Annotated in this window: 53 protein-coding genes, 2 pseudogenes, 1 CRISPR repeat array and 1 riboswitch (1 of these 57 running past the window's edge); of the genes and pseudogenes, 32 read left to right on the forward strand and 23 right to left on the reverse strand. The window is 37.9% G+C overall.

Going from position 1 to position 57671, the window contains the following annotated elements; all coding sequences use genetic code 11:
• A partial coding sequence (locus C4E06_RS21895; RefSeq protein WP_107670514.1) for a P-loop NTPase occupies window positions 1–942 on the forward strand: 942 nt, incomplete at its 5' end.
• A 176-nt stretch (window positions 943–1118) separates the two neighbouring features.
• A complete protein-coding gene (gene rodA / locus C4E06_RS21900) occupies window positions 1119–2393 on the forward strand; it encodes a rod shape-determining protein RodA (protein ID WP_107670515.1) in 1275 nt (424 codons plus the stop codon).
• A gap of 132 nt (window positions 2394–2525) precedes the next feature.
• On the opposite strand, the gene C4E06_RS21905 is transcribed toward rodA, so the two are convergent.
• Window positions 2526–3317 carry a Crp/Fnr family transcriptional regulator gene (locus tag C4E06_RS21905; protein WP_107670516.1) on the reverse strand — a complete coding sequence of 264 codons (792 nt, stop codon included), beginning with the start codon at window positions 3315–3317 and terminating at the stop codon, window positions 2526–2528.
• Between the two features lie 179 nt (window positions 3318–3496).
• Here C4E06_RS21905 and C4E06_RS21910 point away from each other — a divergent pair, with 179 nt between their 5' ends.
• The 5 genes from C4E06_RS21910 to C4E06_RS21930 are packed head-to-tail and all read left to right on the forward strand — an operon-like array spanning window position 3497 to window position 7569.
• A complete protein-coding gene (locus C4E06_RS21910; RefSeq protein WP_370051353.1) occupies window positions 3497–4504 on the forward strand; it encodes a sulfate ABC transporter substrate-binding protein in 1008 nt (335 codons plus the stop codon).
• Window positions 4505–4521: 17 nt separating this feature from the next.
• Window positions 4522–4812 (forward strand): NIL domain-containing protein, encoded by a 291-nt coding sequence (locus C4E06_RS21915; protein ID WP_107670518.1) that lies wholly within the window; start codon window positions 4522–4524, stop codon window positions 4810–4812.
• Window positions 4813–4835: 23 nt separating this feature from the next.
• Window positions 4836–5687: a sulfate ABC transporter permease subunit CysT gene (gene cysT, locus C4E06_RS21920; protein WP_107670594.1), complete on the forward strand. Its 852-nt coding sequence runs from the start codon at window positions 4836–4838 to the stop codon at window positions 5685–5687.
• 18 nt (window positions 5688–5705) lie between these two features.
• Window positions 5706–6530, forward strand: coding sequence for a sulfate ABC transporter permease subunit CysW (cysW, locus tag C4E06_RS21925; protein ID WP_107670519.1), 825 nt, complete (start codon window positions 5706–5708; stop codon window positions 6528–6530).
• Window positions 6531–6555: 25 nt separating this feature from the next.
• Window positions 6556–7569, forward strand: a complete 1014-nt coding sequence (locus tag C4E06_RS21930) for a sulfate/molybdate ABC transporter ATP-binding protein (RefSeq protein WP_107670520.1) — start codon at window positions 6556–6558, stop codon at window positions 7567–7569.
• Window positions 7570–7915: 346 nt separating this feature from the next.
• Here the strand turns inward: C4E06_RS21930 and C4E06_RS21940 are convergent, their stop codons facing one another.
• The gene (locus C4E06_RS21940; protein ID WP_107670522.1) at window positions 7916–8665 is read right to left on the reverse strand and encodes an amino acid ABC transporter ATP-binding protein; all 750 of its coding nucleotides are present in this window, start codon (window positions 8663–8665) and stop codon (window positions 7916–7918) included.
• Between the two features lie 146 nt (window positions 8666–8811).
• Here C4E06_RS21940 and fmt point away from each other — a divergent pair, with 146 nt between their 5' ends.
• Window positions 8812–9807, forward strand: coding sequence for a methionyl-tRNA formyltransferase (gene fmt / locus C4E06_RS21945; RefSeq protein ID WP_107670523.1), 996 nt, complete (start codon window positions 8812–8814; stop codon window positions 9805–9807).
• On the opposite strand, the gene C4E06_RS21950 is transcribed toward fmt, so the two are convergent.
• A complete protein-coding gene (locus tag C4E06_RS21950) occupies window positions 9804–10178 on the reverse strand; it encodes a DUF6464 family protein (RefSeq protein ID WP_107670524.1) in 375 nt (124 codons plus the stop codon). The two genes, fmt and C4E06_RS21950, sit on opposite strands and share 4 nt — an antisense overlap.
• A 138-nt stretch (window positions 10179–10316) precedes the next feature.
• A riboswitch (cobalamin riboswitch) is annotated at window positions 10317–10467 on the forward strand.
• A gap of 69 nt (window positions 10468–10536) precedes the next feature.
• Here C4E06_RS21950 and C4E06_RS21955 point away from each other — a divergent pair.
• On the forward strand, window positions 10537–11205 hold the full coding sequence (locus tag C4E06_RS21955) for a HupE/UreJ family protein (protein WP_107670525.1): 669 nt from the start codon (window positions 10537–10539) through the stop codon (window positions 11203–11205).
• A gap of 64 nt (window positions 11206–11269) precedes the next feature.
• On the opposite strand, the gene C4E06_RS21960 is transcribed toward C4E06_RS21955, so the two are convergent.
• Both C4E06_RS21960 and recA read right to left on the reverse strand, forming a co-directional pair.
• On the reverse strand, window positions 11270–12121 hold the full coding sequence (locus tag C4E06_RS21960) for a cysteine peptidase family C39 domain-containing protein (protein ID WP_107670526.1): 852 nt from the start codon (window positions 12119–12121) through the stop codon (window positions 11270–11272).
• 536 nt (window positions 12122–12657) lie between these two features.
• The gene (gene recA / locus C4E06_RS21965) at window positions 12658–13707 is read right to left on the reverse strand and encodes a recombinase RecA (RefSeq protein ID WP_107670527.1); all 1050 of its coding nucleotides are present in this window, start codon (window positions 13705–13707) and stop codon (window positions 12658–12660) included.
• Window positions 13708–13938: 231 nt separating this feature from the next.
• Here recA and C4E06_RS21970 point away from each other — a divergent pair, with 231 nt between their 5' ends.
• Window positions 13939–15393 carry a cobyrinate a,c-diamide synthase gene (locus tag C4E06_RS21970; protein ID WP_107670528.1) on the forward strand — a complete coding sequence of 485 codons (1455 nt, stop codon included), beginning with the start codon at window positions 13939–13941 and terminating at the stop codon, window positions 15391–15393.
• A 411-nt stretch (window positions 15394–15804) separates the two neighbouring features.
• A pseudogene (locus C4E06_RS29320) lies at window positions 15805–15903 on the forward strand (DUF433 domain-containing protein); the annotation flags it as partial.
• A 37-nt stretch (window positions 15904–15940) separates the two neighbouring features.
• On the opposite strand, the gene C4E06_RS21980 reads toward C4E06_RS29320, so the two are convergent.
• The 5 genes from C4E06_RS21980 to C4E06_RS22000 all read right to left on the reverse strand — a co-directional run bounded on the left by C4E06_RS21980 (window position 15941) and on the right by C4E06_RS22000 (window position 20037).
• A complete protein-coding gene (locus C4E06_RS21980; RefSeq protein ID WP_107670529.1) occupies window positions 15941–16207 on the reverse strand; it encodes a type II toxin-antitoxin system RelE/ParE family toxin in 267 nt (88 codons plus the stop codon).
• 2 nt (window positions 16208–16209) lie between these two features.
• Window positions 16210–16407, reverse strand: a complete 198-nt coding sequence (locus C4E06_RS21985; RefSeq protein WP_107670530.1) for a hypothetical protein — start codon at window positions 16405–16407, stop codon at window positions 16210–16212.
• Window positions 16408–16547: 140 nt separating this feature from the next.
• A complete protein-coding gene (gene secF, locus C4E06_RS21990; protein ID WP_107670531.1) occupies window positions 16548–17474 on the reverse strand; it encodes a protein translocase subunit SecF in 927 nt (308 codons plus the stop codon).
• Window positions 17475–17505: 31 nt separating this feature from the next.
• Complete coding sequence (secD, locus tag C4E06_RS21995) at window positions 17506–18918, reverse strand: protein translocase subunit SecD (RefSeq protein ID WP_107670532.1); 1413 nt, start codon at window positions 18916–18918, stop codon at window positions 17506–17508.
• A gap of 135 nt (window positions 18919–19053) precedes the next feature.
• A complete protein-coding gene (locus C4E06_RS22000) occupies window positions 19054–20037 on the reverse strand; it encodes an alpha-ketoacid dehydrogenase subunit beta (protein WP_107670533.1) in 984 nt (327 codons plus the stop codon).
• Between the two features lie 334 nt (window positions 20038–20371).
• Between C4E06_RS22000 and C4E06_RS22005 the strand changes: the two genes are divergently transcribed.
• Window positions 20372–21211 (forward strand): DUF2382 domain-containing protein, encoded by an 840-nt coding sequence (locus C4E06_RS22005; RefSeq protein ID WP_107670534.1) that lies wholly within the window; start codon window positions 20372–20374, stop codon window positions 21209–21211.
• 106 nt (window positions 21212–21317) lie between these two features.
• Window positions 21318–21725 carry a DUF2382 domain-containing protein gene (locus C4E06_RS22010; RefSeq protein WP_107670535.1) on the forward strand — a complete coding sequence of 136 codons (408 nt, stop codon included), beginning with the start codon at window positions 21318–21320 and terminating at the stop codon, window positions 21723–21725.
• Window positions 21726–21997: 272 nt separating this feature from the next.
• Here the strand turns inward: C4E06_RS22010 and C4E06_RS22015 are convergent, their stop codons facing one another.
• The 3 genes from C4E06_RS22015 to C4E06_RS22025 all read right to left on the reverse strand — a co-directional run bounded on the left by C4E06_RS22015 (window position 21998) and on the right by C4E06_RS22025 (window position 25580).
• A complete protein-coding gene (locus C4E06_RS22015; protein ID WP_107670536.1) occupies window positions 21998–23149 on the reverse strand; it encodes a glycosyltransferase family 4 protein in 1152 nt (383 codons plus the stop codon).
• A gap of 251 nt (window positions 23150–23400) precedes the next feature.
• Entirely contained in the window at window positions 23401–24039 is a 639-nt protein-coding gene (pdxH, locus tag C4E06_RS22020; protein ID WP_107670537.1) for a pyridoxamine 5'-phosphate oxidase, read from the reverse strand.
• An 83-nt stretch (window positions 24040–24122) separates the two neighbouring features.
• The gene (locus C4E06_RS22025; protein ID WP_107670538.1) at window positions 24123–25580 is read right to left on the reverse strand and encodes a mechanosensitive ion channel family protein; all 1458 of its coding nucleotides are present in this window, start codon (window positions 25578–25580) and stop codon (window positions 24123–24125) included.
• 314 nt (window positions 25581–25894) lie between these two features.
• Between C4E06_RS22025 and C4E06_RS22030 the strand changes: the two genes are divergently transcribed.
• Both C4E06_RS22030 and C4E06_RS22035 read left to right on the forward strand, forming a co-directional pair.
• Window positions 25895–26236, forward strand: coding sequence for a hypothetical protein (locus tag C4E06_RS22030; protein WP_107670539.1), 342 nt, complete (start codon window positions 25895–25897; stop codon window positions 26234–26236).
• A 233-nt stretch (window positions 26237–26469) separates the two neighbouring features.
• Window positions 26470–27312 carry a M48 family metallopeptidase gene (locus C4E06_RS22035; protein ID WP_107670540.1) on the forward strand — a complete coding sequence of 281 codons (843 nt, stop codon included), beginning with the start codon at window positions 26470–26472 and terminating at the stop codon, window positions 27310–27312.
• Window positions 27313–27324: 12 nt separating this feature from the next.
• Here C4E06_RS22035 and C4E06_RS29020 read toward each other — a convergent pair whose 3' ends face one another.
• The 3 genes from C4E06_RS29020 to C4E06_RS22050 form a co-directional block, all read right to left on the reverse strand.
• Window positions 27325–28098 (reverse strand): hypothetical protein, encoded by a 774-nt coding sequence (locus tag C4E06_RS29020; protein ID WP_107670541.1) that lies wholly within the window; start codon window positions 28096–28098, stop codon window positions 27325–27327.
• A 165-nt stretch (window positions 28099–28263) separates the two neighbouring features.
• Window positions 28264–29754: a multicopper oxidase family protein gene (locus C4E06_RS22045; protein ID WP_107670542.1), complete on the reverse strand. Its 1491-nt coding sequence runs from the start codon at window positions 29752–29754 to the stop codon at window positions 28264–28266.
• 66 nt (window positions 29755–29820) lie between these two features.
• On the reverse strand, window positions 29821–30378 hold the full coding sequence (locus C4E06_RS22050) for a DUF411 domain-containing protein (RefSeq protein ID WP_107670543.1): 558 nt from the start codon (window positions 30376–30378) through the stop codon (window positions 29821–29823).
• 406 nt (window positions 30379–30784) lie between these two features.
• Between C4E06_RS22050 and C4E06_RS22055 the strand changes: the two genes are divergently transcribed.
• Window positions 30785–31123, forward strand: coding sequence for a hypothetical protein (locus C4E06_RS22055; RefSeq protein ID WP_107670544.1), 339 nt, complete (start codon window positions 30785–30787; stop codon window positions 31121–31123).
• A gap of 334 nt (window positions 31124–31457) precedes the next feature.
• Window positions 31458–32349: direct repeats of the CRISPR family, unit length 36 nt; unit sequence CTCTCTTTTTATAAGAGAACTTAGTTGAATGGAAAC.
• A 293-nt stretch (window positions 32350–32642) separates the two neighbouring features.
• On the opposite strand, the gene trmB is transcribed toward C4E06_RS22055, so the two are convergent.
• A complete protein-coding gene (gene trmB, locus C4E06_RS22060; protein WP_107670545.1) occupies window positions 32643–33278 on the reverse strand; it encodes a tRNA (guanosine(46)-N7)-methyltransferase TrmB in 636 nt (211 codons plus the stop codon).
• 61 nt (window positions 33279–33339) lie between these two features.
• Here trmB and C4E06_RS22065 point away from each other — a divergent pair, with 61 nt between their 5' ends.
• The gene (locus C4E06_RS22065; RefSeq protein WP_107670546.1) at window positions 33340–34431 is read left to right on the forward strand and encodes a metallophosphoesterase; all 1092 of its coding nucleotides are present in this window, start codon (window positions 33340–33342) and stop codon (window positions 34429–34431) included.
• Window positions 34432–34881: 450 nt separating this feature from the next.
• Here the strand turns inward: C4E06_RS22065 and C4E06_RS22070 are convergent, their stop codons facing one another.
• Window positions 34882–36081, reverse strand: coding sequence for an RNA-guided endonuclease TnpB family protein (locus tag C4E06_RS22070; protein WP_198648938.1), 1200 nt, complete (start codon window positions 36079–36081; stop codon window positions 34882–34884).
• A 160-nt stretch (window positions 36082–36241) separates the two neighbouring features.
• On the opposite strand from C4E06_RS22070, the pseudogene C4E06_RS22075 reads away from it, so the two are divergent.
• The 8 genes and pseudogenes from C4E06_RS22075 (at window position 36242) to C4E06_RS28350 (ending at window position 45568) form a co-directional block, all read left to right on the forward strand.
• Window positions 36242–37284 (forward strand): annotated as a pseudogene (locus C4E06_RS22075) (group II intron reverse transcriptase/maturase).
• Between the two features lie 60 nt (window positions 37285–37344).
• The gene (locus tag C4E06_RS22080) at window positions 37345–39336 is read left to right on the forward strand and encodes a hypothetical protein (RefSeq protein ID WP_157951209.1); all 1992 of its coding nucleotides are present in this window, start codon (window positions 37345–37347) and stop codon (window positions 39334–39336) included.
• Between the two features lie 395 nt (window positions 39337–39731).
• On the forward strand, window positions 39732–40142 hold the full coding sequence (locus tag C4E06_RS22085; RefSeq protein ID WP_107670548.1) for a TIGR02588 family protein: 411 nt from the start codon (window positions 39732–39734) through the stop codon (window positions 40140–40142).
• 217 nt (window positions 40143–40359) lie between these two features.
• Window positions 40360–41199, forward strand: coding sequence for a DUF1206 domain-containing protein (locus C4E06_RS22090; RefSeq protein ID WP_107670549.1), 840 nt, complete (start codon window positions 40360–40362; stop codon window positions 41197–41199).
• A 179-nt stretch (window positions 41200–41378) separates the two neighbouring features.
• Window positions 41379–42926 carry an FAD-dependent oxidoreductase gene (locus C4E06_RS22095; protein ID WP_107670550.1) on the forward strand — a complete coding sequence of 516 codons (1548 nt, stop codon included), beginning with the start codon at window positions 41379–41381 and terminating at the stop codon, window positions 42924–42926.
• On the forward strand, window positions 42927–43805 hold the full coding sequence (locus tag C4E06_RS22100; protein WP_198648939.1) for a TIGR02587 family membrane protein: 879 nt from the start codon (window positions 42927–42929) through the stop codon (window positions 43803–43805).
• A gap of 312 nt (window positions 43806–44117) precedes the next feature.
• Window positions 44118–45299 (forward strand): hypothetical protein, encoded by a 1182-nt coding sequence (locus C4E06_RS22105; protein ID WP_107670551.1) that lies wholly within the window; start codon window positions 44118–44120, stop codon window positions 45297–45299.
• Window positions 45300–45409: 110 nt separating this feature from the next.
• Window positions 45410–45568 carry a hypothetical protein gene (locus C4E06_RS28350; protein WP_198648940.1) on the forward strand — a complete coding sequence of 53 codons (159 nt, stop codon included), beginning with the start codon at window positions 45410–45412 and terminating at the stop codon, window positions 45566–45568.
• Window positions 45569–45576: 8 nt separating this feature from the next.
• On the opposite strand, the gene C4E06_RS22110 is transcribed toward C4E06_RS28350, so the two are convergent.
• Both C4E06_RS22110 and C4E06_RS22115 read right to left on the reverse strand, forming a co-directional pair.
• Window positions 45577–46233: a hypothetical protein gene (locus tag C4E06_RS22110; RefSeq protein ID WP_107670552.1), complete on the reverse strand. Its 657-nt coding sequence runs from the start codon at window positions 46231–46233 to the stop codon at window positions 45577–45579.
• Window positions 46230–46814: a GUN4 domain-containing protein gene (locus C4E06_RS22115; RefSeq protein ID WP_107670553.1), complete on the reverse strand. Its 585-nt coding sequence runs from the start codon at window positions 46812–46814 to the stop codon at window positions 46230–46232. The genes C4E06_RS22110 and C4E06_RS22115 overlap by 4 nt, the downstream gene beginning before the upstream one ends.
• Window positions 46815–46969: 155 nt before the next feature.
• On the opposite strand from C4E06_RS22115, the gene C4E06_RS22120 reads away from it, so the two are divergent.
• From C4E06_RS22120 to C4E06_RS22130, 3 genes are all read left to right on the forward strand, one after another.
• On the forward strand, window positions 46970–48160 hold the full coding sequence (locus C4E06_RS22120) for a methyltransferase domain-containing protein (protein WP_107670554.1): 1191 nt from the start codon (window positions 46970–46972) through the stop codon (window positions 48158–48160).
• A gap of 69 nt (window positions 48161–48229) precedes the next feature.
• Window positions 48230–49228, forward strand: a complete 999-nt coding sequence (arsS, locus tag C4E06_RS22125) for an arsenosugar biosynthesis radical SAM (seleno)protein ArsS (RefSeq protein ID WP_107670555.1) — start codon at window positions 48230–48232, stop codon at window positions 49226–49228.
• A 28-nt stretch (window positions 49229–49256) separates the two neighbouring features.
• Entirely contained in the window at window positions 49257–49988 is a 732-nt protein-coding gene (locus tag C4E06_RS22130; protein ID WP_107670556.1) for a TVP38/TMEM64 family protein, read from the forward strand.
• A gap of 51 nt (window positions 49989–50039) precedes the next feature.
• Here the strand turns inward: C4E06_RS22130 and C4E06_RS22135 are convergent, their stop codons facing one another.
• The gene (locus tag C4E06_RS22135) at window positions 50040–50693 is read right to left on the reverse strand and encodes a DUF998 domain-containing protein (protein ID WP_107670557.1); all 654 of its coding nucleotides are present in this window, start codon (window positions 50691–50693) and stop codon (window positions 50040–50042) included.
• 496 nt (window positions 50694–51189) lie between these two features.
• Here C4E06_RS22135 and C4E06_RS22140 point away from each other — a divergent pair, with 496 nt between their 5' ends.
• The 3 genes from C4E06_RS22140 to C4E06_RS22150 are packed head-to-tail and all read left to right on the forward strand — an operon-like array spanning window position 51190 to window position 54953.
• Window positions 51190–52746, forward strand: coding sequence for an NAD(P)/FAD-dependent oxidoreductase (locus C4E06_RS22140; RefSeq protein ID WP_107670558.1), 1557 nt, complete (start codon window positions 51190–51192; stop codon window positions 52744–52746).
• A gap of 43 nt (window positions 52747–52789) precedes the next feature.
• Entirely contained in the window at window positions 52790–54007 is a 1218-nt protein-coding gene (locus C4E06_RS22145; RefSeq protein ID WP_107670559.1) for an FAD-dependent oxidoreductase, read from the forward strand.
• Between the two features lie 37 nt (window positions 54008–54044).
• Window positions 54045–54953, forward strand: coding sequence for a glutaminase (locus C4E06_RS22150; RefSeq protein ID WP_107670560.1), 909 nt, complete (start codon window positions 54045–54047; stop codon window positions 54951–54953).
• A gap of 36 nt (window positions 54954–54989) precedes the next feature.
• Here the strand turns inward: C4E06_RS22150 and C4E06_RS22155 are convergent, their stop codons facing one another.
• Both C4E06_RS22155 and mgtE read right to left on the reverse strand, forming a co-directional pair.
• The gene (locus tag C4E06_RS22155) at window positions 54990–55430 is read right to left on the reverse strand and encodes a DUF29 domain-containing protein (protein WP_107670561.1); all 441 of its coding nucleotides are present in this window, start codon (window positions 55428–55430) and stop codon (window positions 54990–54992) included.
• Between the two features lie 26 nt (window positions 55431–55456).
• Window positions 55457–56851, reverse strand: a complete 1395-nt coding sequence (gene mgtE, locus C4E06_RS22160; RefSeq protein WP_107670562.1) for a magnesium transporter — start codon at window positions 56849–56851, stop codon at window positions 55457–55459.
• Between the two features lie 188 nt (window positions 56852–57039).
• Here mgtE and C4E06_RS22165 point away from each other — a divergent pair, with 188 nt between their 5' ends.
• Window positions 57040–57671, forward strand: partial view of a Ppx/GppA phosphatase family protein gene (locus tag C4E06_RS22165; protein ID WP_107670563.1) — the 5' portion only. The gene runs 970 nt beyond the window's last position; 632 of the gene's 1602 nt are visible here — the first part of the coding sequence; its start codon is at window positions 57040–57042; its stop codon lies off the right edge, out of view.

Raw genomic sequence — 57671 nt, forward strand, 5'->3', positions numbered from 1 at the left:
TTTACCCTGGTTTTAACCACCCCGGCTTGTCCCTTACGAGAATTCATCGTAGATGACTGTAAAAAAGCGGTTCAAACCTTGCCAGGAGTAGAAAGCGTCGACGTAGAAGTCACCGCAGAAACCCCCCAACAAAAAGCCCTCCCCAACCAGCAGTCGGTGGCAGGAACAAAAAACATTATTGCGGTTTCTAGTGGTAAAGGAGGGGTCGGAAAAAGCACCGTTGCAGTGAATATTGCCGTTGCCTTAGCTCAAACCGGGGCAAAAGTCGGTTTATTAGATGCTGACATCTATGGTCCTAATGCCCCTACCATGTTAGGCCTAGAAAATACGGAGGTACAAGTCGAAAAAAACGAAGCAGGGGACATTCTTCAACCGGCCTTTAACTATGGGGTGAAAATGGTATCCATGGGCTTTTTAATCGATCCCGATCAACCGGTGATCTGGCGTGGTCCCATGCTCAATGGCATTATTCGTCAATTTCTCTATCAAGTTAATTGGGGAGAGTTAGACTATTTAGTGGTGGATATGCCCCCAGGCACTGGAGATGCTCAGTTAACTATGGCTCAGGCAGTTCCTATGGCCGGTGCGGTTATCGTTACCACCCCTCAAACTGTCTCTCTGTTAGATGCTCGTCGGGGCTTAAAAATGTTTGAACAGTTGGGGGTTAATGTCTTGGGGTTGGTGGAGAATATGAGCTATTTTATCCCCCCAGACGCACCCGATCGCCAATATGACCTATTTGGCTCCGGGGGTGGCGAAAAAGCCTCAAAAGAGTTACAAGTGCCTCTACTGGGCTGTATACCCCTAGAAATTGCCCTCAGAGAAGGGGGTGACAAAGGGGTTCCCATTGTCATGTCGGCTCCTGAGTCGGCTTCGGCCCAAGCCCTAACGGCGATCGCTCAAAATATTGCGGCTAAAGTGTCTGTGGCCGCTTTAACTTAAAAGGTGATAAGTAATCTAAACATTAAGATTTTTGTCTTTTGCTTGACTTCAATTTTAAGATGTTAAGTAGAAAAAATTAGCTCTATTTTCTCCCTGCTCCGATTTGTCTGCTGCTACTCTATTCCACTGATAGAGTTTATTGTGTTTAGATGGTTCTGTGAGGAGTTCTACCTATTATGATGTTACGGGCTACAAAATACGCGTATCGAAGCAGTCGCAAACGAACAGCCCCCCTATGGTTATCCTCTTTGCCCCAAGTGGATTGGTTATTACTGATCTTGGTGGTAGGGTTAACCAGTGTGGGAGGGCTGATGATTCGTAGTACAGAACTGCACGAAACCTCTGTAGACTGGTGGCAACATTGGCTATTTGGGGGGTTAGGAGTGGCGATCGCTTTATTTTTAGCCCGTTTTCGCTATGAGAACTTGATACAATGGCACTGGATCACTTACGCTATCACCAATATTTCTCTCATTGCTGTTATTGCCATTGGGGTAGCAGCCAACGGGGCCCAAAGTTGGATCGAGATTGCCGGGTTTAATATCCAACCGTCAGAGTTTGCTAAGGTAGGCTTAATTATTACCTTAGCGGCTTTACTCCATCAAAAGGATGCTCATACCATCCCATCAGTCTTACGTATTTTAGGGGTAACTGCCGTTCCTTGGGTGTTAATTATGTTACAACCTGACTTAGGAACGGGGTTAGTATTTGGGGCGATCACGTTGGGGATGCTGTATTGGGCGAATATGTCCCCCGGATGGTTAATTTTAATGGTGTCTCCCATTGTTTCAGCTATTTTATTCAATGTCTTGTTTCCTGGGTGGATCGTTTGGGCTATTTTAATGGGGTTAGTCGCTTGGTTTACGTTACCCTTGCGTTTTGTATCTACTATCCTTGCTATGGCCATGAATTTTGGCGCAGGGAAACTCAGTGGCATTTTTTGGGGACTGCTCAAAGATTATCAAAAAGATCGCTTAACCCTATTTTTAGAACCGGAAAAAAATCCCTTGGGTGGGGGTTATCAGTTAATTCAATCTCGTATTGCCATTGGTTCCGGTGAATTATGGGGACGGGGACTCTTTGAAGGGACACAAACCCAGTTAAATTTTATCCCTGAACAACATACGGATTTCATTTTTTCGGCGGTGGGTGAAGAGTTTGGCTTTATTGGTGCGATCGCTGTTTTGGTGGCGTTTTGGTTGATTTGTTTTCGCTTAGTGGTGATTGCTTGTCAAGCAAATGATAATTTTGGCTCATTATTAGCCATTGGAATGTTATCAATGATTGCCTTTCAGGTGATTGTTAATATCTGTATGACGGTGGGTTTAGCCCCCATTACAGGGATTCCTTTACCTTGGTTAAGTTACGGGCGATCGGCTTTATTAACGAATTTTATTGCCTTGGGTTTAGTAGAATCTGTGGCTAATTATCGACCGAAAAAGCGATTTTAGATAAGTTTAAAGGGTGAATGAACTACATTTCTAAATCTTTAATTGTCTGTTCAATTTCTAGTAATAGAGGGGGTAAATCTTGAGTAATTACCTGCCAACCTGAGTTCGATGGAGAAAAAAAGACTCACGTTGTCAACGTAACGGCCACCAAGACACTTTATCTCTCGTCGCACTATAAACTTCTTTGAGTCCTTCAGGATCAACAATAGACAGTAAATCTGCAGATAAATCAGTGTTTTTAGAAGTTGTTAATAAGCCTACTTTTTGCATTCCTTTTAATACTTGTTCGACGGTACGCTGATTTAATTGACAGGCACGAGCAATCACATCAATGGGAAGGTCAAATTCATAAATTCCTTTAGCATTGGGTTGGTTTCCTAATTCTCTTTCTTGATAAATTAATGCTCTTAATAAAGAAGCAACCGCTTGGGGAGGATAGGTACTACAATTGAGTAAATGATATTGAAATTTTTGTCTTAATTCAAATAGTAAATGATACCTTTGACGAAATAACTCACTTTCGTTATAAAGGGTTTCGATGGTTGAGACAGGAATTTTTATGATGTGAGTGGTTTTATAAGCTTCTACTAAACTAGGAAACCCTTGTACTGCTAAACCAAAACTAAAAGGAAGACTACGAATACCAAAGCAACTCCCAGGATAGGTAATAGAAATAATCCGATCTAGAGGCGCACTTCGGGCAATAACTAACCCCTCGTCTAAGATGACATATAACCCATCGATAAATTCATGGGGACGAAACGCTGTGTAAATGGGACGGTTGGAAAACAGCTTTTCTTCTTTAAGGACACTCGGAGAGAGATATTGACTTAACCAGGATTCTTCCATAGCCTGAAATAAGAAATTTTGCTCAATTAGACGTTTTATGAGATTTAATTCGGTCTTTTGGCTGGATTTTGCCATGATTTCTGACAATCTCTAATTATTCCACTTTTATCATGGCACAAGTTAGAAGGTTCGGAAAATTAATCAAAATTGTATTTGAAATGTATTGAAAATTTTTTCTATTTCATATAAACTCTTTTTAAGATATAAACAGGAATGATCGAGAGATGAGTAAACCTCTGCGCTTTGTCGGTTATATGGTTTTGGGAGTGGGTTTAAGTAGTGCGATCGCTGCTTGTTCGGTTCCCAGTCCAACAGAAAAGAGTAATCAACCTATTAAAGTGACCTTAGTTTCCTACGCAGTAACTCAGAGTGCGTATGAGCAAATTATTCCTATGTTTACGGAGCAATGGAAGCAAAAAACAGGGCAAACCGTTGTATTTGAACAAAGTTATGGGGGGTCAGGATCTCAAACGCGCGCTGTTATTGATGGTTTAGAAGCGGATATTGTCGCCCTTGCGTTAGCGTTAGACACCCAAAAGATTGAAAAAGCAGGTTTAATCGATCCTGGATGGGAAGCAGAGTTGCCGAATGAGTCCATTGTTCATAAATCAGTGGTTGCTTTTGTTCCCCGAAATGAAGAAATTAAACTGAGTAAATGGTCTGATCTTGCCAATAATAATATTCAAGTGATTACCGCTAACCCGAAAACTTCTGGGGGGGCAAGATGGAATTTTCTAGCATTATGGGGATCAGTAACTCAAGCAGGAGGAACAGAGGAAAAAGCACAAACTTTTGTCGAAAATGTCTTTAAAAATGTTCCTGTTTTGCCCAAAGATGCCCGTGAGTCTAGCGATTTTTTTTATAAGCAAGGACAAGGAAATGTACTATTAAATTACGAAAATGAGGTAATTTTAGCAAAGCAAAAAGGAGACAAAAGTAAATATTTTGTACCAACCGATTATAATATTTCTATTGATAATCCTGTGGCGGTTGTTGATAAGAATGTTGATAAACATGGTAATAGAGAAGTTGCTGAAGCTTTCACTCAGTTTCTCTTCACTCCTGAAGCACAAAGGGAGTTTGCAAAAGTTGGTTTTCGTTCTATTGATCCCACCATTACTAAAGAATTTGAATCCCAATATCCTCCCATTAAAAACTTATTTACTGTTAAAGATTTGGGTGGATGGGAGAAAATTAAAAGTGATTTCTTTGCAGATGGAGCAGCTTTTGACAAGATGCTTACAAAAATCAATAAAAAGTAAGAATACTGGAGGTTACTATGACTCTTTTATCGAATTCCAACCAACAAGATCGATTCATTCAAAGACGAATTACAATTCAGATTCCTGCTGAATATCATCAAGCTCCAATTCTTTCTCAATTAGCTACTTTTTATCATCTTAAAATCAATATTTTAGGGGCTATGTTAGATCAAACTGGAGATCAAAGTGGTTGGTTTGATCTTGAAATTCAAGGAGAATCACAACAGATTGAAAATGCCTTACTTTCCCTCAGAGAAAATAATATTATTATTTGGGGAGATTCCACTCAAGAATATGACGGATGGTAACATTAATAATTGACACCAAAAACATGAACACTCACCTCGAAAATATCTTCTTGAAATCAAGATTCTCTTCGCCTTCTACCGTTTCCATTCCTTGGGTTATTACCCTTAGCTATCTCCTCATTCTGTTGCTAGTTCCTACCCTAGCACTGATCAGTAAATCTTTAACTTTAGGATTTTCAGAATTTTGGAGAATTGCAACATCTTCTGTGGCTTTATCTGCTTATAATATGACATTTGTGACCTCATTATTAGCAGGATTAATTAACGGTATAATGGGCAGTTTAGTCGCATGGGTATTAGTTCGCTATCAATTTCCCTGCAAAAAGCTCATTGATGCTTGTATCGATTTACCTTTTGCGTTACCTACTTCTGTGGCAGGTTTAGTGTTAGCAACTGTGTATAGTCAAGAGGGATGGATAGGTCAATTTTTCGTTCCATTTGGGATTAAAATTGCCTTTACTCGTTTAGGGGTTTTTGTGGCAATGTTGTTTATTTCTTTACCCTTTGTAGTGAGAACGTTACAACCCGTTTTACAAGAACTGGAACCAGAATTAGAAGAAGCGGCTTGGGTATTAGGAGCAAATCAATTACAGACATTTTTGCGAGTCATTTTACCCCCTTTAATCCCTTCTATTTTAACTGGGGTTGCTTTAGGGTTTTCTCGCGCTATTGGGGAATATGGATCAGTGGTTATTATTGCCTCTAATATTCCTTTTAATGATTTAATTGCGCCTGTTTTAGTGTTTCAAAGATTGGAACAATATGACTACGCTGGAGCAACAGTTATCGGGACAGTTCTCATGTTAGTTTCTTTGTTAATGCTTTTAGTGATTAACAGGTTACAGCAATGGGGACAACGCTATCAAGTTAAGTAATCATTGAAGGTTAGTATTATGTTAAATATTCAATCATCGAAATATGTCCCTTCAGTCTTAATTTTTGTAGCAATTAGTTATCTTTTGTTAGTCTTGTTTATTCCTGCGATCGCTGCATTTTATGAAGCGTTTCACCGAGGAGTTGAACCATTTTTATTGGTCATCAGTCAGACGATTTTTTTAGCGGCCATCAAATTAACTTTAATTATTGCCTTGATTGCTGTTCCTCTTAATACTATTTTCGGACTTTGTGCAGCTTGGGTATTAGCCAGAAAACGCTTTAAAGGACGAACCTTATTAATGAGTCTTATTGATCTGCCTTTCTCTGTTTCTCCTGTGGTAGCTGGCTTGATGTTGGTGTTAGTTTATGGTCGTAATGGCTGGTTTGGTTCTGTTTTAGAACAAATTGGCATACAAATCATTTTTGCTTTACCTGGGATGGTTCTAGCCACTATTTTTGTCACCTTACCCTTTGTTGCGAGAGAAGTCATTCCCGTATTAGAAGAGATGGGTTCCGATCAAGAAGAAGCCGCAAGAACCCTGGGGGCCACAGATTGGCAAATTTTTTGGCGTGTCACCCTCCCTAATATTCGTTGGGGGTTGCTTTATGGGGTATTACTGAGTAATGCCAGAGCAATGGGGGAATTTGGGGCTGTTGCCGTGGTTTCTGGCAGTATTTTGGGACGTACCGCTACTTTACCAATTTTTGTTGAATTAGCCTACAAAAATTATCAAACAGAAGCCGCTTTTGGGGCTGCGGTTATCCTTGCTGGTTTAGCCCTTATCACCCTTATTTTTAAAGAAATTCTTGAACGTTATACCCATCGTAAAACCAGTCATTAAATAAACAAAATATAGAGGATCAATCATGAGTATTGTCATTAGTCATGTTTCAAAACAATTCGGTCATTTTCAAGCCCTTGATAAGATTAATCTTGAGGTGAAACCCGGAAAATTAGTCGCTTTACTTGGTCCATCGGGATCAGGAAAATCAACCCTATTAAGAGCGATCGCAGGACTCGAACCGCCCGATACAGGGACAATTATCATTAACGGACGAGACACCACCCATTTAGATATTCGTAAGCGCAATATTGGCTTTGTTTTTCAACATTATGCTCTGTTTAAGCATCTTACTGTGCGTCAAAATATTGCCTTTGGGTTAGAATTACGGGGTCATCCTAAAAAAAGAATTCAAGCTAAAGTTAATGAACTGCTAGACTTAATCCAATTACAAGGACTAGGCGATCGCTATCCCATTCAATTATCAGGGGGACAGCGTCAACGGGTGGCCCTAGCGAGATCCTTAGCGGTACAACCAGAAGTTTTGCTTTTAGATGAGCCATTTGGGGCGTTAGATGCTAAAGTCAGGAAAGAATTACGCAGTTGGTTGCGTCGTCTTCATGATACGGTTCATGTCACCAGTGTTTTTGTGACCCACGATCAAGAAGAGGCGATGGCCGTTGCTGATGAAATTGTGGTTATGAACCAGGGACGTATTGAACAGGTAGGAAGTCCTCAAACCATTTACGATCATCCTGCGACTCCCTTTGTAATGAATTTTATTGGTGATGTTAATGTTTTGCCTAAACATAGTCATTTATCCTCAAAATTAGCTGCAAGTCATCCTATTTCAGAAATCTTCGTCCGTCCTCATGAATTAACCATTTCCCCCACAGAGAATGGTGAGGGGACTTGGGGAACCATACAGAGAATTATTCATTTAGGATGGGAAATTCAAGCAGAAATTCAATTAGATGATGGTCATGAAGTGGTTGCACACATCACCCGTGAAATGTTTTCTCAATTGAATTTAGAACAGCAACAAAAGGTTTTTGTGAAACTTAGTAAAACTTGGGTTTTTCCCTCTAAAATTGCCTAATTTTCTCCCCAACCCTCACACCCCCCACACCCCCCACACCCCCCACACCCCCCTTTATAAGGGGGCAGACCCCCCACACCCCCTTTATAAGGGGGGCAGACCCCCCACACCCCCCTTTATAAGGGGGGCAGGGGGGGTAGGGGGTGTAGGCAAAAGGCAAGAGGCAAGAGCGGTGAGACCCCGCGCCTTCGCATCTGCGCAAGGAAACGCTCACCAAGACAGGCAAAAGTATTTTATTTTAAGGCTAACTGCTTGAGCATTGACTGTCTTCTTTTTAGCTATTAGGTTATTTTGTAAGGCGTGCAAGATGTCAGTATATTTATCATCATAATTAACTGTAATTCTGTTACAAAATTTGTGATAAAAATTTCTGACTTCTTTCTTCTTGTGGGTTATTAAAAAAGTCTTCAGGTGTGGCTATTTCTACGATTTTTCCTCCATCCATAAATACCACTCTATCAGCAACTTCTCTGGCAAACCCGACTTCATGGGTGACACATACCATTGTCATTCCTCCATCGGCTAAACTACGCATAGTATCTAAGACTTCTTTAATCATTTCCGGGTCAAGGGCCGAAGTGGGTTCATCAAATAACATAATTTTCGGTTCCATGGCCAACGCGCGGGCAATGGCCACCCGTTGCTGTTGTCCCCCTGATAATTGACCGGGATATTTATTCGCCTGTTCCAAAATGCCAACTTTTTCTAATAGTTGCATCGCTTTGGCTTCGGCTTTGTCTTTTTTCCAATGTCGTACCCAAATGGGGGCTAAGGCAACATTATTGAGGACAGTTAAATGGGGAAATAAATTAAATTGTTGGAACACCATCCCGACTTCTCTTCTAATAGCTTCAATATTTTTGAGGTCATGGGATAGTTTAATCCCATCAATCATGATACTCCCTTTTTGATAGGGTTCTAAGGCGTTAAACGTGCGAATAAAGGTAGATTTTCCTGAACCGGATGGACCCATAATCACAACCACTTCCCCTTGCTTAACCGTCAGACTAACCCCCTGTAAAACATGAAAGTTATTGTCATACCATTTTTCAACATCTTGAGCAATAATAGCGGTTTCTGTGAAAGTTTGGGTCATGGTTTAAGTGATCCTTAATTATTGAATATTACCTATTTTAGCAATGATCAATCAAAGTTTTATGTTTATTTCTTGATTAATTTTAAAAGTAGATTAATTAAGGCACTATTTACATTAAAATAGTATTGATATCTACTAACATTATTATGCAAGTTATCTTTTTTGGAACCCCACAATTTGCTGTCCCCACGTTAGAAAAATTATTAGATCATCCTCACTTTAATGTAATTGGGGTCGTCACACAACCCGATAAAAGAAGAGGAAGAGGTAAAAAAATAATTCCCTCAGCCGTTAAAAAAGTCGCTTTAGATCATAATATTCCTGTGTGGCAACCCAAACGAATTAAAAAAGATCAAGATACTTTATCCCAGTTAAAAAATAGCCAAGCTGATGTGTTTGTGGTGGTGGCCTATGGACAGATTTTATCTTCAGAAATTCTACAAATGCCTAAACTGGGATGTATTAATGTTCACGGTTCTATTTTACCTCAATATCGAGGTGCTGCCCCGATTCAATGGTGTCTTTATAACGGCGATCGCCAAACAGGAATTACCACCATGTTAATGGATGAGGGAATGGATACAGGGGATATGTTATTAAAAGCTTATACAGATATAAATTTATTTGAGAATGCTTATGAAATTGCTGAAAAATTAGCCAATCAAGGGGCAGATTTATTAATTGAAACTTTAGAAAAACTAAAAATAAATGAAATAACCCCTACTTCCCAAAAGGATGACGAAGCAACTTATGCTTCTTTAATTAATAAAGAAGATTTTATGATTGACTGGAATAAATCTGCGATCGCTATTCATAATCAAATTAGAGGATTTTATCCTAATTGTTTTACGTCCTTTCGAGATGAGAAATTAAAAATTATGGCAACTATTCCCATTAATGATGATTATTTAAAAGCATTAGATAATAACTTTGAAGGGTTAAAAAATAAAATTGAATCCTTAGACAAAACAATAGGAAAGCCTGGTGAAGTTATTAGTTTAGTCAAAAAGTTTGGCCCACTAATTAAAACAGGAGAAGGATTACTATTACTATCAGATGTTCAACCCTCTGGCAAACGTTCCCAGTCGGGTTGGGATTGGGTTAATGGCAGTCATCTAAAAGTAGGAGAAGTATTAGTTTAATTATTAATTGTACTGTCTTCTTTGGGTTCAAGAAATTGACAATTTTGACAAGAACCTTGAGGATTGACAGCACAAGTTACTATCTCAGAATTAGCATTAAAACGACAATTAATATCTCCTAAAATCCAACGACCATTCACTAGAGTCTTTGTCTGACTATTTGAAGATTTTTGGACATAAAGAGAAACTTTTTTTAATTGATAACCCCCCATTTGGTAGTGATAATGATGATGATATTCTAAGATAGTATAGGTTGTTCCTTCTAACTCTAAATGATTGCTTTTTTTGGGATTCCAATCTAATGAAAGTTTTCCCAATAATTGATGATTATGACTTAAAATAATTTCAGTTAAAATAGAATTTTGATTCATTCTTAATCTGGCATCGTTCCTTAACGTTCGTATTATAATCAACTTTCCCTAAATAAGGAAATAAATTTAATAATTAATCCATTCTTATATTGACTTATTTATTCTTCATATTATTTGACGTAATTTACCCACCATGATTATAATAATCAAGCTATCGGTTTTAGTGGGGATCAGTCGCTAAAGGTAACAGGGAAAGCTTGGTGTAAGTCCGACACTGTCCCGCAACTGTGATGAAGTCTAAAGCATTACTTTCTAAGTCAGAATACCTGCCGATAACTTAGCTATTGTTATCAGTTGAATGTGATCATAATTATCATCATTTGACTGAGTATTTTTCAACTCTATCTGCGAGGTACGGATGAGATTTTTGTCAATTAAGCATCAATTACGTCTAAAAGCGACTATTATTTTAACAGTTTTAACTGTCTTAATATTAGCACAACCAGCCACTGCACATCATCCCTTTGGAGGAGAAACCCCTAGTAATTTTTTTGAGGGATTTTTATCAGGTTTAGGTCATCCTATCATTGGTTTAGATCATTTTGCTTTTATTTTAGCTGTAGGTTTATTAGGAACAAAAGTGAAACAAGGGTTTTTAATTCCCATTGCTTTTATTCTGGCGACAATGATAGGAACAGGGATACATCTACAAGCTATTGAGTTACCCTATCCTGAGATGATTATTGCTACTTCTGTAATCGTTTTTGGGGGTTTATTAGCCAGCAAAAAATATAACTTTTTTTCCTTTAGTCTCTCTACTATTATTGTTGCAACCATAGCTATAATCGCAGGTATTTTTCATGGTTATGCTTATGGAGAAGCAGTGATTGGGGCCGAAATGAATCCTATTGTTGCTTATTTAGCTGGCTTTGCGATCATTCAATTATTGTGTTCTTTTGCTGCTTTGGTTTTAGCTATTTTTATGAGTCAGCAGTTTCAGGATAAAACTAATTTTATTTTACGAATGATTGGGTTAGGGATTAGTGGAATAGGGTTTGTCTTTTTTGCTTTTGCTTTCGGTGCTTAATGAAGTTTGAAAGCAGAAAAATTTAAGATAAAAGGGACAATTTAAATTGTCCCTTTTGCGAATTTTAACTAATAAAAATCACCTCACCAAACCAGTAACCTTTTAATTCACTGAAAGGTTTAGTTTCGGTCCCAAAAAGAGGATTTCCTATGATTAATTCTTCTTTGTCGGTGTCAATACCCATCAAAACCACTGCATGGGGAAACTGTTGACTTAACCACCGTTGTTTGACGTGAAGTAAAGCTAATTGTTTGCGATTAATTAGTTCATCTAAGGTTGAATCATGATGATAGTCTGGATTTAATCCTAACTCTTCCATTGCTGCAATTTCCGCTAATGTATTAGTTCCTAAACGGTTCGTATTGGTAAGTTCAACTACCTCTTTTTCACTAATATTTGGATGTTTTCCACTCAATCTTGCTAAAGTAGCAATACTTGCCGGCGCACAAGTTACCGTAGTAGACTGTATAACAACTCCGTCAACAATCTTTAATTCTCCTACATCATGAATAACTGGAGAAAACCAATACAATAATAAAGATAAACAAAGAGAAATAGCCCCTAATCCTACTAATAGTTGATTTCTCCGTTGACTCGATGACCATCCTGATAATTCTAACAGAAATAATAGTCCAAAAATAAAAAAGCCAAAGCCCAACAATAGATTATCAAAAATTGCCTGTATATGTAAAGAAAGAATATGAGGAAAAACCGCAGGAAGATAATAAGATAGGTTTGAGCGATCAATAACAATTAATAAGGTTAAAAGACCTGCTAAACTAATGAAAATAATCCTCGCCGTTTTTTGATGTTTTTCTAAGGCGTTTTCTGCGGTAATTCCTTTGTGGGCTAAATCATTGCCCAAAAAACCACCTAATCCTAAACCGATGACACTAGGAACAATTAAATCAATCATAATAATTTCTTTAAAATATTCAAGTAACTAATTAACAAAAATAACTTCATCGAACCAATATCCGTACAATAAATAATTCAAAAAAGCTTGTAAGTCAAGAGAGAGAATCTTAGCAAATCTTTGAGAAAAAGAATCCTTTAAATTAATGGCACTAGATATAAGTAAATTAATCATATTGTCAATCTCGTTATTTATCTCTAAAATAGCTACACTAATCAGGAGATGTCAGGGGTAAAATTACGGAAACTTTTTTTATTTAATTTTTTGTCTTGCTTCAAAATAGCAGTAAGTAGGTGAGTATAAATAAACGGATAATGTGGGCAATGCTAATTAAAGCTAGAACCTTTATATAAAGATAGTTTTAGGCATTGCCCACCCGACAAAGGTTTCATCTTTAATTATGCCTACCCACTTATTAGATAGACTTTAATTCAAGAAAAAATCTTGAGAATTAACTAATAAGATAAATTAAGATAAAAAAAAATGGATCTATTGATCCATCCACATTATAGAAAAAAAGAATTGTAGCTAGTTTCTTATTCTTCTTCTCCTCCATCTCCTTGAGAAATAGCAAAACTTAATGATCCCAATTCTAGTTTTTCACGTACCTGTTGTTCAATGGTTTCAGCAATCTTGGGATTTTCTTCTAAATATTTGACTGCATTATCTCTTCCTTGAGAAATATTGTCCCCATTGTAACTATACCAAGCACCTTTACGAAGAACCACATCACTTTGTTCGGCTAAATCTAACATACATCCCATACGAGAAATTCCCTGACCAAAAATGATGTCAAATTCAGCAATGCGAAAGGGTGGGGCTACTTTATTTTTAGCCACTTTCACCTTAGCGCGAATTCCATACTCTCCCTCACTGCCTTTTTTGAGGGTTTGAATACGACGAATATCTAAACGCACCGAGGCGTAAAATTTTAGTGCAGTTCCTCCGGTGGTAACTTCAGGACTTCCATAAGTAATCCCAATTTTTTGCCGTAACTGGTTAAGGAAAATGACCACACAGCCTGATTTACCAATGTTTCCCGCAATTTTTCGTAAAGCTTTACTCATTAAACGAGCTTGTAAACCCACTTGAGTATCCCCCATTTCCCCTTCAATTTCTGCACGGGGAACTAAGGCCGCCACTGAGTCGATCACTACCACATCCACTGCTGCTGATCGCACTAATTGATCGACAATTTCTAAGGCAGATTCTCCAGTGTCTGGTTGAGCCACTAATAAGTTATTAATATCGACTCCCAAAGCCGCCGAATAAGTGGGATCTAAAGCGTGTTCTGCATCGACAAAGGCAGCCACACCGCCGGCCTTTTGCACCTCTGCGATCGCATGAAGGGCGAGGGTTGTTTTCCCAGAACTTTCTGGCCCGTAAATCTCAACCACTCTTCCCATCGGGAGTCCACCCCCCAAGGCTAAATCTAGGGTTAAAGCCCCGGTTGAGATGGTTTCCACCTTCATTCTGGCTGCGTCTCCTAGACGCATAATGGAGCCTTTACCGAAATTTCGCTCAATTTGGTTGAGAACTAAGCCTAATGCCTTTTCTTTATCAGGATTGTTTGTAATCGCAGCCATTAATGCCTCTATCTATTCTTACACAACAAATTTAGTACAAAAGTATTTGTCTATTATAGCTTGTTTTACTGACAAGAACTCTAATGATGACAATTTTGTGATAGTCTCTATTATCTAGGGTAACATTTACATTGAGATTAGTAAGGGAGAAAATTTACGGAAATTCCTACTTATTATTACGGAATTATCGAAAATTAGTGACTATTTACCCAGTTATCTGTTTAAAAAATCGTGACATTAATTATTGCTGGCGATCGCAGTGGAACAGGCAAAACAACGATAACCTTAGCTTTACTGGCGTTTTTGAGGAAAAAAGCGGCCAAGGTTCAATCATTTAAAGTGGGGCCTGATTATATCGATCCTATGTTTCACAGTTATATCACAAGTCGTCCCTGTGGTAATTTAGACCCGATTTTGACCTCTGTTAACTATGTTAAATCCTGTTTTCAGCAACAGTGTCACGGGGTTGATTATGCTCTGGTTGAAGGGGTTATGGGGTTATTTGATGGGGTTCCGTTGGGGAAGCAGAGTGAGCAGAGGGAGAAGGGAGCAGGGAGCAGGGAGCAGGGAGTAGGGGAGAAAATAGAAAGTTTTTGTCAAGATTATGGTAGTACGGCGCATATTGCTCGAATTTTAAAGATTCCTGTGGTATTAGTCATTGATTGTAGTCGATTATCGGGATCGGTGGCTGCGATCGCTCATGGATACCGTTCCCTTGATCCTAATATTAATGTTGTCGGCGTGATTTTAAATCGAGTGGCAAGCGATCGCCATTTAACTTTACTTGAAACGGCTTTAAAGCCTCTTAATTTACCGATTTTAGGGGTTATTCGTCGCCAAACAGATTTAACCATTCCCGATCGCCATTTAGGGTTAGTTCCCACTGATGAACTGCCAGAACTTGATCAGTTTTTTGATAGGTTAGCCCATTTAGCTCAAACTTGTTTTAATTGGGAACAACTTTTGCCTTACCTTACCCCGTCACCCTTTGCAGGAGGCGATCCCCCCATACCTTCCTTGAGAAAGGGGGAGAGACAATCGATCAAAATAGCGATCGCTAAAGATAAAGCGTTTAACTTCTATTACCCTGATAACCTAGATATTTTAGAACAATTAGGGGCTACACTCTGTTACTGGAGTCCTTTAGAAGATGAAACCTTACCCGAAGGCACTGCCGGGCTATATTTTGGGGGTGGTTTTCCCGAAGTCTTTGCCGAAACGTTATCAAGGAACCAAAACGCCTTAAATGCAGTGAAACAAGCCATTATCAAGGGAATGCCTACCTATGCTGAATGTGGGGGGTTAATGTATCTGTGTCAAGAAATTGTTGATTTTAAGGGTCAATCCTGGCCCATGGTGGGTATTTTACCCACAACCGCTAAAATGGGGAAGAAATTGACTTTAGGGTATCGACAAGCGATCGCCTCTCGTTCTAGTCTTCTGTTGAATGAAGGGGAAACGATTTGGGGTCATGAGTTCCATCGTTCCCAGTTAACCCATTCTTCTCCTCAACCCATCTTTAACCTATCGAGTTGGCAGAAAAATAGTCCTATTTATGGGGAAGGATGGCAGTGTCATAATGTTCATGGGTCTTATCTTCATCTGCATTTTGGGGGGTGTCCCCAGATAGCTGAAAAATTTTTTCGTCACACCCTTGATTTTTTTAAGAACCTTGCGTTAGACTAAGTTCAGTTAAAGAAAATAACCGTTCAGGTAAGAAAGGAGGTGATGCCCATGTCAGATAGTAGTAAAATCATGGGTCTCCTGGTTGAAGTTAGCCGGCTGTGTGCCGGGGCTGTTCTCTAGAAGTTAAGTCCCCCTGGATCTAACTAAGCTGGAGTTCCTTCCGGCAGTTAGGTTTCAATCAGAAGACCCGTAAACAGAAATTTAACCCCCTACTCCCCTTAGTCCTAGACTTATTAGGGATTAGGGGGTTTAAAGTTTTTGAGCAGCAAAAATTTAATGTAATATTGAAGAGAAAAATGACTAAAAATATGAATATTTATCTGATCCTCGTCAAGCAGTGATTGATGTCGAAGCGATCGCAAAAGATCCAGAAATTGAGGAATTATTACAACAAATTCAAATCTAACAAAAATGAAATTAGATAGAATTACGATTAATCCAAATCGCATGAACGGACAACCTTGTATCCGAAATTTGCGCTTAACCGTTCGTAAAAGTTTTAAAAAGCTTTAGAAAGTCCTGCATTTTTTAATGATTTAGTAGATTTTCAAGGGAAGTAACGATACATATCTTTTCGATGAAGAAAACGTACTAAAGCAATAACATTTCCATTTAGATAAAGTCCAAGACGATAGTTTCCAATCCGAATTCGATAAAATCCTTGATGTCCTTGTATTGCTTTAACATTTCTTAAATCAGTTAGGGTTCGTGCAGCTTCTATGTCTTCAATCACCGCTTGAATTTGTTGCTTTATTTTACGATCTTTTAGGTTTCGTAAGTCTTTTTTAAAGGTTTGACGAAATTCAATGTTCATGGTTAGTCTTCTAAGAGAGAAAAAATTTCTTCACGACTAACATTTTCGCTATCTATTCCTTCTTTAATTGCATTGGCCATTGCCATGTCTTCTATAACTTCATAAATTAAGTCTTTAAGCAAGTCTTGTTCTTGGGTAAGGAGTTCATAGAGTAATTCTTTAAGGATGGGTTTTAAGGTCTGTTTTTGAGGGTTTGGCATAATTTTAACTGAATGTATTATTAATAAGTTTAGCAAATTTCAGTAGAGTCAAATCGAATTCGGATACGTCAATTACCTTTAATATAGTTGCTCGAAAAAGGAGATTATAGGGTGGAAATTTCCCACCTGACTACTTAAGTTTAACCCTTAGCTAATCCTTGACGATTACGCCACCAAGCTAATGAGGTACTCGCAATAAAAATACTTGAATAAGAACCAGCAATAAAGCCTAAAATTAATGCTAAAGCAAAAAACTTAAGGGTTTCACCACCGAATAAGAAAATGGCAACGAGAGGTAATAAAGTAGTAAGAGTGGTATTAATCGAACGACCAAGGGTTTGATTAACAGAATTTTCGACAATTTCATTAATTGATAATTCTTCACTGTATCTATCTGTATTTTCTCGAATGCGATCATAAATAACTACAGTATCGTTAACAGAAAAGCCAATAATTGTTAGTAAAGCCACTAAAAATAAACTATCAACTTCTACGCCGGCAACTAATCCTAAAACAGCAAAAACACCAGCAGTTACTAACACATCATGGAGTAAAGCTAGGATAGCAAAAAAAGCATAATCGAACTTAAATCGAACACTAAGATAGACAATAATGCCAAAAAATGAAACCAATAAAGCTAAAATTCCTGACTCAAATAATTCTTGTCCGATGGTGGGTCCCACGGTATCAATTTGAATGGTTTCGGGATCAAAATTTCCTATCTCATCATTTAATTCTTGTTGTAATTGGGTTCTTTCATTTACATCTAAAGTTTTAGTCCGAATAGAGAGAATATTACCTTCTAAAACTTGAATGGTACTATTGCCTAACTCTTGTTGGTTTAATATCTCTCTTACTTCTCCGACATCAATGGGTTGTTCACAAGTGCCTTCTACCGCACAAGCTAATTGTAATTGTAGTCGAGTCCCGCCAATAAAGTCTAAACCGGGTCTTAATGGGGCTTTAAAGGTCGTATAAGAAATGATCATGGCAATGATTCCACCTGCAATAATTAAGGCAGAAATAGACCACCATAACCGCTCCCATTTCATTATATTGAGTTGCATTTTCTTCTGTTAAATAGAACAATAAGTTAGATTAAGATTTACTGGCTGTGGGTAAATTCGGACAAAAGAGTTCTGGTTTTTTACGAACACTAGGCAACCCTAACACCGTTACTAATAAGAAAGTACGAGTACAAGTTAAAGCCGTAAACATACTCACTAATACTCCAATAGCTAACGTTAAAGCAAACCCTTTAACCAACCCGGAACCCAAACCGAATAAAGCAGCACAGGCGATTAAAGTGGTAACGTTACTATCGATAATACTCGAAAATGCTCGATAGAATCCCGATTCCACCCCACTATACAGAGTCTTGCCACTGCGTAACTCTTCACGGGTGCGCTCAAAAATCAACACATTAGCATCCACTGCCATCCCAATACTGAGAATAAACCCCGCAATACCCGGAAGGGTTAACGTAACACCAATCAAAGAATAACAAGCCAAAGTTAACAGTGTATAGATGGCTAAAGCTAAATCTGCTAAAACCCCAGGAAGACGATAATAAACCGCCATAAAGATTAAAACTAAGATTAAACCAGCCACAGCAGCGTAGATACTGCGTTGAATACTCTCTCGTCCCAACGTTGCCCCAACGGTGCGATTTTCTACCACTTCCACAGGAAAAGGCAAAGAACCCCCCCGTAACTGTACCGCTAATTCATTGGCGGTTTCGGCGGTAAAATTCCCGGTAATCACCGCACTGCCCCCAGTGATACCAGCAGCAGCAAATTGAGCCCCCACCACCGGCGCACTGATTAACACATCATCTAGGAAAATACCGATACTGCGACCGGTTCCTGCGATATTTTTCGTCAATTCTGCGAACTTTTGACCCCCTTCGTTATCAAAATCGATAATCACTTCCCATTCAGTCCCTTGGGTGGGGCCATAACGAGCATTTTTGAGGTTTTTACCGGATAATCCCACGGAGTCAAAGAGGGCTAAAAGGGCTTGATTTGATTCTTCTATGGACTCGGTTAACTCAGCAATCTGTTGTTCCTCTTCGGGGGTGGGTTCTCCTAGTCTCAGAGCGTCTAATTCTGCTTGTTTTTGCTGTCTGATGGTAAATTCAGCCTGTAGTTGCCCCTCAGTCCCCTGACGTTGTTGACGGAACTCTAATTGTGCCGTTCCTCCTAATACCCGTTCTGCTTGTTCGGGGTCCGTGACTCCTGGTAACTGGACGACAATTTTATCTTGTCCGAGGGTTTGCACCACCGGTTCTGCTACCCCTAAACCATCCACTCGGTTTTGCAGGACGGTTTTAGCTGCTTCTAAGTCCTCTTCTGAAATGGTTTGAGCGTCTTCGGTGGGTTGAAGTTGAATGGTTAATTGGGCCCCACCTCTCAAATCTAAACCGAGTTGCAACGGGATAGTATTAAGAAGGGCGATCGCACCAATGACCAGGGCGATAATAAAACCGATCAACAAACGTCGTTGTTTCATACTGGAGTCTTTGGTAAGGGTTTGGGAGTGGGAGTAGGGGGAATTTAGAATTTAGAATGTAGAAAAAGTTAATTTCTAAATTCTACATTTTACATTCTACATTTGCTGACCTTACCCCCTCTCCATCTCATCTAACTAAATATGCAGTGTCATTAATTTATCCACTGCTTCAGAAATTTGGGGAGGTTGGACAATGGTTAATCGTTCTAACATTCCATTGTAAGGGGTCGGAATGTCTTGAGACGATAAACGAACCACCGGCGCGTCTAATTCGTCGAAAAAGTTATCATTAATTAAAGCAATTAATTCCGCTGCGATCCCGCCGGTTTTCATACATTCTTCAACAATGATGACGCGATGAGTTTTCCGTATGGAGTCGCCAATGGTTTGTAAGTCAAAGGGTTTAAGGGAAATTAAATCAATAATTTCAGGATCATAACCTTGGGCTTCAATTTCCTTGAGGGCCTGTAAACAATGATGACGCATTCTCGAATAGGTCAAAATGGTGACATCTTTACCCTCTCTGACAATTTCTGCTTTGTCTAAGGGAACAATATATTCCTTGTCGGGGAGACTTTCTTTGAGGTTGTAAAGTAAAACGTGTTCAAAGAAGAGGACCGGGTTTTCATCTCGAATGGCTGCTTTGAGAAGTCCTTTAGCATTATAAGGGGTTGAACAAGCCACAATTTTTAAGCCAGGAACCGCATGAAAATAAGCTTCTAACCGTTGGGAATGTTCGGCCCCTAATTGTCGTCCTACCCCTCCGGGCCCGCGAATAACCATGGGAATTTTGAAGTTTCCCCCAGAGGTATAGCGTAACATTCCGGCATTGTTAGCAATTTGGTTAAAGGCTAATAATAAAAAGCCCATATTCATTCCTTCAATAATCGGCCGTAAGCCACTCATCGCTGCACCCACAGCCATTCCGGTAAAGCTATTTTCTGCGATGGGTGTATCGAGAACTCGCAGTTCTCCGTATTTTTTGTAAAGATCCTTGGTTACCTTGTAGGAACCGCCATAGTGTCCCACATCTTCCCCTAAGACAAAGACTGTGTCATCTCGTCCCATTTCTTCATCAATAGCTTGACGTAGGGCATTAAATAATAAAGTTTCTGCCATATATTTATACTAATTCCTTGCCTTTGTTATCCTATCATTACAGCCCTACATTTTATCGTTTTCGGAAACCAACAACGGTTCTTCTGTATTAATTTTTTATAATTCCCTCATAAAATGCCGATTTTTTCTCTAAAAAAAGTCTATTCTCTCCATAATCTACCTCAGATTGAATCATCGTTTTGGCTCAATTCTTACTAATGGAATATATCAGCAAAATAACCGTTTCAGACTCAATCAAAATTCTTCAATAACTAGGTCGTAAGGTAGAGGGAAGAAGATATTTTAGTTAATAAGATAATAAGTAGATGAATATTAATTGGAAGGAAACTATTATATGGCTCTCATGAAAATACAAGATTACAATCCTAACTATGAAGATAGTATTTTACATGGACATCGGTTAAACAGTTTTGATTTATACACGACTTCTGACGGAAACCGAGTTGGTTCAGTGCAGGATATTTTAGTGGATGAATCAGGACGCTTACGTTATTTTGTCATCGATACAGGCTTTTGGATTTTTGGTAAAAAAGTCTTATTACCCATGGGTTTGTGTCGAATTGATTACACTAAAGGCCGTGTTTATGCCTCTAACTTAACCGAAGAACGGGTTAAGGAACTACCGAGATATGATGAAGATACAACGGTAGACTATAACTATGAAGAGAGAGTAAGAAATATTTATCGTGTTCCTGAAAGACGTTATGCAGCCAATCAACATGATGAATATAGTTATAAACATGACGAGCATGATCATGATTTATATGGTCTTCGAGAAGAAGATCACGGCATTCTCAAACTTTACGAAGAACGGTTAATTGCTGACAAAAATCGTGAAAAAGTCGGAGAAGTAGCCGTCGGTAAAACCATTGAAACACAACGAGCAGAGGCTTCTGTCCCTGTAGAAAATGAACGGGTTGTGGTTGAACGTCGTACTCCTGCCCATGCAGAAAAAGCGGTGCCGACTAACGAAGCTGACTTTAATCAAGAAGAGGTGGCTCGTTTAGAAATCCACGAAGAAACAGCTAATATTGAGAAAGAAGCTTTTGTCAGTGAAGAAGTTTCTGTTAGAAAAGAAGTGGATCGAGATGTGGTTACGGCTCAAGAAAAATTACGTCGAGAAAAACTGGATCTTGATGTCGAAGGAAGACCGACAGTTGAGCATAAGCGGTAAAATTAAATTCCGTTAGGAGAGAAAGCATTTGAACACAATATTCTTGATGATCAAGGGAGATAATGCTTTCTCCTTATTTTTTAGGTTCTATCTGTAGGGAAAAATCATGGAATCTCCATTATCTAATCAGAACTCAAATCATAATCAAGACGAGATTAAATTATTACAAGAACGTTTGAAAGTAGAACGAGAACAAGAGAAAGTTGGAGAGGTCATTGTTCGCAAAGAAACTGAAACAAAAGTAGCGATGGTTCCTCTACAACAAGAAAAGTTAATTGTTGAACAAGTTAATGCTGATAACTCTGAAGTGGAAAAAATAGCAGAAGTTGATCTTAAAAAAAGTCAAGTTAGCAAGCCAATAGTTAATTCAAACAGGTTATCAACCATTAAAGCTAAATTTAATTCTCTTCAAGAAGCTAAAGATTATCTCCAAGACATGGCTCCAGAATTATCGGAGCAAGTTAGGGAAATAGAAATTAAACTAACTATCAATGCTCATAAAAATTCCTATTAACTGATATCTTATCCTGACATCTTGCACGCCTTACAAGATAACTTAATAGCTAAAAAGAAGACAGTCAATCCTAAAACAGTTAGCATTAAAATAAAATACTTTTGCCTGTCTTGGTGAGCGTTCCCTTGCGCAGATGCGAAGGCGCGGGGTCTCACCGCTCTTGCCTCTTGCCTACCCCCCCTGCCCCCCTTGTAAAGGGGGGTGTGGGGGGTGTGGGGGGTGTGGGGGGTGTGGGGGGTGAGGGGTGTTTAGTGAAGGTGCAAGATGTAAGATTAAGATAAGTGACTCATCATCGAAAAATTAGGTCTTTCTAAAATTTCTTCATAGACTTTTTCGACTTGAGAAATATTATTAGTCAAAGAATATTTATCTAAGACTCTTTGTCTTGCTTTTTGTCCTAATAATAGGGTAATTTCGCTATGATCTCGAAACAAGGGTAATAGGGTTTTTAACTGGGTGGTAACACCCTGAGTATTTAAGACAACACCGGCCCCCTCTTCTAAGACTTCACCATCAGCGCCAGCATCGGTGGCAATACAAGCGACACCACAGGCCATGGCTTCTAATAAAGATAAGGATAATCCTTCGACTAAAGAGGGCAAAATAAACACATCAGCAGCCCGTAAAATATTAATCCGTTGTTGTTCATCGGCCACGAACCCCAACCAATAAATCTCATGTTCTACATTATAAAAGGGTTCTAAGGAGGGCTTAAGAGGTCCATCACCGACGATTAACAATTTACTCTCATCCCCCATCCCGACCTGTTTCCAAGCCTTTAACAAGGCTTCTACGTTCTTTTCTGTGGCAATCCGTCCCACATAGACAAACAACCGTTTCGCTTTGATTTGCGACTTAATAGACGAGGGTCCAGGAGAATACTTAATGGGGTCCACTCCATTGGGAATAATGGCTAATTTATCTTGATGAACTCCTAATTTCATCAATAATTCTTGTTGGAGTCGAGAGAAAATAATGACTTTGTCGTAATGGGCTAAAAACGGCGCATATAGCTGATAGGTTAAAAATTGGGTGCTTGACTTCAAATTGCGTAATTTACTGTCAAAGGGGGGATGAAACGTGGCGATGAGGGGAATATTTAACGCCTGACAGATTTCCGGCAGTCGAAAGTCTAGGGGGGATAAGGTGAGGGACGCATGAACCAAGTCTGGTTTCAGTTTTGCTAAAGCATCCATCAAAATCTTACTGGATTTCGGAGTTGGGATGGTGTAAATTTGCGATTTATAAAGGAAGGGTAAGGCAACTTCCCGACAATCTCGCCAATGGGCCGAGTTTGTCTCTTCTTGCGAAAAATGAAGAAAACTAACCTGATAACCTCGGTCTAGAAGGGCGTTAGTGACTTCTCGACCGTATGTTACATTTCCACAGAAGGGGGATTTTTTCCCAAGCCAAGCGATGTGCATTCAAATATAAAGACAGATAGTTATTACGAACTGATCAAGAATAATTCGTTGTAATTGTATGGATTATAAGCATAAGCTACCCATAACTACAAGGGGAAAGTTTGGGTAGCTTAGATAGTCTGGGACAATAATTATCAGTTCGAGAGGTTTTTTATTATACTATTTTGTCTCTTTTGTAGGCCCAAACAGTGACGAAACTAAGGAAAATTACTATTTCCTAAAGATTGATCATTACTTGTCATTAATTGATATTAAGGGGCTAAACGATGAATTTCCCAATTTTGCTCTTCTGTTAACGTATAAGAAAAGCGATCGTGTAAACGGTTAGGTCTTCCTTGCCAAAATTCAAACCGTTTGGGTTTGACTCGATATCCTCCCCAAAAAGAAGGTAAGGGAATTTCTCCATGTTGAAACTTATATTTTAATTCTTCAAACTTCATTTCTAAAAGTTTTCTTGATGAAATCACCGAACTTTGTGCCGAACACCAAGCCCCTAATTGACTCCCTCTCGGACGACTGGTAAAATAGTTTAAAGATTCTCCTGTCGAGATTTTAGAAGCGGTTCCTTGAATTTTGACTTGACGTTCTAAAGGAAGCCATAAAAACAATAAAGCAACGTTAGGATTTTCTTCAATTTGTTGGGCTTTTCTACTTTCGTAGTTCGTAAAAAATACAAATCCTTCTTCATCAAAATATTTTAAAAGAACGGTTCTAATAGACGGTTCTCCTTTGGCTGAAGCCGTGGCTAAACTCATGGCATTGGGTTCTGGTAGTTCCCCTTCTGTAGCTTGTTGAAACCAGGTTTCAAACTGTTTAAAAGGATCAGATTTTAGATCGTCTCTCGTTAAACCGTTGCGAGTATATTCTTCTCTTAAAGCCGTTAGATCCATTCTCAGTTTAAATCTTTCACTACAAGTTTTTAACTATTATAGTTTAACGTAATTTTTTGAGCAAAAAATAAGGTCATCAATCTTTAAAATTCTTGGGGGTGATGTTTAGCTTTCATTACTTCTTTTCTTCGGGTTTCTAGTAACTCACTAAACTCCTGAGAGAGTCTCGGTATTTGTTCTAATAAAGTCGCCACAACTTCGGGGGATAATACCCCCACTTCTAAGTCATCTAACGCCATCACAGACACATCACTACATTCTCCTGTCAGTAAGATTTTTTCCCCGAAAAATTCCCCCTGTCCTAAACGGGCAATTTCTTGATTTTGTCCGTTATTATCCCTCACTAAAATGAGGGCATGACCATTTAAAATTAAATACAAGCCTAAAATTCTTTCTCCTTCTTGAAATACCCATTCTCCTTGGGCATAATAGCGAATATTACTCGCGTCTTTTTCTTCGATAAACCGTTCGGCAGCCAAATGTCCAAAATTAGGAAGCGATCGCATCATGTCGGTGACTTGTTGGGTGGGGTTAGGTTTAGGCATTTGGGCCAGATCCATATGATATTCTGTCTGAATGGGATAGGGAATGGTTAAATGATATCGTTTGGCTGCGTACCAAATACGAATGACAAAATCATTACGAATTTTCAACATGGTTTCATAATTATCCACAAACAAACCAATTTGATAAGTAATAGAAAAATCGGCATAATTTTCTACCCTTACCCACGGAGAAGGTTCCTTTAAAATACCTGGGGTTGATAAGGCGGTTTCTGTGAGTACCTGAATCACTTTATTGGGGGGATCATCGTAGGAAAAACCAAATGAAAATCGTTCAACGTGTAAAGGGGTGGGACGATTATAATTGGTAAAATTTCCTTGGGCTAAAATAGAATTAGGAATGACCACACTATCGCGATCGCGGGTTTGCAAATAAACCGATCGCCAATTCACTTTAATCACTTTCCCAATGGTATCACCGACTTGTAACCAATCTCCCAAAGCAAACGGTCGTTCAAATAATAATAAAATTCCTGAAAAGAGATTTTTTAAGGTATCTTGTAAGGCTAAACCAATCACCAATGAACCCACACCAAACGCCGTTAAAAGGGCGCCTAAGTCGATTTTCCAAACAGTAGAAAGGATAACCGCCGTAATACAAGCCACTAAGAAAAAACGAATTAAATCGAGTAATAAATCGGGAACTCTTTCTTGCCAACTGCCTGCCACCGCTTCATCAAAAATAACCACTTTAAAAGCAGACAGTATGGCGTGAATCATGCCGATCCACACTAAAGTTTTAACCAAACGAATGGTGGTCGTTTCTTCAGGAATTTCTAAAACTCTGGTTAAAAATAACAATAAAGCGACCAAGGGAAAAACCAAATTTCGGAAAATAACGATAGTGGCGACTAAGGGCTTTTCTTCTTGACGCAGTCGCACAATAATTTCATTTAACAAAATCATGATTAAGGGAAACCCCAAAATTAATATAATCGCCCAACGAAACCAGTTTTGTTCGACTAATGTGATTGGCATTATAACTTTATTGATTGTTGTAGAAAATACTGAATAATTCCATTATGAATAATCACAGCAATTTAACTCAGAAAAATTAGGATCTTATTATTTTTCCTTTTCCAGCACTTTATTAAGAAATATTACAAAAAATAATAAAAGGTTTATTGTTAACAGTTTTCTCCCTATAGATTGGTTATTATAATCCATAAATTAATCCTTTCTTTTTTAGCACTCTTAAGGGCTAAGTGCTAATGTTATTTATCTACTATTAGAGGATCTAGTAGTGGAAAAAACTTTAAAAATTTAACGAAACAAACACCAAAAAACAGCTTATGGACTATTATTTTGACATTATCGGCACGACTTCCGTTTTAACTTTCTTTAATTATCAACAACTACTAGAACAAAATAAAAATCGTAGTAAAGCCTATTTAGGCAGCCATGAGTGCAGTCTTGATGGCTTTATTGAGTCAGTAGAGACTATTCCGAAAAAACCAGATTGGAACTGGGATGATGTCGTCGGAAGTATTGTTAATTTTTGGCTCAAAAATGAAGATAAAATCCGTTATTGGCAAAATCATTGTCATCCTATCGATTCAGACACCGTAATTGTTGCTAGAGTAGGAAAGATAGAGGCGTTGCGCCAAGAATTTGAATCTTTATTTGACGTTTAGAGCATAAAGATGGCGGAAAAAAAATACAATATCATCTAGTCCGTCATCTTCAGTTAGTTAGATAAATAAGTAGAAATAAAGAGAAATAAGTAGAAATAAAGGGAAACAAATAGACAATTTATTATCTGTAACAAATGAGGGGTTTAGAAAATAAAAATTATGAGTATAATAAAAACATATTCTCAAATAAAAAATAACGTCTATTAGAGTTTCTCTTGTTGAATTGGTTGGTTATGATGAAGTTAAAACGCCCCTTTCGTCGTTCTTTAATTTATGGTTTATTGGCCACTGTAATGAGTGGTAGTATTATTGTTGCTTCCCCACAACCGAGTTATGGTCAATCGTGGTTAAATTGGATATTTCAAGGGGTACAAGTCATACAATTATCGACTTTATCGGATTCCCAAGAAGTTAAATATGGACAACAAATTAACCGAGAATTAATCAGTAGTGGACAATTTCGGTTATCTCGAAATCGGGCTTTAATTGAAAGAGTTGATCGCATTGGCCAACGGTTAGCACAAAATAGTAGTCGTCCAAATTTACCGTTTACCTTCCAAGTGATTCAAGATGATTCTATCAATGCTTTTGCGACGATGGGGGGTTTTGTTTATGTCAATACCGGTTTAATTGCGGCTGCGGAAAATGAGGCAGAGTTAGCCAGTGTTATCGGTCACGAAATTGCCCATATTACCGAACGTCATTCCATTAAACAAATGCGAAACGTAGCTATTTCTCGAGGGTTAATGTCGGCCGCTGGATTAAATGAAAATGATATTGTTAATCTAGGGGTACAATTAGCGGTTAATCTTCCCAATAGTCGAGAGGCGGAACTAGAAGCCGATCAAGTGGGCTTACAAAACTTACGGCAAGCGGGTTATGCCCCCATTGCTATGATCACCTTCATGAAGAAATTAACCCGACAAGGTGGCGCGCCTCCTGCCTTTCTCAGTACCCATCCGGGTAGTTCCCAACGGGTTGAAGCTTTAACCCAGGCCGTTAACCCCGAAAGGGCCTATCAGGGAGATGGTTTGGATAATCAAGCCTATCAACGGGAATTTAGGGCTTTATTATAGCGTTTCTATTAGTTAAAATCTAACCTTATTGAGTAACCAGTCTGCAATTAATTCTGGGGTATTTCTTTTCACCCACCAAAAAGCAATTGATCGAAAACTGGATTTAGATAATCTAGCAATTAATCTCATCACTCGGTTGAGAGGGCGGGCTGCAACTTTTTGATTGATTAAATTAACCGAACCCACATCATAAAGACAATCTATAATCATCTTTAAAGTTGCTTCCTCTCGCTCCATTAAATTCTCAACCAAGAGCATAACATTTTTTCTCTGTTCTACTTCTAGCTTTTGCGCTTCTGACAGTTTCGGGACATAGGTGGCCACTGTTGCTGCTTTTGTTTGGATCTTTTTTGTCTGCTTTACTTGTGCTTTTTTAACTTTTGAGATTTGACCAGACTTTTTGGCTGTTTTCAATGGTTTTCTTTTAGTTTCACGAGAAATCATAATTTTATTCATTAACCAATTCGTAATTAATTCAGGAGTGTTATTAATGACCCAATAAAAAGCAACTGATCGAAACAGCCTTCTAGCTAGTTTAACAATGAATCTGAGCAAAGACTTGAGAAACCGCAGAGAAATTTTTTTATTAATTAAATTAAGAGAACCCACATCATAAAGACAATCAATAATCATCTTAAAGCTGGCTTCTTCTCTCTGCATTAAATTCTCAACCAAGAGCATAACATTTTTTTTCTGCTCTATTTCTAGTTGTTGGACTTCTGAGAGTTTAGGGACATATTTGGCCACTTGTACGGGTTGTTTGCGATCGTTTCGAGAAAGTACCATGAAAATTGATAGATTCACACTCTCAGATACTATAAACTAGACCGCAGGACTTTAACCACCTTTCAACCATGGATCATAACCCCTGAACCCAAAACAAGAAAATTAATAAATTCAAAAATTTAACTAATTTGTCTTAAAACACAGGACTATAAACTAAAAACAGGATCAAGTATTAATCAATAAACTTCCCATCATTCCTAAATCTTCGTGATCTAAAATATGACAATGATAAACTGTTTTTCCGGTAAAATCTTCAAAAGGAATACGAATACGAACCCTTTCCCCTCGACGCACTAAAATAGTATCTTTCCAGGTTGGATAAGGGTTAGGAACTCCATTCACACTAATAACTTGAAACTTATTGGTATGAACATGGAAAGGATGGTCCATGACTCCCGTATTAATCACTTCCCACTCTTCTACAGTATTCAATTTAACTTGAGTTTGTACTGTATTATGTTGATAGGCTTCTCCATTAATTAAAAAAGCCATTCCTACCCCTGGAGACATTCCATGATTTAAGGAAAATTGTCGGGTGGTTTGGGGTTGAGGCAAAGGAGAAATAGGCATTAATTCCCTGGGTAAATTTAAAGGAGTTACCCCATTTTCATAGGTAATGGTTGCTAAAGGAATCGGAGTATTATTATCAATATTGTTTCTTCGGTTTCCCATCATTCCTCTTCCCATCATTCCACCTCCCATCATTCCCATAGAACCCCGATTATAAGGTAAACTAACTAATTGATAGTTACCTGGATTTTTATCCCCTTTAATTAATACTTCTATGCGTTCTCCTGGGGTTAATAAAATTTCTGATAGTTCTATGGGTTTTTCTAGCGTTGTTCCATCATTAGCAATTAAGTAAAAAGGATGATTTTCCAAAGACAAATTATAAAAACGTGAGGTTGAAGCATTGACAATTCTTAATCTTAATAAGCCATTTTCTGGCAGAGAAAAAGAAGGATTTTCTTTACCATTAACTGTAATTACATTACCTTCTCTGCCCATCATTAAGGGCATTCGATTTGCAGGTAATAAATTGCCATTATCATATAAGGAAAAATCCTGTAACACTAAAAATTCTTCTTTAGCTGCTTTAATTTCAGGAATTTCATCTAACTGATCACGAATAATAAATAAGCCGGCTAACCCTCCCGATAATTGGTCTGCCACTAACCCATGTAGATGGGGATGATACCAGTTAATGCCACCAGTTTGTTTAGGGGATATATCAAACTCATAGGTGAATTTTTCTTTCGGTTTAACTTCTAAAAATACATTATCTGCTTTACCGGTTGGGGGAAGATGTAACCCATGATAATGTAAATTAGTTGATTGAGAGAGATTATTAATAAAATGAAGGCGAACTTTATCCCCTGGTTTTGCTTCTAACCTCGGCCCTGGAACCTGTCCATTATAGGTTAATAACTTAGCGGTTCGATTTCCTAAAGGGACTTCTTGATAACTGGCTTCTAAGGTGGCTTCTAGTAGTCCATTTTGACTAGAAATGATATTTTCAGAATTTAAAGCATAACTTTTATTAGAAAAATTGTTATTGTTAGACCGTAAGTTCTTGACCAGTTGATGGGTTCCTAGTGCTAATATCGTCGTTGAGGTTCCTAAAATTAAAAATTTACGACGATTGATAGATTTCATGATTAACTCCTAAGTTTCTACATATCATAGAGACGCTGATAATAACGTCTCTATTAACTTCAATTTTTAATAAGTCTCGTATTCTTTATAGACTTGTGCGCTGCCATCTTTATTAATAGCAAAAACAGCAAAGGGTTGTTTTGTATTTCCTGCTTCCATTCCTGGGGTTCCTATCGGCATTCCTGGAACCGATAAGCCAATCATATCGGGTTTTTCTTTAAGAAATCGTTTAATATCATCAGCAGGAATATGACCCTCCATAACATAACCATCAATAATCGCAGTATGACAAGATTCTAAATCCGAACTAATGTTATGTTTTTGTTTAATACTAGCCATATCATCGGTTTTAATATCAGTAATTTCAAAGCCGTGTTTTTTAGCATGGTCCACCCAAATTCCACAACAACCACAAGAAGGACTTCGATAAACCGTCATGGACATATTTCCGTTATAAGATTCGTTCACCATGTCCCAATTACTGGCTAAAATAGTTTCATTAGAAGGTTGATTAATCCCTTGATTATTATTGGTTGAAGGGTTTAAGTACATTGTACCAGCAACTCCTATAACAGCGACTCCTGCAATGACTGGTAACAACCATTTAGAAGAAATATTGAACATTCTTAAATCTCTCCTTGAGATGTCTATCTTTTTTATTTTAGCTTGTCAGTAAAAAAGTTCGTCGTTAAAGCTTTATCTTTAATGATGACGAAGTTTTTTAACTACACATTTTTGTAGGGGTCAACGGCCGTTGACCCCTACCACAACATTCATGTTTATGGTCCATGTAAGGTGGGCAATACCCACCTTACAGTCATGTCATAATCTTTTTTTCTATTGCGATAGTTTCAAAATCCAACAACTTGTAAAGAAACTTATATTATTATCAAATAACATTTTTTGCTTTTCTGATAGCTTGGTAGAACAATTATAATAGTAAATAGGAAAGATTTTTCCTCGGATTTTTATTACTTAAAATACAAAAGTGTGGCATGGGGAGACAACAATCATATTCTCACGGAATACCATGAAAGTTATCCCCTCTATTTTGATTACCTTTAGCCTGATTTCTATGGCCCCTAAAGCGGTTTCTCAGGTGCTGCGTTCTTCTGATTTTGACAGTTTAGCAACCACTTCTAGTGAAGATTTAACAGGGGTTGAACCGAGAAATATAGACAACTGGAACTGGGGACTCGGTGGTGAGTTTCCTGAACGTGAACCGTCTCCCTCTTTAGAGTCTAGCAATTTTGACTTAGATTTGTATGAAACGAGAGTCAGACAACTCAATGATGCTTATCAAGATACAGATTATAACTTCGGAGACTATGACCGTCCTACCCGTCGTTTTCCTTTAGTTGATTTATAAGTTATTGCGAGGGGGAAACTTAACATTAACCTTTGATTCTCACTGACAAGTTCCCGAAGCAATCACCACAAATAACATTAAAGGAGACTGTAGGGGCATAATATATTATGCCCCTACGAATTTTTGAGAACTGAGCTAATTTTGTATCATCATCTCGCGAGGGATAAGCAAAACCGCCGTAACCCTAATGATCTCGTTCTAACCCTCGCACCCTTGTCTGATGCGGATTTCAGCGATTTTACGGAGGACTTTTTCTCGTTCTAAGACTACAATAAAGCTATCCCTCGCAAACCGCCTCTAGACTCTAGTCAGGATAGGGGTTGTGAAGCGAACCCTCTCTTTTTATAAGAGAACTTAGTTGAATGGAAACATTCCTTTATCCTGGTTTGATAATTCTTTTTCTATTCTCTCTTTTTATAAGAGAACTTAGTTGAATGGAAACATACTCCGATGAATCTAATCTAAAGCTGGTAAAAAGTTCGTGACTCTCTTTTTATAAGAGAACTTAGTTGAATGGAAACATAGAACCCTGATTTTTGTGGGGTTCTTGAGTTTATAATCGGTCTCTCTTTTTATAAGAGAACTTAGTTGAATGGAAACGTTCCCAGTAGGGGTATTAGCGGCCACTGTTGCAGTTATTTGAATATCTGCTCTCTTTTTATAAGAGAACTTAGTTGAATGGAAACGCGTTAAGCCGTTTCGTCTCAAAGCTTAATTGAGACTCATTCAGCTCTCTTTTTATAAGAGAACTTAGTTGAATGGAAACTCGGAAGTGATGGACTCTTCAATAAAGGTTCTAGGAATCTCTCTTTTTATAAGAGAACTTAGTTGAATGGAAACTGCATCTTCTAACGTAGCTGTTGTAGCAAACTCGTCTCTCTTTTTATAAGAGAACTTAGTTGAATGGAAACGAAAGCCTCGACTTACAAGAGCTTACATTTCTTTTAACTCTCTTTTTATAAGAGAACTTAGTTGAATGGAAACTCCATCGCTAGATAAACCCTTTCTTTAGGGTGAGGAACAACTCTCTTTTTATAAGAGAACTTAGTTGAATGGAAACCTTTCCAGAAAAAAGTAGTTGTTTTGAAATGGTTTTAAAGTTAGAGTTTTTGCTCTCTTTTTATAAGAGAACTTAGTTGAATGGAAACTAATATCAGAAGCATCGTGTTTATGGTTGGAATAGAACTCAACTCTCTTTTTATAAGAGAACTTAGTTGAATGGAAACGCCAACTCAAACGTTTTTTCTCCTTTCTCCCTGCTCCTGCGCTCCCTGCTCCCCTGCTTTTACAAAAGAGGTTTATGGCAATCGGATTTAGTATTGTATCACCCCTCGCAATGACTAATTAACTTTATTACTTCTATAAAACCCATCGCATTATTTATATTGTGATGGGTTTATAGTGTTTCCTAAACTCATAAGATACACCTAAAATTAAATTCCTGACTCCTGACTCGGTGACTCCTGACTCGGTGACTCCTAAAACTAGAAAACTTTGCACCTCACAAGTATGTAAACTGCTATATTTTTTTCAATAACATTCGGTAAACCGGCTCATTTTTATTAAAGGTTGCGATTTCTCTTTGCGTCGCAATCGGAAAAGGATTTTCAGCTAACCATGTTTCTTGATGCTGCTTTTGAAAACAAGTATTAGCTAAGAAAGTTTCTCCCATTTCTTGGGCCACTTCCTTAATATCTGATTGTAAAAAAACAGATCCATTATCAACTAAATAATGTGCGATCGCTTTGACTAAACCGGGTTGTACCACCCGTCTTTTTTGATGACTGCGTTTAAACCAAGGATCAGGAAACTGAATACTAACACAGTTTAATGTATGAGGAGGAAAAGACGATAATAAAGACTCAATAGAAACATTAATATTGCCAAACAAAAAATGTAGGTTAGACAATTGTAAGCGATCGCGTTGTTCATTGGCTTCGATGACTAAAGGTTCTCTAATTTCTACCCCCAGAAAATTCGTCTCAGGATATAATGGAGCCATATGAAACAAAAATTTTCCCCTGGCACAACCGATGTCTAAATGAAGCGGGCGATCAACACAAGGATAAATGGTGTCCCACTCCGGTATAACTAGGGGGTTACGGTATTTTGCACTTAAAGGGTTAACGTGTTGACGGACGCGGACTCTTGCCAAAATTAATCTCTCCTACCTATGCTCAATGTAAAGATATGCTTTACGTAAAGGTTTTATTGTGATGAACTTTCGCTTTGCTATTATCAGTGATCCCCATGTTGCGGTTCCCCACACTGTCCCAAACCATTCTCACCGCTTCCATTTAGTCGAAGTCAGTATTCTTGCCCTAGAAAAGGTGTTAAATCACTTAGAACAGCTTAACTTAGATTTTCTCTTGTTACCAGGGGACTTAACCCAAGATGGCGAAATAGATAATCATGACTGGTTAGTCAAACGCTTGAACGCTCTACCGTTTCCCGTTTTTGTGGTTCCGGGTAATCATGATGTTCCCAGTCTTCAACCAACAGAAAATAAGATCGGTTTACATCAGTTTCCGAGTTATTATAATCACTTTGGTTATGAAAATCAACAACTCTATTATACGAAAGAAATTTTACCAGGGGTGAGAATTATTGGTTTAAATTCTAATCATTTTGATGAAGAAGAAAGACAGTTAGGCTATTTAGATGAGGAACAATTAACTTGGTTAGAGAAGTTATTACCCCAGGTTAAAGATCAACTCCTGTTAGTGATGATTCATCATAACGTAATTGAGCATTTACCCGACCAAAGTGACCACCCCCTAGGAAAACGGTATATGTTAGGTAATGCTTCTCTCTTACTAAAAATGTTAAGGTCTGCCAACTGTCAATTAATTTTTACTGGTCATCTTCATGTTCAGGATCTTGCTTATGATCGAGGCATTTATGAAATTACCACAGGGTCTTTAGTGAGTTATCCTCATCCTTATCGTATCATTGAGGTGAAACGACCTCCTAAGGGTTCATTGAGCCTTAATATTACCTCTCATCGGGTTAAAAGTGTGCCAGGATGGGAAAATTTAGAGGCCATTTCTCGGCAATGGTTAGGCGATCGCTCATTTGGTTTTATGGTGAAATTATTAACCGCATCTCCTTTAAAAATATCCATAGAAGAAGCAGAAAAGTTTGCCCCATCTTTACGAGATTTTTGGTCAGATATTGCAGCCGGAGATGGAATTTTTGATTTCCCTGATTTTCCTCCAGAAGTTCGTCGCTATTTTCAACAATTTAGTGCCGTTAAAGCCGATGGGACACCCGCTTTAATGGATAACCAAGCCATTCTTAATTTATAAAATAGAGTCTATTTATTTAGGTTAACAAATGATTAACAGAAAGGTGTAACCCTTTCTTTTTTTTACATATTATCACTGATCAATAGATTTCTTTACTTTATAATTATTTGACAAATATAGCTGTTGTATTTACGTATTTTTATCAAAAGCATTGAAGTTTAAAAGTCTAAAAAGCATTTTAAAAATAAAGTTTTAGTAAAGAAAAAGTCTGGAAATCCTAGAGAATACGGATGCTTTTTTTGAGAAAATTGTTAAAACTTAAATAGATAAGAACTTAAATGCTGTTTTGTTTTTAAAGTAAATTAACTTAACCCTTAGTGCTAATAAGGGGGAAAATACAGGAGAGAATTAATGATGATTGACGAAACAACAAAATCCAATCTAGATATTTTTGAGAATTCCACCATCGATGATTCAGGAGGGGTTGAGTCTCTGGTAAGGTTCCCAACGCTAAGCTGTCGCTATAGCGTGGGCTTTCTGTAGCCCTGAATTTACTGGACAAGCCAATAAACTCGAACCTCCAGGCGACCTTACACTTCGCCCCACTAAAGCTATCATCAACGACCCATTAAGATCAGCATCTCCAATCCATCCACAAGCTTTATTACTGCATTTAAAAGACTTATTATTTCTTAGTCCAATATGCAGACAACAATGACAAGTTTGCGATGTATATCTTGGGTTAATTGCTATTACCTCAATCCCTTCTTTAATTCCTTTATATTCTAGAAATGTTCTCAACTGATAGAAAGCCCATGAATTCGATCGTCTTCGTTCAGTTTTATTTCTAGGTTTTTGATTAGTTCTTTCTCGAATTCCCGTTAAATCTTCAATAGACACAAAGGATTGAGTTTGTTTAGCTTCGTTAATAATAGTTTTAGATATATTGTGGTTTAACCATGCCTGATATCTTCTTTCTTTCCCTGATAGCCGTTTCAAGATTTGACGACATCTACGCCGTGTTGACCTTGTGCCTTGGGTTGCTTTTTTCTGCAAAGAAGCTCTGACTTTGGTTAATTTATCCCGTTTTTCTTGAATCTCCTTTCCTGACCACGATTTATTAGTAGAGGTAACTGCTATGTCACGTCTCCCAAAATCTACCCCTATAACCCCCCTGCCTTCGGCATCCCCCCTATTAGGGGGGACTATGGGGGGTGGAGCGTCAGATTTGAGTTGAATATGCACATACCAATCCCCATCTTTATGTTGACAAACTTGTGCTGATGTTGGGTTTTGTCCTGATAGTTTTCCTCTGTGATAATTACTTACTCTCATAGGAATTTTAGCTCGTTTCCCAGTTGTACTAATACTAGCCAAATACCCAGTCTCAATAAACCGAAAAGTACGAGCATCACAATCAAAACTAGTCGGTTTAAAGTTTTTGACTTTTCTACCTTTCTGTTTAGCTGTTAAGCGATTAGCTGCTACCCTTGCACAAGCTCTAACAACATGATTAGCTGTCAATCCAAAACGTTCTTTAACGTCTTGATAACAAACAGCTTGGATAGAGTTTCTATTGGTCAAATTAGGTTTAACTGTCTTATTAATATAGTTACAAGCATCAGCAAACGCCAGAGCAGTATCGTCTAATAATTGACGTTGCTTTAATGTAGGTTGAAGTTTAACAACTAGCGTTAAGACTTGTTTCATCGACCTTAAAAACTCACTAAAATGACATACTAACATAGAAAGCGCAAGGGTCATGGGGGTGAGAAGCAATAAGAAGCCAATGCCCATCTGTAATGGATGTGGATATGCTGACGTATTGCTGGTCTATTAGTAAGAAATAGTCTCTATTAGAGGTAGTTAAATGTCGAAGGCGAGTATAACCAAGACTACGCTAGAATGGAACACAATCAACTGGGCAAAAATCCAGAGGAAAGTGTTTAAGCTTCAAAGCAGAATATTTCAAGCTGTTAAATCAGGCGATAAAGTCAAAGCTAAAAAGCTTCAGAAGTTACTGTTAAAGTCACATTATGCTAAGCTCTTAGCGGTTCGCAAAGTAACCCAAGACAATCAAGGACGGAAGACAGCAGGTATCGATGGTATAAAGGCGTTACGCCCTAACCAAAGAGTGAAACTTGCCTACGAACTAAACGTTAAAGGTTACAGAGCAAAAGCACTTAGACGGATATGGATTCCCAAACCAGGACGTGAAGAAAAGCGACCTTTAGGAATCCCGACCATCAAGGACAGAGCAATGCAAGCTTTGGTTAAATCAGCCTTAGAACCGTACTGGGAAGCCCAATTCGAGGGAACATCTTACGGCTTTAGACCAGGCAGAAACGCCCATGATGCCATCGGTAGAATCTACACAGCAGTAAACAAAACTGCAAGATATGTTTTGGATGCCGATATATCAAAATGTTTCGATAAGATTAAACATGATTACCTACTGTCCAAAGTAGATTGTCCCACCGTCATGAAACATCTAATTAAAAGGTGGCTAAAATGTGGTGTCATAGACAATGGCGTATTTGAGGATACCAAGACACGGAAATAATGAGACATCAATTGGTCAAACCCGAAGCATCACCTTATGACGGAAATTGGACATACTGGAGCAGTAGACGTGGCAACTACCCAGAAACACCCAACAGAGTTGCAAAACTCCTAAAAAAACAAAAAGGTAGATGCACGTTATGTAGACAACACTTTACACCTGATGACTTGATAGAAATTGACCACATCATCCCGAAATCGAAAGGCGGTAAGGATGAATATAAAAACTATCAAGCTCTACACCGTCACTGTCATGATGTTAAAAGCAGAAATGATGGCTCTTATGATTGGTCAGATAATGGCTATGAATGGAAAGATGGTGTATTAACGGTACCAATGACAATGGACTAATTGCCGAAAGCCGTATGACGAGAAATTGTCATGTACGGTTTGGAATGGGAGTCGGGATAGGTGACTATCCCTTCGACCCCTAATATTCCTCTCGACTCTGTGCAATTGCGCCGACAGGAACTTTCAGTACAGAGCGAGCCTCCTTGCGACATCAAGGTGAATCTTGATAATTCTTCTCATCAGTCCGATCTGATGGGAATTGATATTAATTCGGATGTTGTTACCGTCACTGAAACCTTACAGGGGTTAATTCAAGAGAGTGCATCTGAGGGGGGTGACTCAAGTGCAAATATCGATAGTTATATAACCACAGGGGCAAGTAGTTTTGATGATCCCATTACTAATAACAACACAAAACAATCATTAATTTTTAGCGATCGCGAAAAAGGAACGTTAGACGATAACGATCTCATTTATCAAGGAGGTTATAGGGATGAATATCGGTTAACTGGTTTTAGTAATAATGAAACCATTATCCTAGATTTAAAAGCGTTTGACTTTGGTAGTTCCTTGCAATTAATTAATGGTGAAACAGGGGAAACCATTAAGCAGTCTGATGTCGAACAAAAGGATGGATCGATTAATAATCAATTGATGTTTACCCCTGACACCGATATAGAATATGTCGTTCGAGTCACCTCTATTGAAGAGGCAACCACCGGAACCTATAGTTTAGGGACAACTTCAGGGGAACTGACCGAAAAATTGATTTTTAGTGATACAGAGACAGGGATTTTAGACAGCAGTGATCAAACGTTTCAAGGTCGTTATCGAGATGAATATATTTTAAGAGGACTTGAGGATCAACAAACCGTTATTCTTGAATTAGAAAATGTAGGATTTGGTAGTTCCCTGCAATTAGTTAACCGTGAAACTGGAGAATTAATCGATCACTATGAGGTAACAGAAACCGAGGGAACGTCTTATAGTCGACTGCAGTTTACCAGTAGCAATGAGATCGAATATTTAGTAAGAGTCACCTCTACTGGAGACAGCGAAAGCATCACAGGCAACTATACCCTAGGAACCACTTTAGGAGAACTGACCCTAGGAATTAGTGATCAAACCATTAAAGGAACTTTAAGTGACAGTGATGAAATGATTGACTTGTGGCGTGGCCGATATACAGACCGATACGAAATCACAAATGTCTCCCCTGAACAGACAATTAACATTGACTTTAATTCCTCGGACTATAGTAACATCGTATTTTTGATCAATGCAGACACTGGAGGCTATATCTGGTCTAACATTAGTTCCTACGATAGAGAAAGCGGTATCTACACTTCTCAGATTACTTACACCGCTAGAGAAGATGTTAATTACGCTGTGGTGGTCAGTTCTTATATGTCACGACAGATGGGAGACTATAGTTTAACCATTGATACCAAGACATCAGTATCCGGTGGATTTGATATTAATGATGATGATGCCCATCCTATTCTCAAAACTCGTCTCATGGATAACTATCTACTCTCAGATGTACAGGTGGGAGAAGATGTCAAACTGAACTTCAATAGCAGTTCTTCTAATAATTTAGTTCAACTCTATGATCAAGACACAGGCGATGTGTTACAGACAACAACAGAAGCTAATCTACAATTTACTGTCGAAGAAGGAATTAATTACGGAGTCAGAGTCTTAGGAGAAGCTGGAGAAACCTATAGCTTAACCACTGATACTGGTTTGTTATTTGATAGTAATGTCATTGGACTCAATGAAACCATTACCAGTTCTCTGGTAACCAGCGATGCTAGACTCGACTATAAGGAATATTGGAGCTATCACCGATTTTACTCAGACGGTTATTACTTCTCTGCCGATAGTTTACAAGGACAAGATGAACTAACCATTAAAATTGATGCCGAGTTTGCTCCTGAAGTCCATATTGTCAATGCTCAAACCGGAGAATTTCTTGATTTTGATAGGACGCTTTATCGGACAAACCTAACCCACACATTCGATGTAGAGGATAATATTGATTACCTAATTCTCGTGACCTCTCGCCATAACGGACAGATAGGTGAGTATACTCTTTCTTTAACAACATAAACCCTGTTGCGGAGTTCCCTACCCCCTGCCCCTAACCCCCCCTGCCCCTAACCCCCCTGCCCCCCTTATAAAGGGGGGTGTGGGGGGTTAGGGGGGTGTGGGGGGAAGGTGTCAGATATGAGTTCATCAAAAATTTTTCCCTCTCTAGACAGATGATAAATAGATTTAAAGTAAAGAAAATAGGATGTGTCAACGTTAGTCAAGTTTCATAATAAGAGATTAACCTGAGTTCAAGATAAGAAAATCTTGTCTAAGTGCGGTAATAGGGAACGCTGGAACAGGGAAGGGAAAATAGTCAATTATCAATCAATTTTTCTTGGTATTATTGACCTTATCCTACCAACTAGAGAATCTATTTTTATGACTTGTTATTTTAGATCAGATAAAAATTGAATATGAGTAATAAAGCATATTCAGATTCTTCTTTTTCTCGCCGTTCGTTTCCTGAAAAACTGAGTTTTACTATTGCGATCGCCCTATTAGCAGTATTAATTAGTTTAATTTTCTATAGTTGGTTTACACAGTCCAATCAACCCCCGATTTTATCGGCTAGTTTTGGGCAAAAAATCCGTCAAGTTGAGCAACAATATTACGTTCCTTTTACAGTCACCAATAAAGGAGAACAAGCTGTCAAATCAGTTCGTATTATTGGCAAGCTAACCATTGGCAAAACCATTGAACAGAAAGGGGAACAAGAAATTAATTTTTTGTCAAGAGATGAAAGCATTTCAGGGGTATTTATTTTTACCCATGATCCCCAAGCAGGAGAATTAGACATTCGGGTAACCGGTTATAAACTTCCTTAGCATCATAAGCTATTAAGTTTCTAAATTACCAATTCAACCGCTAGGGTAACGCCAGAGAAAGCCTTTGAAGAGTTTTTATAAACTTAGAAAATAAGGGTTTTAAATGCACAATAGCTGAGGAAGAAAAAGAAAATTAAATTCTGTCAATTGTCTAGATATTTAACAACATACATCAGAAAACTATAGAAACTTTATTGACAAATAAGAGGAAACTCAAATGTGGGTAGAAAAACTAGCAAGAGCAGGTTATGCTGCCAAAGGAGTTGTGTACGCGACCATTGGTATTTTAGCCATACAAGTGGCCATTAGTGCAGGGGGAAAAACAACCGGTAGTTCCGGGGCCTTGCAAAGTATCGCGTCTCAACCGTTTGGTCAGTTTTTATTGATTTTAGTGGCCATTGGCCTATTTTGTTATAGTTTATGGCGTTTAATTGAAGCGATTTTTGATCCTGAACATCGTAGAACCGATTCTAAAAACATCGCCAAACGGATTGGTTATTTATTCAGTGGGATAATTTACGGCGCGTTAGGGGTTCAAGCTGTGATGATCGTCACTCAGGCTGCATCTAGCTCCCAAGGAAGTGGTAATTCTACCTCAGACTGGACAGCAAAACTGATGGCTCAACCTTTTGGTCGATGGTTAGTGGCACTGGTGGGAGCAATAACGATCGGGGTTGGTTTATATCGTTTGTATTATGCCTACAAGGTTAAATTTCGTCGTAAACTCAATTTAAGAGAGCTAGATGTCAAGACAGAAAAATGGGTAATTCGTATCAGTCGATTTGGCATTGCAGCGCGAGGAGTCATTTTTGTGATTATCGGATTTTTCTTTTTGCAAGCCTTTAGACAATACGATCCCAGTGAAGCTAAGGGACTTGATGGGGTCCTTCAAACCTTAGCCCAACAACCCTATGGAAAAATTCTCTTAGGGATCGTTGCTTTGGGATTAATTGCTTACAGTATTTATCTATTTGTCCAATCGAGATATCGACAAATTCCGGTTAGTAATGTACCTGATAGTTTACCGCGAGAGTTAGCGAATCATCGGTATAAATAATAATGATTGAACCCTATTCCTAAGGGCAGATACTCTGTATTTCTTAAGTCAGAGAAAAACTCAAAAAGATTGTCTGCGCAGACAATTTTGATTCACTCCGTAAGAAGATGAAATGAGAGGCATTTATTTGCTCAAATAGGGTTAATCACTCATAAAATTTAGCTCTACAATTACTACTTATGTCATCTCCATCTACAAAACCGATTTCTTACTGGATCGATTCAACGCCACAAACAGATTATTCAGAATTTGTTGAAAATACTTCAGTCGATGTTGCTATTGTTGGGGCTGGAATCGTCGGCTTAACCGCAGCCCATCGGCTGAAAAAAGCGGGTAAAACCGTCGCTGTTATTGAGTCTAAAAAAGTGGCTACGGGGGTAAGTGGTCATACAACGGCTAAAATTACCGCCTTGCATCAACTGATTTATCAAGATTTAATCTCTCAATTAGGACAAGAAAAGGCAAACCTGTATGGTGAGTCTAATCAAGCAGCGATCGAATATATTGCTAACTTAGTCGAAACTGAGCAAATTGATTGTGATTTTAGTCGCCAAAACGCTTACACCTTTGCTGAGTCGGTTAAACAACTCGACAAAGTAGAAGCAGAAGTAGAAGCAGCCCAATCTTTAGGTTTACCGGCTTCTTTTGTCAAAAAAACATCGCTTCCTTTTCCCATTTCCGGTGCCATTCAATTTGAAAACCAAGCTCAATTTCACGTTCGTAAATATTTACTCCATTTAGCAAACAGCATTCCAGGAAACGGGAGTTATCTCTTTGAAGATACCAGAGTTGAAGATGTTAAAGAAGAAAAAACCGCTTGTCGAGTCATAACCCGCCGAGGGCAAATTACAGCCAAAGACGTGATCGTGGCCACTAATATTCCCATTCTCGATCAAGGACTCTTTTTTGCTAAAGCTTACCCGAAACGCTCCTATTTAATCGGTGCGCCCATTGACCCAGAAAAGGCGCCTCAAGGAATGTTTATCGGAACTGGACAAAATTATCGTTCTATTCGTACCACCCCTTATAACGGTCGTTTACTCCTATTAGTAGGGGGTGAAGGCCACAAAACCGGAGAAGTCACCGAAACCGATAAACGATTTTTACCCCTTGAAGAGTATGCTCGCGCTCGGTTTGAAGTAAATTCAATCGATTATCGCTGGTCCTCTCAAGATATGGTTTCTTTTGATAAACTGCCTTATATCGGTAAATTAACCCCTCTACATAGTCATATTTATGTGGCCACGGGCTTAAGTTTATGGGGCATGACCAAAGGGACGTTATCAGGAATGTTGCTCTGCGATATGATTTTAGAGCAAGAAAATCCTTGGCTCAATTTATATGACTCAACCCGTGCCACTCCCTTTGTTTCTAAGACTTCTATTAAAGAGAATGCAGACGTGGCCATTCATTGGATTGGCGATCGCTTTAAAGGTCGACAAGACTCTGTCTCTGAACTGAATCCAGGAGAGGGTAAAGTGGTAGACTTAGAAGGGGATCAAGTAGCCGTCTATCGAGATGAGAAAAATAAGCTTCATGCTGTTTCTGCCGTCTGTTCTCACTTAGGTTGTGTGGTTAATTGGAACGAAGCGGAAAAGAGTTGGGACTGTCCTTGTCATGGGGCGCGTTTTGATTGTGAAGGCCAAGTGCTTCATGGTCCTGCGACGAAAGATTTATCTAATCTTCAGGTGTCAGAAGACCAAGAAGGTAAAGTTGTTTCTGTGTAGGTGATAGCTATTATCAACAATACTTGGAAAAAAGAACTCGATGAGATAATTCGTGGAGCATCAGGGGGATTTTTATTCGGTATTCCCCTGGTTTACACGATGGAAGTATGGCGCATTGGCTCTCAAACTGATTCATCCTTGATGCTCTTGATTTTGTTGATCACTTATTTAGTGATTTTCAGTTTAAATTCGATTGAGGGCTTTCGTCGCAAAAAACGAAAAGGATGGACTGATGCGCTTTTAGAAAGCAGTGAAGCTTTAGCCATCGGCTGTTGTTGTGCAAGTGTCACCCTTTTACTATTACAAAAGATAACCCCGATCACTCCTTTAGAAGAGGTGTTAGGTAAGATCATCTTTGAAATGGTTCCTTTTGCTATTGGTACAGCCTTGTCTCGGGTTTTATTGGATGGAGAGCCGAAAAAACCTGTTTCCCAAGAGGATAAATCTCGAAAAAAACGAGATAATCAGCAACAAGTTCAGGTTAATGAAACTTTAGCCGATATTAGTGCTAGTTTTCTGGGTGCGATGATCGTTGCCTTTAGTATTGCCCCCACTGATGAAGTTCGCGTTTTGGCTGTATCAGCTTCTCCTCCTTGGCTCATTGTTATTATCATGTCTTCTTTGTTAATTTCTTATATGATCGTTTTTGCAGCCGGTTTTACTGATCAAGCTAAGCGCAGAAAACAACGAGGTTTGTTTCAAACCCCGGAAGCGGAAACGGTTATTTCTTATTTAATTGCTTTATTTATGTCAGGGTTAATGCTTTTGTTTTTTCAGCAATTAAATTTTAATATGCCCTGGTTTTTATGGTTACAATATACCATTATTTTAGGGCTTCCTGCTGCTATTGGTGGCGCAGCCGGCCGTATTGCTATTTAATTCATATCTTGTACCTTCGATAATTTCCCACGCCCCCTACCCCCCTGCCCCCTACCCCCCCTGCCCCCTACCCCCCCTGCCCCCCTTATAAAGGGGGGTGTGGGGGGTGTGGGGGGTGTGGGGGGTGTGGGGGATAGCAATAGGCAATAGTAAAAAATTTCTTTCTAAAGAAAGATGGATAAGGTTGTGAAAGTTAGTTTTAATAAAAAATGGAATAGATAAGTCTTTGAATATATCAATTAATATTGAAGACTGAAAGAGAGCAAAGAGCAAAAATAAATTATCATCTGTAGAATTTTTTAGAGCCTAATTATGGAATCATTATTTAATCTGGATTTACAACCTTTATTAGATCACAAAAGTGATCTTTGTCTATCAATTTATTTACCTACGTATAAAAAAGGAGCCGAAACACAACAAAACTTTATTCGTTTCAAAAATTTAATTCAGCAAGTTCAAGAAAATCTCAGCCATCGCGGTTTAAAAGAGGCAGATATTGACGCTTTTCTCAAACCAGCTTACGAATTACTCGATGATCGAGAAAGTTATTTTTGGGAACACCAAGATTTAGGCCTAGGGGTATTTTGTAGTTCTAATTTTTGGCAAACCTATCGTCTACCTACCTCTTTTGAAGAAATGGTAATCGTTTCTGATCATTTTTACATTAAGCCATTAATGCGGTTTATGAATCTGAATCAACCTTTTTATTTATTAGCCTTAAGTCAAAACGAAGTGCGATTATTTAAAGGTAATCGCCATGATATTAAAGCAATGGAATTAGACGATATACCTCGCAGTTTGGCCGAAGCACTGCGTTATGATGATCCTGAAAAACAACTACAGTTTCATAGTAGTTCTCGCGGCGGAAATTCTCAGCCACTTTATCATGGTCATGGGGTAGGAACAACGGATAATAAGAAGGATATTGAACGTTATTTTCAAGCGATTGATAATGGTTTAATGTCTTTATTACCAGTGGATAAACATACTCCTTTAATGTTAGCAGGGGTAGATTATCTGATTTCTATGTTTCAAGATATCAGTTCTTATCCTAATCTCATTAAAGATGCAATTATCGGTAATCCAGAGACTTTGTTACCTCAACAATTACACGAACAAGCATTACCAATTTTACACAAAGCGTTAGACCAAAAACAACAAGAAAGTATCGAAGAGTATCAAAATAAACAAGGAACCGGGGAAGCCAGCGATCGCTTATCAAAGATTCTAACGGCTGCTTATAATGGTCAAATTGATACGTTAATGTTGGCAGAAAATGAAGAAAAATGGGGAGATTTTGATCCTAATAATTATGAATTAGATATTCATTCTGAAAGAAGTCTTCAGAGTAATGACTTGTTAGAATTAGCCGCTTTTCATACGGTTAAACAAGGGGGAGAAGTGTACTTAATGGATAAAAATACTTTACCTAATAACTCTTCAGCAGCAGCGATTTTTCGTTATCCTGTTGTTAATTATGGAATCAATGGTTAAAGATTGCTTCGGGGGATTTTCATTACGAAACCTTGTAGGGTGGGCATTGCCCACCTTACAGTAATATATTCTGTTACCATATATAAGGTATGGATCAGAGGTGAAGCTAAATGTTTACAAAATTCCCCACTTGGTTATTAGGTTTATTGTTAATTTTAACCGCAACTTTTACCACTCAATATTTTAATTTTGCCATGATGGGATTAACGGTTTTTGTCTTAGCTTATTTAACGAAAGGAATGCGAAAGAATAACAATAAGTTTCAATAACTAAGGATTTACAAGATACGAAAAGAATCAAAGAAACTCATAATTATTTCGGATATAGCATCGGTTTGACTGGGGTTAGCTACTGCTAAAACATAAATTCTATCATTAATTAAATAAACTCGAAAACTAATTAACTCATCTTCATTTTTCATGGTTAATTGTTTGCCAATATCAGTTTCAAAGGTAATATTTTTATCCGTGATTAAAATAAAGTTTGTTTTTTTAACAATTCCCTGTTTAACTTGCTCTAATAATTGCTCTTTATTGGCGATTTGATTAGGATTTAACTTATCAGAATAAGCAGCCACAAAGCGATAATTTTGGGGATGACTGGCTAAAACTTGAAAAGATAAATTACTATTTTCTAACTCGATAGAAACTTCTTCAGAACTTTGTATTCCTTGGGGTATCCAAACCGAAAAATTCCCCTCTTGAAAGATAAATTTTTGCCAGCGAAGTTCCCTTGTATCAATGGTTAGCAGTTGGGAAGGATGTTCGATATTATTAGATTCAGATTGTTGTTGCAACCGTTGGATCTCTTGATCCATTAACCTTTGTCCATCCCTAAAAAAAGTTGGGCGATCTAGTCTTCCTTGGGCTAATATTTGTCCAATAGGATAATAGCAACAACTAAAAACAATGATAGATACAATAATCTTTTTCATTGCATTAACTCACATTCAATTAAACGCATAAAGCAAAAAGTTGCCATTTTAAACCCATAGGGAGACTTCCACCAAATCGCAGGAAACGCACCTTTTGGGGCAGATAGGCTAAAATCCCAGTTAGGATAGTTATTGCCTTCCCATTGTCCATTTTTACGCCATCCCACGCGATCGCCATACTTCTGTAGGATATTCACATTTTGAGCGCGTAGGGTGTCGATACTCCCTCCCACATCCAGATAAAGACGCAACTGGATACTAAACCCAAAGCGATCGCTACTATAATCTCGCCATAGTCTATCAATCACTTGCAAAATATTACAAGGCAGTTGTTTCATGTCGTTGGGGGTGAGATCCTCCCGACTCCGGTTAACCGCATCGAGGATCACTCGACTGGTTTCTTGATCCGCTTCTTTGAAGTTTCCAGCTTTCAAAAATTCTTGTAATTGGCTATATCTATCGATATCTGAAACTAATTTTAATTTTTCTTCTAAATATAAGACTTTATCTTTTAAAAACTGCACTTCACTTAAAATTGCAGATAGATCGGGCTGATTTTCTGGGGGGATAGATTCAGTCATAATCAATTCTCGGTAATAAATCAATGATATCTTAAGAAAGTTCAGACAAATCTCAGGAAATTTTCATTTCTTTCTGTTTTAATGATATTACATTCCTGAAAGGATAGTCTATTGTTTTTTTTGTATAATTAATTGAAAGTAGTTTACGGCAAAATATGGTAACATCTCATTCTTCAAACTCGGTTAGTTATGATATCGAAAAAACTGTTCTGGATCGTTATCAAGAAGGGGCAAAAGTTCAACAACCTAGTTTATGTTGTCCCACAGAATACGAGGGAAACTATTTAGAAATTTTACCCCAAGAAATCATCGAAAAAGATTACGGTTGCGGTGATCCGACTCGTTATATTGCTGAGGGAGAAACAGTTTTAGATTTAGGCTCAGGGACGGGTAAAAATTGTTATATTTTAGCCCAAAAAGTGGGTCAAACGGGTCAAGTGATCGGGGTAGATTTTAATGATGAGATGTTGAAAATCGCCCGCAAATATCAGCAAGAAATCGCTGACAAGATTGGAACTTATAACACTAAATTTGTCAAGGGTAAAATACAAGATTTAACCCTAGATTTAGATTTAGTTGAAAGTTGGTTACGGGATCATCCCATTCAATCAGTGGATGATTTAAGTCAGTTTGAAAGTGAATGCGATCGCCTACGTAAAGAGTCGCCTTTAGTGGCAGATGATAGCATTGATGTTGTTATTTCTAACTGCGTTTTAAACTTGGTGAAACCTAACGATAAACAACAGTTATTTGAAGAACTCTATCGGGTTTTAAAACGGGGTGGAAGGGCAGTTATTTCTGATATTGTCTGTGATGAAGATCCTACGGAAACCATTCTCAATGATCCTGATTTATGGAGTGGTTGTATTGCAGGAGCATTCCGAGAAGATGAATTTTTAAAGATGTTTGAAAAAGTAGGATTTTATGGGGTTGAAATCCTCAAACGAGAGGAAACACCTTGGCAAGTAATTGATGGGGTAGAATTTCGTTCCATGACAATTCGTGCTTATAAAGGAAAAGAAGGGCCTTGTTTAGAAAGAAAACAATCCATTATTTATAAAGGGCCTTGGAAACAAGTTCAAGACGATGACGGACACATTTTTTGTCGGGGAGAAAGGATGGCAGTTTGTGATAAAACTTATCAGATTTTAACCCGTGCTGAAAGTCCTTATCAACAAGATATTATTGGGGTTCCTCCTTATCAAGAAATCCCTCTAGAAGAAGCAACAGAATTTAGTTGCAAAAATAAGGCTATTCGTCATCCTAAAGAAACCAAAGGCAGTGATTATCATCTAACAGAAATAAACGAAGATATGGACTGTTGTACCCCTGGAGAATGTTGTTAAGTTTCAGTAATCAGTTAACAGTGATCAGTTATAGATTACTGTTAACAACTTATTGATATGGAGAAAAAAATGATTGCTTTAAATACGAATCAAGTTACACCCTTTCATCAAAAAATAAAAGAGCCTTTAAATAAACAAAAAATTACCGTATTACAAATCAATTTAGGTCGACGTTGTAACCTTGCTTGTAACCATTGTCATGTCGAAGCAAGTCCCAAACGGACAGAAGAATTATCACCGGAAATTTGTCAACAATTAATTGAATTAATTGACCGCTTTCCCCAGATTGAAACCGTCGATTTAACGGGAGGCGCACCGGAAATGAACTACGGGTTTAAACCCTTAGTTGAAGCAGCTAGAAACGCCAAAAAAGAAGTGATTGTACGATCAAATTTAACTATATTTTTTGAGCAGGGTTTTGAAGATTTACCCGAATATTTTGCTAAACATCAGTTAAGAGTCATTGCGTCTTTACCTTGTTATTTAGAGGATAATGTCGATAAACAAAGAGGTAAAGGGGTTTATAATGCTTCTATTCGTGCCATTCAAAAACTGAATCAATTAGGTTATGCAAATGATCCTAATTTAATCCTAGATTTAGTCTATAATCCTCCCATTCCTAGCAATGAAAACTTTTCTTTAACTCCTAATCAAGTTAACTTAGAAAAAGATTACAAATCCTTCCTTAAAGACAACTTTGATCTTCAATTCAATCAACTATTTACTATTACCAATTTACCCATTGGTAGAGTAAAAACATATTTGCAAAACAAAAAAATATATGATTCTTATCTGCAATTTTTAGAGTCTCATTATAACCCCCAAACCCTAGAGCATATTATGTGTCGTAATCAACTTTCTGTTGATTATTTAGGGAACATTTATGACTGTGATTTTAATCAAATGGAAGATATTTCAGCTACTTTACCCAATGGGCAAGCTTTAACCGTAGAAACCTTATTAAAACTTGGTAATTTAGAGGTTATTAATGACATTAAAACTGCCGATTATTGTTATGGTTGTACTGCTGGAAGTGGGTCAAGTTGTGGCGGAGCATTAATTGAATAGATTGAGTTATGAATTTTAGTAAAAAACCATGCTTAAAACAACAAAATCAAGACAGAGATTATTAAAGTTAGGAGGAATAGCTGTGTTAACGGTTGCTACAATAATTCTTATCAAACAGCTAGGTATTGTAGATGCTTTTAGTATCACTGAAACCCTACAAAATTTATTACAATGGATACAAGATTTAGGAACGATTGGTTATTTAATCTTTACTTTAGTGTATATCTTATCAGCCATTTTATTAATTCCTGCTTCCATTTTAACCTTGGGTGCCGGTGCTATTTTTAATGTGGTGAAAGGTTCTATTTTAGTGTCTATTGCTTCGATGTTAGGAGCTATTGTAGCCTTTTTAATCGGACGTTATTTAGCCAGAGGATGGGTGTCTAAACAAATAGAAAAATATCCAAAATTTCAAGTCGTTGATGAAGCAGTGGCACAAGAAGGATGGAAAATTGTAGGATTAACTCGCTTATCTCCTGTCCTCCCTTTTGTTATTTTAAACTACGCTTTTGGGATTACTCAAGTCTCCTTAAAAGATTATATAACCGCTTCTTGGTTTGGGATGTTACCGGGGACAATTATGTATGTTTATATTGGTTCTCTCATTGGTAATATTGCAACATTAGGGGCAGGAGGAAGGGAAAGAACCTCTTTAGAATGGGCATTATATATTGTTGGATTAATTGCTACTGTATTGGTTACTGTGTATGTTACTAAATTGTCTCAAAATGCTTTAAATAATCAAATTGAAAAAAGTTAAACTGTCCAAACAAAGGTTACTTTCATTATTCATTGGTAATTTTATTGTTCATCAGATTTCTTTTTGTATGTTAGTTGAACCTTTCCGAAAAATAAGCCAACTGATTACAGTTGTCCAGCACAACAAAATGAGTGCCACAAAGCGTTCATATAAACCATTAATATTATTAGGCATTTGAAAGAAAGGAGGGGCAACAATAAGCCAAATCACAGCAGTGGCCACCGTAAAATATTGCCACCTACGGTTAATTTTACGCAACCCAAAGGACAGTAAAAAACAAATTAGGGGAAACATTAAACCTAGCACATATACTGCATAGAGGTGGACTGAAAAACCAGAACTATCGGGAAGATGGGCATATTGATCATGTTCTGAAATGATAAGAATGTCGATACCCAACAAGAATAATAAGGTTGCACCGAGTTGCCAACGCCAGTCTCCTAAGTTCCAACGCCACAAAGCGATCGCACAAACCATTAAACTAATGGCATAAAGATTCAGTCCGACATCTTGAATCCAAGCATAGTCACCAATAGCTAAATTACTGATAGTTTGACTAATAGGATTATAACTGTCAAGTACAATAATTCCGACAAAATCAGTCAGCAAAACAATCACATTACCAGCAATTCCTACAATTCCACAAATTTGAAAAAATATTTGACTCGAACGACCCAAACTTGAACGGAAATTTTCTTTATCCATCTTAAATCTATAGTGATATCAGCCAACAAATATGGTCAGCCTAATGTGCGATAAACCTTGACTAACATTTATTATCTTTTAGTCTAAGTAAGCTAGAGAATTATCTAATCAGTCTAAAGGGGGATTTTAAATAAAAAAGCTGATTAATACCCCGCTTTTTGTTTTTATAACTATCTTCTTTAGTTATCTCCTTAACAATATAGCTTTCTTTAAATTTATCAGTCATTGGGTAGATGAATGGTCTTCAGTCGGTTTGATAAATTTATCACCATAGGTGAAAATTGCTGTAAATCGTAACAGGTTGCTGAGAACAACTGTCTAATTCTAAGACTTAAAAACGCTAAATTTTGTTACATATTGTCATAACCAGCAGAAACCCAGTCAGGACGCATTATTGAGCAAAATGACTTTTTTGCCCTAAAAACGATTTTAAGTAGTCTGAGATACCATAAAAGTAGGCTTAGAACGTTTTTTGTTGTTCAACCCCAAGGAAAAGATGGATATTGATTATTTAATCGTAGGTAGTGGAATATCTGCATTGGTGTTTGGTTCATTAATGGCCAAAGCAGGGAAACGGGTTCAAATATTAGAGGCCCACGAACATCCGGGAGGGTTTGGTCATAGTTTTACCATTGGCAATAAATATACTTTTAATGCACAACTGCACTATGTTTGGGACTGTGGTGAAGGAGAAACGGTTAACCGTGTTCTTCAACAACTTGATTTAGATCAAAAAGTGACGTTTAAACGGTATAATCCTGATGGATTTGATCACATGAGAATGCCAGGTTATGCTGTGGATATTCCTTCAGATTCTCAAGTTTTGATTGACAGACTATCGAAGTTATTTCCTGAAAAAAAAGATAATATTGCTAGTTTTATTACTGAAGTTAATACCGTTAGCAAAGGGTTAAAATATTTGACGCAACCTTTAATTTTTGAGCAAATTATCAAGAATTTTGGGGGCGTTTTCACTACTGTAAAATATGTTAGTAGTACCTTACAAGATGTTTTTGATAAGTTTAACTTACCGAAAGAAGCACAAACGTTATTAGCATTACAATGGCCTGATTTTTTATTACCACCGGAACAACTTTCTTTTTATGCGTGGGTTATTCTATTTACCGCTTATCAAAGAGGGGCCTATTATCCCGATAAACATTTTGAATTTGTCATTGATTCTTTGGTAGAAGTCATTAAAGAAAATAACGGAGAAATCTTATACGAACAAGAAGTTATTGACTTTATTGTAAATGATAAAACCGTTAAAGGGGTTAAGGCCATTGATCGAAATACCCATGAAACAAAAGAGTTTACAGGTAAGACAGTTATTTGTAATATTGATCCCAAAAAAGCCGCTAAAATGATCGGATTTGATAAATTTTCTTGGTCAGTTCAACAAAAATTAAAGTATGAATATTCCCCGTCTAATTATGTTGCTTATTGTGTGGTTAAAGATATTGATTTAAGAGAGTATGGTTTTGGAGAATGGAATACCTTTCACAGTGAACAAAAGGACTTAAATACTGCATTTAAGCAGATGTATGAAGAGAATGATTTTTCTCAATTGAGTTTTGCAATTACCACCCCCACCTTACTAACCAATGAAGAAAGAGACTGTCCTGAAAATTGCCAAATTGTTGAACTTTTAACCGTGGCTAATTATAACTATTTTAAAGAACTCAGAGAGAAAGATAAGAAGGAATATTATCGAAGAAAAGAAGAAATTTTAGATATTATGCTAGACATAATAGAAGAACAATATGTGCCTAATTTTCGAGAACATCTGGTGTTAAAAATGACAGGAAGTCCCACCACTAATGAGCGATTTTGTTGGTGTCCGATGGGTAATTCCTATGGTTCTAGTTTAACACCAAAACAGATGACAATTGGTCGACTGAGTTCTGAAAGTTCCCTCAAAAATTTCTATTTTTGTAATGCTTCTTCTGGATATCCTGGGTTTGCACCCACCTTTTGGACTGGGGCAAGTTTATATCAGAAATTATCAGGAGATTCCATCTTATCAAAAAGTTTAGACAAACAAAATAGTTAACAAAATTGTTAATGGTTGAGTTATAAAATAGGAGATTAATATCATGAAATTTGCGATTATTGGTGGTGGTGCAAGTGGAATGGTGACTGCTTATTTATTAGAAAAACGAGGACATTCGGTAACCGTTTTTGAGAAGAAACCCTATTTAGGGGGCAATATCATTACCTTAAATAAAAATGTTAAACCCAATCATTCTGATTGTAATTTAATTTTAGATTGTGGGGTGTTAGAATTTCCCACCGTGTTTCATAATTTTCTGAGTTTAATGCAAGAATTAGAGGTAGAATTAGAACCGATATACACAGGTTCGGGATTATTTTTAAGAGATGGCCGTTATTTTTTATCGGGAGGTATGATTAAAAAGAATTTTCAAGGGTGGAAAAGATGGTTAGAATATTTAAGATTAGATACATTATACGCCCGTTCGGCTGGACTTTGGGCTAAACTTAAGTTTAGTAACCGACAAGAATTTTATGATCATTCTATTGCTTATTATTTGGAAAATCAATGGATTCGTAATTGTTGGTTAAAATTACTATTAATGTATAGTTATTCTATGTCATTTCATTTAATTGATCAATTTCCAGCAGCGTTGGGAATACCTATTCTAAAAAATTATGTTTTTGTTGACTGGGTAAGGGTGAAAGGGGGTGTTTATTCTTATATTGAAAAAATTTTAGAAAGGTTAAAAGGGCAAACATTTGTTAATACAGAAATTGTTAAAATTTCTCGATTCGATAATTCAGTCAACCTTTATTTTAATGATGGAACTGATCAACAATTTGATCGGGTTGTCTTTGCTACTCCCCCGGATCAAGTCTTAAAATTATTATCAGATCCCACTGAAGAAGAAATAAAACGGTTCTCTCCTTGGAAGGAAAATAAAGCAACCAATATGATTCACCAAGATACCAGTATTTACGAACCTTATGGTATTCAAGAATTCTCGGAATTTGACTTTTTTCAAACGACAAAATCCTGGGGTTATAATGCTTATTTAAATCAAGTATGTGGGTTAAATTCTTCTGAAAAATATAGTCTTGCGTTTAATTTAGAAGAGTTAATTAATAAAGATAAAATCATTCATAGACAAGAACATGAAACTCCTTTTTATACCGTAGAAGCCCTAAAATATGTTCCAGAAATTATCAAAACCAATGGAATGAATAATACTTATTACGCAGGGGCTTATCTTTCAGATGGCTTACACGAAGGGGCTATTACCTCAGCGTTTCGAGTTGCTGAATTAATCGGCAAATAAACTATAATAACTGAGAAGATATAGAAAATCATGTAACATGAAACAATTATCCGATCTATCTTCAAAACAATTATCTGACTGGTTATCAGAAGCATCACAACAAACCCAAAAAGGGAAATTACCCAATTATATTCCTCTACTCCAAGACAGTAAACCGAGTGTATTAACGATTTGTATTATCACTAAAAATAATTATATTCTCAGCCAAGGTGATAGTCAGATAAAGTTTCCTTTAATGAGTATTATTAAACCTTTTTTATTGTTGTATCTACTCTCAGAGTTTGGAGAAGAATTAATCTTTCAAAAAGTAGGTTCTCAACCGTCTAATTATTCCTTTAACTCTTTAAAACAATTACAATTAGATCAAGGATTTCCTCGTAATCCTATGATTAATAGTGGTGCGTTAACCTTAGCCTCTTTACTTCCTGGAAATGATGGGGATAGGAAATGTCAAAACCTACAACAATGGTTAAACCAACACAGTCAATGTGATCTATTTTTAGATGAATTGATGTTACACTCGGTTCAATCTTTACCGAATCTTCGCAATAAAGCTATTATCGATGAATTAACTAAAACCGGACAAATTAATGACCCGGACATTACCCTGGATACTTATAATAAAATTTGCTGCCTTTCGGGAAACATTATTGAGTTAGCCCGTTTAGGTTTATTATTAGTTAATAGCCCGAATATATCGACGAAAAATGCTACAATTGTCCGAAATATTATGACCACTTGTGGACTGTATGAAGCCTCCGAAAACTTAGCCAAACATATTGGCTTTCCCAGTAAATCAGGGGTGAGTGGTGCTATCTTATCTATAGTGCCAGAACAAGGAGCGATCGCCTGTTATAGTCCCCCTTTAGATGCACAAGGAAACTCGGTGGCGAGTTTATATCTCATTGAAAAAATAGCTACCGCATTACATACTAGGGAAAAGTAGGCTATCACTATATTTCAACAATTAAGAATCTCCTAATCAAAAAATTAAGTCATCAAGAAGATAAGGAGATTGCTCAGGTAAATCTACATCATATTCTGCTTGTACAATTTCAACTGCATCTTGATAGATTTCTTCAAATTGCTTTTCTAGTTTAGGCTTCATACCAGGAGCATATTTACCTTTTAAATTTTTTTTGAAAGCCAAAACCTCGGCTTTCCATTTCCTGCAACATTCTTCTAAGGGAACATAGTCAATCTTTAAAAGATGTTCAATTTGTCTTCTTAATAAGCTAACCACTGCGCTATATTCACTACGTCCCAAAGCTTCAATTTCCTCAATAATATTGTCCCAATCTATTTCCCCTAAATGTTTGATTTCTTGATGGGTATTCACCAGCTTTCGTAAAGCTTTCCCTTGTTCTATTGTCCATTGATAATAATCTGTTTCGTAAGTCGTAGCCATTGCTATGTTACGCATAGCTTAACCTCTTCTCAAAAGAATGTTTAAAGTCCTAAAACAAGTCTAGCAATAGAAAAATAAATTAACACCCCAATCACATCCACTGCCGTGGTAATAAACGGGGCCGACATCAAAGCCGGATCGAGGCCAAAGGATCGGAAGACAAAGGGTAGGGCCGAACCCGCAACCGAGGCCAAAATAGCGATCGCCACCAAACTAATTCCCACAGAAATCGACACTAACCAGTTACCCTGGAGTCCATAGGCCCACACCGTCGCTAAGGCCCCTAAGGCCACCCCTAATAAGGCCCCGGCCATCAATTCCCTTAAGATCACCTGTCCGGCACCGAGATCCCTAATATCCTCCGTATTTAAGCCCCGAATCACCACCGTTGAAGACTGGGCCCCAACGTTACCCCCCGTCCCTGTTAACAGGGGAATAAACGCCGTCAGAATAGCCATTTGTTCGAGTAACCCCACTTGAGATTTAATAATGGTTCCAGTGACGGTATTGGTTAACAGTAAGATGAGTAACCACATCACCCGTTTACGGGCCACGGTAATTAAACTGGTTTGAAAGTAGTTATCCCCATCAGACTGCACCCCACCCAAAGCATAGATATCTTCGGTGGCTTCTTGTTGTAAGATATCGATGACATCATCGACGGTAACCACCCCCACTAATCTTTCTTCTTTGTCCACCACCGGAACCGCTAATAAGTCGTACCGTTGAATCACCCGCGCTACATCTTCTTGATCGTCATTGGTGTTAACAGAAACGATGTCTTTGGCCATGATTTCCCCTAGGGTGACGTCTGGGGAAGATAACACCAAATCTCGCAAAGAAACAATACCCACCAAATGACGAAAGGCATCAGTGACGTAGAGATAATAAACAATTTCTGAAGCGGTGGCTAAGGTTCTAATTCTTTCTAGGGTTTGGGCGGCGGTTAAACTTTGTTTGAGGGAAATATATTCTGGGGTCATGATGCGCCCGGCGGTGTATTCCTCGTACCCTAATAATAAGGCGGTGGTTTGTCGTTCTTCAGGGCTTAATTGTTCGAGTAAACGACGGACTACTTTAGCTGGTAATTCATCAAATAAACGGGCGCGATCGTCCGGGGACATTTCGTCTACAATATCCCTAACCTCTTGTTGTTTAAACTGTTCAATTAACGATTGTTGAACCGTTGAGTCTAAATGTTCGTAAACGGCGATCGCTTCTTCTTTGACCAATAAGCGAAAGGCGATCACTTGCATTGACTGGGGTAACCCTTCAATGGCCTCAGCAATATCAACTGGTTGCACCGGAACTAAAAGGGATTTCGCCCCTTGTAAATTTCCCTGTTCTAATAATAAGGCCAATTGGTTGCACACTAATTGACGCAACTCTTTACGGGTATTTGATTGTATTGCGGTTACGGGTTCTTTGGGGTTCACTTTCTAATTCGATCAAGAACCCATAGGGAAATTTGTTCTATGGGTGGATTTTGATGACAATCATAATTGATTTTATGTTACTTCATCAACTGATTGGTTTACAATTTGACGAGACGCAAGATGACACAATATAACATAAACACATTACTATCGTTATCAGTCCCTAACTTTAACTAGAAAAAGAAAATATGGTTTCTGAGCAAACTTGTACCCTAGCAGCCATTGATATTGGCACCAATTCCATTCACATGGTAATTGTGGAAATTGATAAAACCTTACCCGCTTTTACCATTATTTCACGGGAAAAAGATACGGTTCGTTTAGGGGAGAGAGATCCCAAAACAGGGAATTTAACTGAAGCTGCGATCGCCCGTTCTTTGGCTTCTCTGAGGCGATGTAAAGACTTAGCGGACAGTTTCAATGTCGAACAGATTATTGCGGCTGCCACCAGTGCCACCCGAGAGGCCCCCAATGGGTTAGACTTTATCTGGCAGGTTGAAGAACAAATCGGGATTACCATTAATTTGATTTCGGGGTATGAAGAGGCCCGTCGCATCTATTTGGGGGTGTTATCGGGGATGGATTTCCAAGAAAAACCCCACGTTATCATTGATATTGGTGGGGGGTCAACGGAAATTATCCTGGCAGATTCTGTCGAACCGCGATTTTTAAGCAGTACCAAAGTTGGGGCCGTTCGTCTGACCAATGAGTTTATCACCACGGACCCCATTGATGAGTCAGAATTAACCTATTTACGGGCCTATGTGCGAGGAATGTTAGAGCGGCCCATTGATGAGGTTAAACGGAAACTGAAACCAGG

The sequence above is a fragment of the Cyanothece sp. BG0011 genome (assembly GCF_003013815.1).
GTDB lineage: Bacteria > Cyanobacteriota > Cyanobacteriia > Cyanobacteriales > Microcystaceae > Crocosphaera.

Excerpts from the sequence above, each read along its gene's own strand:
- C4E06_RS22010 (WP_107670535.1), top strand. The coding sequence starts at position 21,318 with ATGGAATCTCCATTATCTAATCAGAACTCAAATCATAATCAAGACGAG.
- C4E06_RS22055 (WP_107670544.1), top strand. The coding sequence starts at position 30,785 with ATGAAAGTTATCCCCTCTATTTTGATTACCTTTAGCCTGATTTCTATG.
- pdxH (WP_107670537.1), bottom strand. The coding sequence starts at position 24,039 with ATGGATCTAACGGCTTTAAGAGAAGAATATACTCGCAACGGTTTAACG.
- C4E06_RS22000 (WP_107670533.1), bottom strand. The coding sequence starts at position 20,037 with ATGGCAGAAACTTTATTATTTAATGCCCTACGTCAAGCTATTGATGAA.
- cysW (WP_107670519.1), top strand. The coding sequence starts at position 5,706 with ATGTTAAATATTCAATCATCGAAATATGTCCCTTCAGTCTTAATTTTT.
- C4E06_RS22015 (WP_107670536.1), bottom strand. The coding sequence starts at position 23,149 with ATGCACATCGCTTGGCTTGGGAAAAAATCCCCCTTCTGTGGAAATGTA.
- C4E06_RS22070 (WP_198648938.1), bottom strand. The coding sequence starts at position 36,081 with ATGAAACAAGTCTTAACGCTAGTTGTTAAACTTCAACCTACATTAAAG.
- C4E06_RS21910 (WP_370051353.1), top strand. The coding sequence starts at position 3,497 with ATGGTTTTGGGAGTGGGTTTAAGTAGTGCGATCGCTGCTTGTTCGGTT.
- secD (WP_107670532.1), bottom strand. The coding sequence starts at position 18,918 with ATGAAACAACGACGTTTGTTGATCGGTTTTATTATCGCCCTGGTCATT.
- cysT (WP_107670594.1), top strand. The coding sequence starts at position 4,836 with ATGAACACTCACCTCGAAAATATCTTCTTGAAATCAAGATTCTCTTCG.
- C4E06_RS21915 (WP_107670518.1), top strand. The coding sequence starts at position 4,522 with ATGACTCTTTTATCGAATTCCAACCAACAAGATCGATTCATTCAAAGA.
- fmt (WP_107670523.1), top strand. The coding sequence starts at position 8,812 with ATGCAAGTTATCTTTTTTGGAACCCCACAATTTGCTGTCCCCACGTTA.
- C4E06_RS22135 (WP_107670557.1), bottom strand. The coding sequence starts at position 50,693 with ATGGATAAAGAAAATTTCCGTTCAAGTTTGGGTCGTTCGAGTCAAATA.
- C4E06_RS22025 (WP_107670538.1), bottom strand. The coding sequence starts at position 25,580 with ATGCCAATCACATTAGTCGAACAAAACTGGTTTCGTTGGGCGATTATA.
- C4E06_RS22005 (WP_107670534.1), top strand. The coding sequence starts at position 20,372 with ATGGCTCTCATGAAAATACAAGATTACAATCCTAACTATGAAGATAGT.
- C4E06_RS22130 (WP_107670556.1), top strand. The coding sequence starts at position 49,257 with ATGCTTAAAACAACAAAATCAAGACAGAGATTATTAAAGTTAGGAGGA.
- C4E06_RS22140 (WP_107670558.1), top strand. The coding sequence starts at position 51,190 with ATGGATATTGATTATTTAATCGTAGGTAGTGGAATATCTGCATTGGTG.
- recA (WP_107670527.1), bottom strand. The coding sequence starts at position 13,707 with ATGGCTGCGATTACAAACAATCCTGATAAAGAAAAGGCATTAGGCTTA.
- C4E06_RS22120 (WP_107670554.1), top strand. The coding sequence starts at position 46,970 with ATGGTAACATCTCATTCTTCAAACTCGGTTAGTTATGATATCGAAAAA.
- C4E06_RS22145 (WP_107670559.1), top strand. The coding sequence starts at position 52,790 with ATGAAATTTGCGATTATTGGTGGTGGTGCAAGTGGAATGGTGACTGCT.
- C4E06_RS22035 (WP_107670540.1), top strand. The coding sequence starts at position 26,470 with ATGATGAAGTTAAAACGCCCCTTTCGTCGTTCTTTAATTTATGGTTTA.
- C4E06_RS22150 (WP_107670560.1), top strand. The coding sequence starts at position 54,045 with ATGAAACAATTATCCGATCTATCTTCAAAACAATTATCTGACTGGTTA.
- secF (WP_107670531.1), bottom strand. The coding sequence starts at position 17,474 with ATGCAACTCAATATAATGAAATGGGAGCGGTTATGGTGGTCTATTTCT.
- C4E06_RS22090 (WP_107670549.1), top strand. The coding sequence starts at position 40,360 with ATGTGGGTAGAAAAACTAGCAAGAGCAGGTTATGCTGCCAAAGGAGTT.
- C4E06_RS22110 (WP_107670552.1), bottom strand. The coding sequence starts at position 46,233 with ATGAAAAAGATTATTGTATCTATCATTGTTTTTAGTTGTTGCTATTAT.
- C4E06_RS21985 (WP_107670530.1), bottom strand. The coding sequence starts at position 16,407 with ATGCCAAACCCTCAAAAACAGACCTTAAAACCCATCCTTAAAGAATTA.
- C4E06_RS22105 (WP_107670551.1), top strand. The coding sequence starts at position 44,118 with ATGGAATCATTATTTAATCTGGATTTACAACCTTTATTAGATCACAAA.
- C4E06_RS22115 (WP_107670553.1), bottom strand. The coding sequence starts at position 46,814 with ATGACTGAATCTATCCCCCCAGAAAATCAGCCCGATCTATCTGCAATT.
- C4E06_RS21960 (WP_107670526.1), bottom strand. The coding sequence starts at position 12,121 with ATGATTGATTTAATTGTTCCTAGTGTCATCGGTTTAGGATTAGGTGGT.
- C4E06_RS28350 (WP_198648940.1), top strand. The coding sequence starts at position 45,410 with ATGTTTACAAAATTCCCCACTTGGTTATTAGGTTTATTGTTAATTTTA.
- C4E06_RS21930 (WP_107670520.1), top strand. The coding sequence starts at position 6,556 with ATGAGTATTGTCATTAGTCATGTTTCAAAACAATTCGGTCATTTTCAA.
- rodA (WP_107670515.1), top strand. The coding sequence starts at position 1,119 with ATGATGTTACGGGCTACAAAATACGCGTATCGAAGCAGTCGCAAACGA.
- arsS (WP_107670555.1), top strand. The coding sequence starts at position 48,230 with ATGATTGCTTTAAATACGAATCAAGTTACACCCTTTCATCAAAAAATA.
- C4E06_RS22085 (WP_107670548.1), top strand. The coding sequence starts at position 39,732 with ATGAGTAATAAAGCATATTCAGATTCTTCTTTTTCTCGCCGTTCGTTT.
- C4E06_RS29020 (WP_107670541.1), bottom strand. The coding sequence starts at position 28,098 with ATGGTACTTTCTCGAAACGATCGCAAACAACCCGTACAAGTGGCCAAA.
- C4E06_RS21940 (WP_107670522.1), bottom strand. The coding sequence starts at position 8,665 with ATGACCCAAACTTTCACAGAAACCGCTATTATTGCTCAAGATGTTGAA.
- C4E06_RS22050 (WP_107670543.1), bottom strand. The coding sequence starts at position 30,378 with ATGTTCAATATTTCTTCTAAATGGTTGTTACCAGTCATTGCAGGAGTC.
- C4E06_RS22155 (WP_107670561.1), bottom strand. The coding sequence starts at position 55,430 with ATGCGTAACATAGCAATGGCTACGACTTACGAAACAGATTATTATCAA.
- C4E06_RS21950 (WP_107670524.1), bottom strand. The coding sequence starts at position 10,178 with ATGAATCAAAATTCTATTTTAACTGAAATTATTTTAAGTCATAATCAT.
- C4E06_RS21955 (WP_107670525.1), top strand. The coding sequence starts at position 10,537 with ATGAGATTTTTGTCAATTAAGCATCAATTACGTCTAAAAGCGACTATT.
- C4E06_RS21905 (WP_107670516.1), bottom strand. The coding sequence starts at position 3,317 with ATGGCAAAATCCAGCCAAAAGACCGAATTAAATCTCATAAAACGTCTA.
- C4E06_RS22065 (WP_107670546.1), top strand. The coding sequence starts at position 33,340 with ATGAACTTTCGCTTTGCTATTATCAGTGATCCCCATGTTGCGGTTCCC.
- C4E06_RS22030 (WP_107670539.1), top strand. The coding sequence starts at position 25,895 with ATGGACTATTATTTTGACATTATCGGCACGACTTCCGTTTTAACTTTC.
- C4E06_RS22095 (WP_107670550.1), top strand. The coding sequence starts at position 41,379 with ATGTCATCTCCATCTACAAAACCGATTTCTTACTGGATCGATTCAACG.
- C4E06_RS22045 (WP_107670542.1), bottom strand. The coding sequence starts at position 29,754 with ATGAAATCTATCAATCGTCGTAAATTTTTAATTTTAGGAACCTCAACG.
- C4E06_RS21980 (WP_107670529.1), bottom strand. The coding sequence starts at position 16,207 with ATGAACATTGAATTTCGTCAAACCTTTAAAAAAGACTTACGAAACCTA.